The organism is Azohydromonas australica DSM 1124 (assembly GCF_000430725.1).
Classification (GTDB): domain Bacteria; phylum Pseudomonadota; class Gammaproteobacteria; order Burkholderiales; family Burkholderiaceae_C; genus Azohydromonas; species Azohydromonas australica.
The window spans coordinates 1-52,261 of record NZ_KE387204.1; the positions used below are offsets into that span (position 1 = coordinate 1).

The 52,261-nt window shown below is 72.0% G+C and carries 46 protein-coding genes; 24 read left to right on the forward strand and 22 right to left on the reverse strand.

The window, feature by feature from the left end:
- From H537_RS44690 to H537_RS53300, 3 genes are all read left to right on the forward strand, one after another.
- A partial coding sequence (locus H537_RS44690; RefSeq protein WP_043459610.1) for a sigma-54 interaction domain-containing protein occupies nt 1–948 on the forward strand: 948 nt, incomplete at its 5' end.
- 188 nt (nt 949–1,136) lie between these two features.
- Entirely contained in the window at nt 1,137–2,585 is a 1,449-nt protein-coding gene (locus H537_RS51435) for a class II fumarate hydratase (RefSeq protein WP_156901884.1), read from the forward strand.
- Entirely contained in the window at nt 2,582–3,052 is a 471-nt protein-coding gene (locus H537_RS53300) for a GNAT family N-acetyltransferase (RefSeq protein ID WP_051243086.1), read from the forward strand. Before H537_RS51435 ends, H537_RS53300 begins: the two co-directional genes overlap by 4 nt.
- A 71-nt stretch (nt 3,053–3,123) precedes the next feature.
- Here the strand turns inward: H537_RS53300 and H537_RS0121895 are convergent, their stop codons facing one another.
- The 3 genes from H537_RS0121895 to H537_RS44695 form a co-directional block, all read right to left on the reverse strand.
- Nucleotides 3,124–3,873, reverse strand: coding sequence for an SDR family oxidoreductase (locus H537_RS0121895; protein ID WP_028999555.1), 750 nt, complete (start codon nt 3,871–3,873; stop codon nt 3,124–3,126).
- An 87-nt stretch (nt 3,874–3,960) separates the two neighbouring features.
- Complete coding sequence (locus tag H537_RS0121900; protein ID WP_028999556.1) at nt 3,961–4,467, reverse strand: hypothetical protein; 507 nt, start codon at nt 4,465–4,467, stop codon at nt 3,961–3,963.
- A gap of 37 nt (nt 4,468–4,504) precedes the next feature.
- Nucleotides 4,505–7,351, reverse strand: a complete 2,847-nt coding sequence (locus H537_RS44695; RefSeq protein WP_051243087.1) for an ATP-binding cassette domain-containing protein — start codon at nt 7,349–7,351, stop codon at nt 4,505–4,507.
- Nucleotides 7,352–7,439: 88 nt separating this feature from the next.
- Between H537_RS44695 and H537_RS54565 the strand changes: the two genes are divergently transcribed.
- Nucleotides 7,440–7,601 (forward strand): hypothetical protein, encoded by a 162-nt coding sequence (locus H537_RS54565; protein ID WP_169517066.1) that lies wholly within the window; start codon nt 7,440–7,442, stop codon nt 7,599–7,601.
- Between the two features lie 46 nt (nt 7,602–7,647).
- On the opposite strand, the gene H537_RS0121915 is transcribed toward H537_RS54565, so the two are convergent.
- Nucleotides 7,648–8,133, reverse strand: coding sequence for a hemerythrin domain-containing protein (locus tag H537_RS0121915; protein WP_028999557.1), 486 nt, complete (start codon nt 8,131–8,133; stop codon nt 7,648–7,650).
- Nucleotides 8,134–8,295: 162 nt separating this feature from the next.
- Between H537_RS0121915 and H537_RS0121920 the strand changes: the two genes are divergently transcribed.
- The 4 genes from H537_RS0121920 (at nt 8,296) to H537_RS0121935 (ending at nt 10,515) form a co-directional block, all read left to right on the forward strand.
- Complete coding sequence (locus H537_RS0121920) at nt 8,296–8,730, forward strand: DoxX family protein (protein WP_028999558.1); 435 nt, start codon at nt 8,296–8,298, stop codon at nt 8,728–8,730.
- Between the two features lie 94 nt (nt 8,731–8,824).
- Nucleotides 8,825–9,232 carry a SirB2 family protein gene (locus H537_RS0121925; protein ID WP_028999559.1) on the forward strand — a complete coding sequence of 136 codons (408 nt, stop codon included), beginning with the start codon at nt 8,825–8,827 and terminating at the stop codon, nt 9,230–9,232.
- A gap of 91 nt (nt 9,233–9,323) precedes the next feature.
- Entirely contained in the window at nt 9,324–9,914 is a 591-nt protein-coding gene (locus H537_RS0121930) for a hemerythrin domain-containing protein (RefSeq protein WP_028999560.1), read from the forward strand.
- A gap of 280 nt (nt 9,915–10,194) precedes the next feature.
- Nucleotides 10,195–10,515, forward strand: coding sequence for a hypothetical protein (locus H537_RS0121935; RefSeq protein WP_028999561.1), 321 nt, complete (start codon nt 10,195–10,197; stop codon nt 10,513–10,515).
- Nucleotides 10,516–10,574: 59 nt separating this feature from the next.
- On the opposite strand, the gene H537_RS0121940 is transcribed toward H537_RS0121935, so the two are convergent.
- Together H537_RS0121940 and H537_RS44700 are read right to left on the reverse strand one after the other, a co-directional pair.
- The gene (locus tag H537_RS0121940) at nt 10,575–11,066 is read right to left on the reverse strand and encodes a cyanophycin metabolism-associated DUF1854 family protein (RefSeq protein WP_028999562.1); all 492 of its coding nucleotides are present in this window, start codon (nt 11,064–11,066) and stop codon (nt 10,575–10,577) included.
- 3 nt (nt 11,067–11,069) lie between these two features.
- Nucleotides 11,070–13,334: a cyanophycin metabolism-associated ABC transporter gene (locus tag H537_RS44700; protein WP_051243088.1), complete on the reverse strand. Its 2,265-nt coding sequence runs from the start codon at nt 13,332–13,334 to the stop codon at nt 11,070–11,072.
- Nucleotides 13,335–13,479: 145 nt separating this feature from the next.
- Between H537_RS44700 and H537_RS44705 the strand changes: the two genes are divergently transcribed.
- Genes H537_RS44705 through H537_RS0121960 form a run of 3 tightly spaced genes read left to right on the forward strand, consistent with a single transcriptional unit; the run spans nt 13,480 to nt 18,873 of the window.
- The gene (locus tag H537_RS44705; RefSeq protein WP_043459617.1) at nt 13,480–15,654 is read left to right on the forward strand and encodes a cyanophycin synthetase; all 2,175 of its coding nucleotides are present in this window, start codon (nt 13,480–13,482) and stop codon (nt 15,652–15,654) included.
- Nucleotides 15,654–18,209 (forward strand): cyanophycin synthetase, encoded by a 2,556-nt coding sequence (cphA, locus tag H537_RS0121955; protein WP_028999563.1) that lies wholly within the window; start codon nt 15,654–15,656, stop codon nt 18,207–18,209. The genes H537_RS44705 and cphA overlap by 1 nt, the downstream gene beginning before the upstream one ends.
- A gap of 46 nt (nt 18,210–18,255) precedes the next feature.
- Complete coding sequence (locus tag H537_RS0121960) at nt 18,256–18,873, forward strand: DUF4126 domain-containing protein (RefSeq protein WP_043459618.1); 618 nt, start codon at nt 18,256–18,258, stop codon at nt 18,871–18,873.
- A 74-nt stretch (nt 18,874–18,947) separates the two neighbouring features.
- Here H537_RS0121960 and H537_RS0121965 read toward each other — a convergent pair whose 3' ends face one another.
- Genes H537_RS0121965 through H537_RS44710 form a run of 3 tightly spaced genes read right to left on the reverse strand, consistent with a single transcriptional unit; the run spans nt 18,948 to nt 21,092 of the window.
- Nucleotides 18,948–19,667 carry an LrgB family protein gene (locus H537_RS0121965; RefSeq protein WP_028999565.1) on the reverse strand — a complete coding sequence of 240 codons (720 nt, stop codon included), beginning with the start codon at nt 19,665–19,667 and terminating at the stop codon, nt 18,948–18,950.
- The gene (locus H537_RS0121970; protein ID WP_028999566.1) at nt 19,660–20,049 is read right to left on the reverse strand and encodes a CidA/LrgA family protein; all 390 of its coding nucleotides are present in this window, start codon (nt 20,047–20,049) and stop codon (nt 19,660–19,662) included. Before H537_RS0121970 ends, H537_RS0121965 begins: the two co-directional genes overlap by 8 nt.
- Before the next feature lie 5 nt (nt 20,050–20,054).
- Nucleotides 20,055–21,092 (reverse strand): glycerophosphodiester phosphodiesterase, encoded by a 1,038-nt coding sequence (locus tag H537_RS44710; RefSeq protein ID WP_043459620.1) that lies wholly within the window; start codon nt 21,090–21,092, stop codon nt 20,055–20,057.
- 257 nt (nt 21,093–21,349) lie between these two features.
- Between H537_RS44710 and H537_RS44715 the strand changes: the two genes are divergently transcribed.
- Entirely contained in the window at nt 21,350–24,469 is a 3,120-nt protein-coding gene (locus H537_RS44715) for a transglycosylase domain-containing protein (protein ID WP_051243089.1), read from the forward strand.
- Here H537_RS44715 and H537_RS0121985 read toward each other — a convergent pair.
- The gene (locus tag H537_RS0121985; protein ID WP_028999567.1) at nt 24,448–25,560 is read right to left on the reverse strand and encodes a PEPxxWA-CTERM sorting domain-containing protein; all 1,113 of its coding nucleotides are present in this window, start codon (nt 25,558–25,560) and stop codon (nt 24,448–24,450) included. The genes H537_RS44715 and H537_RS0121985 overlap by 22 nt on opposite strands.
- Before the next feature lie 138 nt (nt 25,561–25,698).
- The gene (locus H537_RS0121990) at nt 25,699–26,970 is read right to left on the reverse strand and encodes an O-acetylhomoserine aminocarboxypropyltransferase/cysteine synthase family protein (protein WP_043459621.1); all 1,272 of its coding nucleotides are present in this window, start codon (nt 26,968–26,970) and stop codon (nt 25,699–25,701) included.
- A 175-nt stretch (nt 26,971–27,145) separates the two neighbouring features.
- On the opposite strand from H537_RS0121990, the gene H537_RS51440 reads away from it, so the two are divergent.
- Nucleotides 27,146–27,295, forward strand: coding sequence for a DUF3149 domain-containing protein (locus tag H537_RS51440; RefSeq protein WP_084150866.1), 150 nt, complete (start codon nt 27,146–27,148; stop codon nt 27,293–27,295).
- 66 nt (nt 27,296–27,361) lie between these two features.
- Here H537_RS51440 and H537_RS44720 read toward each other — a convergent pair whose 3' ends face one another.
- Both H537_RS44720 and H537_RS44725 read right to left on the reverse strand, forming a co-directional pair.
- Nucleotides 27,362–28,402 carry a TerC family protein gene (locus H537_RS44720; RefSeq protein ID WP_084150867.1) on the reverse strand — a complete coding sequence of 347 codons (1,041 nt, stop codon included), beginning with the start codon at nt 28,400–28,402 and terminating at the stop codon, nt 27,362–27,364.
- A 92-nt stretch (nt 28,403–28,494) separates the two neighbouring features.
- Nucleotides 28,495–28,929 (reverse strand): TerB family tellurite resistance protein, encoded by a 435-nt coding sequence (locus H537_RS44725; RefSeq protein WP_051243090.1) that lies wholly within the window; start codon nt 28,927–28,929, stop codon nt 28,495–28,497.
- 138 nt (nt 28,930–29,067) lie between these two features.
- On the opposite strand from H537_RS44725, the gene H537_RS0122010 reads away from it, so the two are divergent.
- The 5 genes from H537_RS0122010 (at nt 29,068) to H537_RS0122030 (ending at nt 35,157) form a co-directional block, all read left to right on the forward strand.
- On the forward strand, nt 29,068–29,955 hold the full coding sequence (locus H537_RS0122010; RefSeq protein WP_028999569.1) for a LysR family transcriptional regulator: 888 nt from the start codon (nt 29,068–29,070) through the stop codon (nt 29,953–29,955).
- Nucleotides 29,956–30,031: 76 nt separating this feature from the next.
- The gene (locus H537_RS44730) at nt 30,032–31,792 is read left to right on the forward strand and encodes an MFS transporter (protein ID WP_064736020.1); all 1,761 of its coding nucleotides are present in this window, start codon (nt 30,032–30,034) and stop codon (nt 31,790–31,792) included.
- Between the two features lie 4 nt (nt 31,793–31,796).
- Nucleotides 31,797–33,137 (forward strand): HlyD family secretion protein, encoded by a 1,341-nt coding sequence (locus tag H537_RS44735; RefSeq protein ID WP_084150868.1) that lies wholly within the window; start codon nt 31,797–31,799, stop codon nt 33,135–33,137.
- Complete coding sequence (locus tag H537_RS44740) at nt 33,134–34,588, forward strand: efflux transporter outer membrane subunit (RefSeq protein WP_064736022.1); 1,455 nt, start codon at nt 33,134–33,136, stop codon at nt 34,586–34,588. Before H537_RS44735 ends, H537_RS44740 begins: the two co-directional genes overlap by 4 nt.
- A 128-nt stretch (nt 34,589–34,716) precedes the next feature.
- Nucleotides 34,717–35,157 carry a hypothetical protein gene (locus H537_RS0122030; protein WP_169517067.1) on the forward strand — a complete coding sequence of 147 codons (441 nt, stop codon included), beginning with the start codon at nt 34,717–34,719 and terminating at the stop codon, nt 35,155–35,157.
- A gap of 144 nt (nt 35,158–35,301) precedes the next feature.
- On the opposite strand, the gene glmS is transcribed toward H537_RS0122030, so the two are convergent.
- Entirely contained in the window at nt 35,302–37,131 is a 1,830-nt protein-coding gene (glmS, locus tag H537_RS0122035) for a glutamine--fructose-6-phosphate transaminase (isomerizing) (RefSeq protein ID WP_028999571.1), read from the reverse strand.
- A gap of 156 nt (nt 37,132–37,287) precedes the next feature.
- Here glmS and H537_RS0122040 point away from each other — a divergent pair, with 156 nt between their 5' ends.
- Nucleotides 37,288–37,776, forward strand: a complete 489-nt coding sequence (locus H537_RS0122040) for an Lrp/AsnC family transcriptional regulator (protein ID WP_043459622.1) — start codon at nt 37,288–37,290, stop codon at nt 37,774–37,776.
- Here the strand turns inward: H537_RS0122040 and H537_RS0122045 are convergent.
- The 6 genes from H537_RS0122045 to H537_RS0122070 all read right to left on the reverse strand — a co-directional run bounded on the left by H537_RS0122045 (nt 37,748) and on the right by H537_RS0122070 (nt 42,212).
- Nucleotides 37,748–38,929 carry a class I SAM-dependent rRNA methyltransferase gene (locus H537_RS0122045; protein ID WP_028999573.1) on the reverse strand — a complete coding sequence of 394 codons (1,182 nt, stop codon included), beginning with the start codon at nt 38,927–38,929 and terminating at the stop codon, nt 37,748–37,750. The genes H537_RS0122040 and H537_RS0122045 overlap by 29 nt on opposite strands.
- Nucleotides 38,930–39,034: 105 nt before the next feature.
- The gene (locus H537_RS0122050) at nt 39,035–40,030 is read right to left on the reverse strand and encodes a tyrosine recombinase XerC (RefSeq protein ID WP_084150869.1); all 996 of its coding nucleotides are present in this window, start codon (nt 40,028–40,030) and stop codon (nt 39,035–39,037) included.
- 4 nt (nt 40,031–40,034) lie between these two features.
- Complete coding sequence (locus tag H537_RS0122055; RefSeq protein ID WP_028999575.1) at nt 40,035–40,718, reverse strand: DUF484 family protein; 684 nt, start codon at nt 40,716–40,718, stop codon at nt 40,035–40,037.
- Nucleotides 40,715–41,572, reverse strand: coding sequence for a diaminopimelate epimerase (gene dapF / locus H537_RS0122060; protein WP_028999576.1), 858 nt, complete (start codon nt 41,570–41,572; stop codon nt 40,715–40,717). The genes H537_RS0122055 and dapF overlap by 4 nt, the downstream gene beginning before the upstream one ends.
- A 60-nt stretch (nt 41,573–41,632) precedes the next feature.
- A complete protein-coding gene (locus tag H537_RS0122065) occupies nt 41,633–41,890 on the reverse strand; it encodes a hypothetical protein (protein ID WP_028999577.1) in 258 nt (85 codons plus the stop codon).
- A 13-nt stretch (nt 41,891–41,903) separates the two neighbouring features.
- Nucleotides 41,904–42,212, reverse strand: a complete 309-nt coding sequence (locus tag H537_RS0122070; protein WP_028999578.1) for a hypothetical protein — start codon at nt 42,210–42,212, stop codon at nt 41,904–41,906.
- 227 nt (nt 42,213–42,439) lie between these two features.
- Here H537_RS0122070 and H537_RS0122075 point away from each other — a divergent pair, with 227 nt between their 5' ends.
- Entirely contained in the window at nt 42,440–43,198 is a 759-nt protein-coding gene (locus H537_RS0122075) for a DUF2846 domain-containing protein (protein WP_169517068.1), read from the forward strand.
- Nucleotides 43,199–43,222: 24 nt separating this feature from the next.
- Here H537_RS0122075 and H537_RS0122080 read toward each other — a convergent pair whose 3' ends face one another.
- Together H537_RS0122080 and H537_RS0122085 are read right to left on the reverse strand one after the other, a co-directional pair.
- Nucleotides 43,223–44,107, reverse strand: coding sequence for an LpxL/LpxP family acyltransferase (locus H537_RS0122080; protein WP_028999580.1), 885 nt, complete (start codon nt 44,105–44,107; stop codon nt 43,223–43,225).
- A 61-nt stretch (nt 44,108–44,168) separates the two neighbouring features.
- The gene (locus H537_RS0122085; RefSeq protein ID WP_028999581.1) at nt 44,169–45,062 is read right to left on the reverse strand and encodes a lysophospholipid acyltransferase family protein; all 894 of its coding nucleotides are present in this window, start codon (nt 45,060–45,062) and stop codon (nt 44,169–44,171) included.
- A gap of 163 nt (nt 45,063–45,225) precedes the next feature.
- Here H537_RS0122085 and metK point away from each other — a divergent pair, with 163 nt between their 5' ends.
- From metK to H537_RS0122105, 4 genes are all read left to right on the forward strand, one after another.
- Nucleotides 45,226–46,404, forward strand: coding sequence for a methionine adenosyltransferase (gene metK, locus H537_RS0122090; RefSeq protein ID WP_028999582.1), 1,179 nt, complete (start codon nt 45,226–45,228; stop codon nt 46,402–46,404).
- A 347-nt stretch (nt 46,405–46,751) separates the two neighbouring features.
- Nucleotides 46,752–47,375, forward strand: a complete 624-nt coding sequence (locus H537_RS0122095) for a DUF2760 domain-containing protein (protein WP_028999583.1) — start codon at nt 46,752–46,754, stop codon at nt 47,373–47,375.
- Between the two features lie 71 nt (nt 47,376–47,446).
- Nucleotides 47,447–49,285 (forward strand): Hsp70 family protein, encoded by a 1,839-nt coding sequence (locus H537_RS0122100; RefSeq protein WP_028999584.1) that lies wholly within the window; start codon nt 47,447–47,449, stop codon nt 49,283–49,285.
- Nucleotides 49,282–52,050: an Hsp70 family protein gene (locus H537_RS0122105; RefSeq protein ID WP_051243091.1), complete on the forward strand. Its 2,769-nt coding sequence runs from the start codon at nt 49,282–49,284 to the stop codon at nt 52,048–52,050. The genes H537_RS0122100 and H537_RS0122105 overlap by 4 nt, the downstream gene beginning before the upstream one ends.
- The last annotated feature ends 211 nt before the right edge of the window (nt 52,051–52,261 follow it).

The window sequence follows — 52,261 nt, forward strand, 5'->3', positions numbered from 1 at the left end:
GCGGTGAGCGTGTTCATCACCGGCGAGAGCGGCACCGGCAAGGAGGTGGTGGCGCAGACCGTGCACGACCTGAGCCGCCGCCGCAAGCAGCCCTTCCTGGCCGTCAACTGCGGCGCCATCTCGCCCAACCTCATCGAGAGCGAGATCTTCGGCCACGAGAAGGGCAGCTTCACCGGCGCCGACCGCATGCACCAGGGCTTCTTCGAGCGCGCTCACGGCGGAACGCTGTTCCTCGACGAGATCACCGAGATGCCGCTGGAGCTGCAGGTCAAGCTGCTGCGGGTGCTGGAGACGGGCACCTTCATGCGCGTGGGCTCGACCACGCCTATCGAGACCGACGTGCGCGTGATCGCCGCCACCAACCGCACGCCGGAACAGGCCGTGGCCTTGGGCAAGCTGCGCGAGGACCTGTACTACCGGCTCAACGTGTTCCCCATCGCGCTGCCGCCGCTGCGCGACCGCTCCAGCGACGTGCCGCTGCTGGCCGAGCACTTCCTGGCGGCGGTGTGCGAGCGCGAGAGCGTGCGCAAGCGCTTCACGCCCGCGGCGCTGGAGAAGCTTGCCGCGTACCGCTGGCCGGGCAACGTGCGCGAGCTGCGCAACGTGGTGCAGCGCGCCTTCGTGATGGCCGAAGGCGAGCAGATCAACGACGAGTGGCTGCCCAGCGACCCGCCCTCGGCCGACGCCGGCACGGCTACCGCCACGACCGCACCCGCCGCCGGACGCGGCGAGGCCAGCATCTCCATCCGGCTGGGCACCTCCATGGCCGAGGCCGAGCGCCAGCTCATCCTGGCCACGCTGCGCCACTTCAACCAGCACAAGGAACGCACCGCCGCCGTGCTGGGGGTGAGCCTCAAGACGCTCTACAACCGGCTCAAGGAGTACGCCGCCGAGGACAAGGGTGATGGCGATCCCGGCGATCCCGGCAGCGAGGGCGGCACGGCCTGAGCGCGCCCTGCCCTCGCTCCAAGGCCACGGCCGCCCACGGGCGGCCGTGGCTTTTTTGCGCGCGCCTTCTTCCGGCAGTCCCGCCGCGGACCGCGGCCGTCGCCTTGGGGGGCCGGCACGCGGCCCGGCGCACGTCGCTTGCTGCGCCAGCACCGGAGGCGCCCGTTGCCGGTGCCCAGGGAGAAGTCATGAGCACGGAATCGTCCGCCAGCGGCGCCAGCGCGTCCCCATCCGCCCCGGCCGCCGGCACGCTGCCCGAAGGGGGCTGGCGCCTGGAAAAGGACAGCATGGGCGAGGTGCGCGTGCCCGCGCAGGCGCTGTGGGGCGCGCAGACGCAGCGCGCGGTCGAGAACTTCAACTTCGGCGGCGGCCCCATGCCGGCCGCCTTCGTCGAGGCCTTGTTGCACATCAAGGCTGCCGCGGCGCGGGCCAACGAGCAACTCGGCCTGCTGGAGCCGGCGCTGGCGCAGGCCATCGCCGACAGCGCCGACGCGCTGCTGGCCGATCCGCGGCACCCGGCGCACTTCCCGGTCGAGGTGTTCCAGACCGGCTCGGGCACCAGCTCCAACATGAACGCCAACGAGGTGCTGGCGACGCTGGCGGCGCGGCGCCTGGGCAAGCCGGTCAGCGCCAACGACCACGTCAACTTCGGCCAGAGCAGCAACGACACCGTCCCGTCGGCCATCCACGTCGCCGCGGCGCTGCAGCTGGAGCGCTCGCTGCTGCCGGCGCTGGCGCACCTGGCCCTGGCGCTGGAGAACAAGGCTCCCACGCTGCGCCAGCACGTCAAGACCGGCCGCACGCACCTGATGGACGCCATGCCGGTGCGCTTCGACCAGGTGCTCGGCGGCTGGCGCGCGCAGGTGCAGCAGGCCATCAACGGGCTGTGCGCACTGCAGCCGGCCGTCGCCACGCTGGCGCAGGGCGGCACCGCCGTGGGCACGGGCGTCAACACCCATCCCGAATTCGCCGCCACCCTGTGCACGCTGCTGCAGAAACGCACCGGCATCCACTTCCAGCCGGCGGCGGAGCGTTTCTCGCTGATGGGCGCGCAGGACACGGCCGTGCAGCTCTCCGGGCAGCTCAAGGCCACGGCGGTGTGCCTGATCAAGATCGCCAACGACCTGCGCTGGATGAACTCCGGCCCGCTGGCCGGGCTGGCGGAAATCGAGCTGCCAGCGCTGCAGCCGGGCAGCTCGATCATGCCGGGCAAGGTCAACCCGGTGATCCCGGAAGCCGTGGCGATGGCCGGTGCGCAGGTCATCGGCAACGACGCCGCGATCACCCTGGCCGGACAATCCGGCAACTTCGAACTCAACGTGATGCTGCCGCTGGTAGCGCGCAACCTGCTGGAGAGCCAGCAACTGCTGGCGGCTGCGGCGCGCTCCCTGGCGGACCGCGCCATCGCAGGATTTACCGTCAACGAGGCCAGCCTGCGCGCGGCGCTGTCACGCAACCCGGTGCTGGTGACGGCGCTCAATCCGCTGGTGGGCTACCTGAAGGCCGCCGAGATCGCCAAGGCGGCCTACAAGCAGGACCGACCCATCATCGACGTGGCCGAAGAGATGACGGACCTCAGCCGGGAAAAACTGCAGGAACTGCTGGACCCGGCCCGACTGACGGAGGGAGGACTTTGATCGCCATTCGCCCTTACGCGCCCGCGGACCTCAAGACGCTGGTGGCGCTGTTCACCGCCGCTGTCCACACCCTGGGCGCACCGCACTACGGCCCGCAGCAGCTCGACGCCTGGGCGCCGCGCCCGCCCGACCTGGAAACCTGGCGCCAGCGCTTCGAGGCGCAGCACACGCTCGTAGCCGAGGACGCCCTGGGCCCCTGCGGCTTCGTCTCCTGGCGCGATGACGGCTACATCGACACGCTCTACACCGCCCCGCGCTGCGCCCGCCGCGGCGTGGCCACGCGGCTGGTGCAGGCTGCCGAGGACGCGCTGAGCGCCGCCGGCGTGACGGAACTCAGCACCGAAGCCAGCCTCGCTGCCTGGCCCTTCTTCGAAACCCGCGGCTTCGAGGTGGTGGAACCGCAGACCGTCACGCGCCGCGGCGCCAGCTTCACGCGCTTCCTGATGCGCAAGGAAAACGCCGCCTGAGGGGCGGCGTTCTTTCCCAGCTCAACGGTACGGGGCCGGTGCGAGCCGCCCCTGGCGCCCGCAACGCCCGCTCAGGGCCAGCTGCTCTCCCGCATCGGAATCACCGTCACTTCCGGAATCACGGTGTCCTCGTCCTGCAGCAGGCAGAAGCGCACTGCCTTGGCCACCTGCACCGGCTCTTGCAGCACGCCGGGGTCGATGTCGGGAAAGCGGTCGAGCAGGAAGGGCGTGCGCATGCCGCCGGCCACCACCGCCGTGACCTTGATGCCCTTGGGCCGCAGCTCCGCGTGCAGCGCGTGCGACAGGCCCAGCAGGCCCCACTTGGTGGCGTGATAAGCCGCCGCGTTGGGCCAGGCGCGCTTGGAGGCCGTGGAGGCGATGTTGACGATGTGCCCGCCGCCGCAGGGAGCGTCGCGCCCCATCAGCGCTGCGGCATGCTTGGCCACGTAGAACGGGCCGCTGAGGTTGGTGCTGACGATGCGCTCCCAATCGAAGCCCTGCAGCTCGGCCACCGGCACGGTGATGTCGATGGCGGCGTTGTTGACCACCGCGTCCAGCCGCCCGAAACGGTCGTGCACGCGCTGCAGCAGTTCCAGCACCTGCGACTCCTCGCCCACATCCAGCGCCTCGGCAATGGCCTCGATGCCGTCCTTGGCCAGCTCGGCCGCCTTGGCCTTGGCGCGTTCCACGTCGAGGTCGGCCAGCACGACGGTGGCGCCCTCGGCGCCCAGCACTTGCGCAATGGCGGCACCAAGCCCGCGCGAGCCGCCGGTGATGACGACGCTGCGGCCCTTCAGGGCGTTCCCCGGGGTGGATGTCATGGATGCTTCTCCTGGCTTTGCAAATGTCGACGCGTCGACGGAACGGAAACGGATGCGGCGAGCCCCGGTCGCCGCGCGCGGGCCGGCTCAGCCGCCGGCATGGAGCTGGCGCTTCTCCAGCGCCGCCGCGTGGCGCTGCTTGGCAATGGCGCGCAGGTTGGCGGCCAGCGCGGTGGCGAAGGCCTCGTCGAACCACGGGAAGGCGCCGCTGGCCGCGACCACGATGCCGTCCAGCACCGCGCTGCCCCACAGCAGGCTGTCGCCCTCGCGCAACCGGTGCGGCTGCTGCGTCTGCAGCGCGTGGGTGTCGCCCTGGTTCCAGGCCAACCGCGCCTTGGCGCGGGCGAAACCGGCGTAGTCCGCATCCCAGCGGCTGCGGTCGCCTACGGCGTGCTCCAGCAGCACGGCCTCTTCGAACGGACAGTCGGCGGGCGTGAGCGCCGGGTCCATGACCACGAGATAGAAGAATCCGCAGCCGCTGACCATCGGATCAGCCATGGCCGCCTCGATCATGGGCAGCGTCAAGGCCAGCGCCTGCTCGGCGGCTTGGCGGTCGGCGAAGTGGCTTCCGCGCCTGGAGGGTTGTTTGTCCATACGGGCGACGTGGCAACCGGCGCACCCACGCCGGCCTTCATACCTCGATCGGGGGTGATGGCGGCCCGGTCCCGTCTACAGCAGCCCGCATGCCGCCTGGCACGGGGCTGCGCAGCCCGGCCAGGTCGGTAAGCAGCCGCCGCGGGTTGGCGGGCTTGGCCAGGTGCGCGTTGAAGCCGGCCGCCAGCACCTGCTGCTGCGCTTCCGGCGCGGTGAAGCCGGAGAGCGCCATCGCCGGCAGCCGCTGCAGGACGGGCACGCCGCGCCGCGACTCCAGCAGGCGCAGCGCGCGGATGAACTGCAAGCCGTCCTCCTCGCCCAGCGCCACCTCGCTGAGCAGCCGCTGCGGCCACATCGACATCGGCTGGCGCTCCAGCCATTGCAGCGTCACGCCGGCGCCGTCGAACAGCAGCACCTCGGCACCCGCGGCTTCGAGCAGCTGCTGCAGCGCCGTGCGCGCCTCCGGGCGCGGCTCCACGCACAGCACGCGCAGCCCGTCCAGCCGCGGCAGCGTGTCGTCCTCGACCGGGTCGTCGCCCGCCAGGCCGGGCGGCGGCACCTGCGCTTCCGGCTCGGGGACGGACACTGGGCGCAGCGGCAGCTCCACCACGTAGCGCAGCCCGTGCGAGGCGCTGGGCGCTTCGATGCTCAGGCGCCCGCCCTGGCGCTCGACAGTGGAGCGCAGCGCCAGCGGGTCCAGCGGCGTGTCCAGGCCGAAGGGCGGCAGGTGTGCCGCCAGGCCGAGCCCGGCCGCCGGCACGGGTTGCTGCGGCGCGCCCGGCGGCGCCAGCGCCGGCACGGCGTGGCGGCCGTCGGCGATGGCCAGCCGCGCCAGCTCGCCCTGGCGCTCCAGCCGAACCTCGATGCGCCGCCCGCGCGGCGTGGCCTGGATCGCGGCCACGCACAGCTCGCGCGCGAGCTGCGCCAGCGTGCTCGGGTCGCCGGTGACGCTGGCGTTGCCCAGGTCGATGTGCGCCGACAGCCGTACCTGGCGCGCGTCGAGCTCGGCCGCCAGCCCGTCCACCGCCTGCGCGATCACCACCGCCAGGTTCACCGGCTGGCGCGCCAGGCGCCGCTCCAGCTTCTCGAACTGCTCCTGCTGCAGCTGCAGGTTCCACAGCTGCGCGTAGAGCCCGTCCTTCGCCAGCAGCTCCTCGTGGCGTCCGCGCTCGACGATGCGGCCGCGGTCCATGACCACGATCTGGTCGGCGCCGACGATGGTGGAAAGCCGGTGGGCAATGATCAGCGTGGTGCGCCCCTGCGCGATGCGGTCGAGCTCGTGCTGGATCGCCCGCTCCGCGCGCGTGTCCAGCGCCGACGTGGCCTCGTCGAAGATCATCAGCGGCGGGTTCTTGAGGAAGGCGCGCGCGATGGCGATGCGCTGCTTCTCGCCCCCGGAGAGCTTCATCCCGCGCTCGCCCACCACCGTCTCGTACTGCTCGGGCAGCGACAGGATGAACTCGTGCACCTGCGCCGCCTGCGCCGCGGCGATCACCTCCGCCATGCCCGCGCCCTGGCGCCCGTAGCCGATGTTGTAGGCGATGGTGTCGTTGAACAGCACCGTGTCCTGCGGCACCACGCCGACGGCGCGGCGCAGCGAGTCCAGCTGCGCGTGCCTGAGGTCCTGCCCGTCCACGGTGACGCGGCCCTGCTGCGGGTCGTAGAGGCGCAGCAGCAGCCGCGCCAGCGTGCTCTTGCCCGAGCCGCTGCCGCCCACCACCGCCACAGTTTGGCCGGCGCCGATCTCCAGGCTGAGGTCGTGCAGGATCGGGCGGCCGGGCTCGTAGGCGAAATGCACCTGCTCGAAGGCGACGGCGCCGCCGGCGAGCTTCAGCGGCGGCGCGTCCGGGGCGTCCTGGATGTCCACCGGCTGGTGCAGCAGGGCGAACAGCTTCTCGGTGTTCACCAGGGCGTCGCGCGCCTGGCGGAACACGAAGCCCAGGGCATTGAGCGGCAGGCAGATCTGGATGATGTAGCTGTTGACCAGCACCAGGTCGCCCACCGTCATCTGCCCGCGCACGGTCTGCTCGCCGGCCAGCAGCATCACCGCCGCGACGCCGGCGGCAATGATGGCGCTCTGGCCGATGTGCAGGCCCGACAGGGCGCGCTGGTTGCGCACCCCCTCCTCCACCCACTCGTTCAGCACGCTGCCGTAGCGCTGGCGCTCGAAGCCCTCGCGTGCGTGGGTCTTGACGGTCTCGTAGTTGAGCAGCGTGTCCACCATGCGGCCGTTGGCGCGCGAGTCCATGTCGTTGACACGGCGCTGGCGCAGCGCGCGCTTGCCCGTCTTGGCCATGGTGAAGCTGCCGTAGACGAAGAAGGTGACCATGATCACCAGCGTGAACCACAGGCTGTAGCCCGCGGCCATCACCGCCAGCACGGCGATGAACTCCACCAGCGTGGGCACCACGGTGAACAGGCCCGAGCCCAGCAGGAAGCCCACGCCGGCGGTGCCGCGTTCCACGTCGCGGATGAGCGCGCCGGTGTTGCGCTGCACGTGGAAGCGCGGGCTCAGCGAGAGCAGGTGCGCGAAGCAGCGCTCGGCGAAGTCGGTAACGGTGGACAGCGTCACGCGCGCGAACACCAGGTCGCGCAGCTCGGTGAAGAGCGTGCCGGCGAAGCGCAGCAGCGCGTAGCCCAGCAGCAGGAACACCGGCAGCACCAGCACCGTGTCGCCCATGCGGCTGCTGGTGGTGAGGGTGCCGGGCTCGCTGAAGCGGTCGATGACGGCCTTGAGCAGCAGCGGCACCGCCACGGCCGCAAGCTTGGCCGCCACCAGCAGCGCCAGCGCCAGGATCGTGCGGTTGCGGTGCTGCCAGGCCGCCTGCATCAGCCCGACGAACACGTTGGCCTTGCCGTTGCTGCCAGGGGGGGTGTCTGCCATCGCCGCGCGGCGGCAAGCCGAATGCCTGAGAACACCAGGGCACGGGCCTTGCCAATGCCGCGTCCAGACGTTTTTTCAGGAGTCCCGCATGGGTAGCCAGATCAAGACCGAAGCCGACGCTCGCGCCACCATCCCGCTGCGCCCCGCGCAGGAACAGAAGGCCACCGGCCAGAAGCGCAGCAAGGCGCGTGGCGTGGCCACGCGCAGCAAGAAGAACCCCGGCAAGCGCTCGCACCAGGGCGGGAGCTGAGTGCTGCGCCCGGCAGCGGCGCGCCGCCCGCTGCCGGGCCGGGGACTCAATCCAGCGGCGCCGCCTTGTCCGTCTGCTCCGTCACCATCTCGCGCGGGTCCCCCTCGCGCTTGAGCTGCTGCTGCAGCGCCTGCATCTGCTGGCCCAGCGTGTCGAGCGCCATGGGCTCCAGCAGCTTGCGCACCTTCGGGAACAGGTTCTCTTCCTCTTCCTTGTGGTGGTGCTCGGCCTGCTCCTTGAGCACGTGGAACTTGGGCTCGAAGGCCGGGTCGTCCGGCGGGAGCTCCACCAGGTCCGCCAGCACGCGCTTGAGCGACAGGTGCTCCTCCAGCGACTCCAGCAGGATGTCCTCGGTGCGCTTCTCCTTCACGGCGGGATAGAAGATCTGCTCTTCCGACGCGAGGTGCACCGTGAGCTCGTCGCCCACGCGCTTGAACAGCGACTCGCGCTGCGGCTGCGGCCCGTCCATCCAGGCCTTCATCAGCGCCTCCAGGTTGCGGTGCTGACCGGTGAGCAGTTCGATGGCGTCCATGGCATTCCTCTTTTCTGAAAAGTCAATGCGCGGCCTGGAGGCATTCGCCATGCCCGGGGCACGTCTGCAGGCTGGCACAGGGCCGAGCGGGCGCGCGGCTTGCCCACCGCGCGGCGGGCCGGCACTGCCGCGCCCGCACACCTCGACTCCCAGGAGGACGCCATGAGCACCACCACGCCGCCGCTCGCCGGTTCCACATCCACCGAGGACGCCGGCAAGCTCGTGCTGCGCGTGGCGCTGGGCGTGCTGATCCTGCTGCACGGCATCGCCAAGCTCGTCAGCGGGCCCGGCTTCATCATGGGCCTGCTGGCCAAGAACGGGCTGCCGGCGGCGCTGGGCTACGGCGTCTACGTCGGCGAGGTGGTGGCGCCGCTGCTGCTGATCCTGGGCCTGTACACGCGCGCGGCGGCGCTGATCGTGGTGATCAACATGCTGGTGGCCATTGGCCTGGTGCACATGGGCCAGCTCGCCCAGATCAACAAGCAGGGCGGCTGGGAGCTGGAGCTGCAGGGCATGTACCTCTTCGGCGCCCTGGCCGTGGCGCTGCTGGGTGCCGGCCGCCACAGCGTGGGCGGGCTGCACGGGCGCTGGAACTGAGCCGGCCCCGGCCGACGGCGCGGAAGAGCCGCCGCGCGGCATTAGGCTGGCGGCTCCCTTCCTCCCCGCGCCGCCGCGTGCGACCCTCTCCCGCATGGCCCTGACCGAGCACTACTTCACCCTGAAACAGGCCCACATGGGCTTCGTCTACCTCAGCGGCAGCCTGTTCGCGCTGCGCGGGCTGGCGCTGATCGGCGGCTCGCGCTGGGCCATGGCGACGCCGCTGCGCATCACGGCCGTGGCCATCGACACCGCGCTGGTCGTGGCCGCACTGCTGGTGCTCGCCTCGCTGCAGTTCCAACCGCTGGCCTCGGCCTGGCTGTGGGTGAAGCTGGCGCTGCTGCCGGTGTACGTGGCGATCGGCACCTTCGTGCTCAAGCGCGCCCGCACCCGCGCCCAGCGCGCGCTGGGCTGGCTGCTGGCATTGGCGGTGTTCGGGTTCATGATCTCGGTGGCGCGCGCGCACCACCCGCTGGGCCTGTTCCACGCCCTGGCGGGCTGAGCCGGCGCCGGCGCCAAGCCCTCGCGCCGCACGGGCTTTCACAGGAATGCAGCTTGCCTGCTGCCAAGGCTCACCCTCCGGAGACACCGTCATGAACCAATTCCTGAGCAAGATCTCGCCCAGCATCACCAACATGATCCGCATGGACCACACCCACGTGCTGGCGACCTTCCACCAGTACGAGGTCGATACCCCGCCCAAGACCAAGCAGGCGCTGGCCAAGACGGTGTGCCTGGCGCTGGAGATCCACGCGCAGTTGGAAGAGGAGATCTTCTATCCCGCCATGCGCGAGGCGCAGAGCGACAACGCGGTGCTGGAGAAGAGCGTGCCGGAGCATGACGAGATGCGCACGCTGATCGCGCGGCTGCGCACGCTGGACCCGACCGACCCGGAGCACGACCGCGTCTTCATGTCGCTCATGCGCGCGGTGATGCACCACGTGGCCGACGAGGAGACGACGCTGCTGCCGCAGGCCGAGCTGGGCTTGGCCGACCGCCTGGGCGAGCTGGGCGCAAAGATGACCAAGCGCCGCCTGGAGCTGACCGCGCCGCATGCCGGCGAGATCGCCTCCAACACCGTGCGCACCATGCCGGCGAGCTCGATGGCGCTGGCCGCCGGCGCGCTGCTGATGGGCGGCTACATGCTCAAGCAGACCTTCCGCAATCGGCGCCACATGAGCTGAAGACGGATTTCGAGAGGCGTTTAACCGGGCCCGCGCGGGCCCGGTTTTTTTATGCCGCGGCGCGGTGCAAGGACATCCGTCACGCCCGGCGCACCAAGCTTGTCAGCAGGCGGGCACGGCTGTTACGAGGGGTACGGGAAGGTTGGAACTCCGGGGCGAATCGGCGGCTGGTCCGCCGATCGGGACGGGGCCCGGTGGGGCTCAATGGGGGCATGGAATCCCGTCCTGCCCGCGGCACTGAACCGGTGGCCGCGCGGCGGGGCACCGCCGAAGGCCCGCCGTGAACGAACTTGCCCACAACCGCCACCTCTTCATCGAAGACCTCGCGCGCCGGCTGAGCGCGCTCGAAACCCGCCAGCGGCGCATGAACGCGCTGGACTACCGCGTGCACGCGCGCATGCTGCGCCACGCGCTGGCGGGCGTGCCGGCGAAGCACCTGCAGGTGCTGACGACCTACGAGGTCGTGTGCGAGGTGCTGGACAACCGCGGCTTCGACGAGTGCGGCCTGCTACAGAGCGCTGGCGCCCAGGCCCGCGCGCTGCGCGACACCACCGACGCGCTGCTGCGCCGGCTGCAGCGGGGAAGCCGCGAGGCGGCTTGAGACCGGCGCGCTGAAGGTGGGGCCGCTGCGAGGCAATCCCTGCGCCGGCGCCCGCCGACTTACAGGAACCGCTCCAGCAGCTTCTTCGACGCCTTGTCCAGCGCGAAGCGCTCGGCGCGGAACTGCACCCCGTCGGCGCTGGTGATCAGCAGCAGCCCGTCCGCCAGGCGGCGGATGTCTTCCTCCGCCTTGAGCACGAACTGCGTGGGGCCGCGGTCGGTGCGCACGGTCCAGGTGCTGGGCGTGGCGAAGCCGGAGACCGACACCAGCTGCTCGATGCGCGGCATGAACTCGCGCGCCGCCAGCTCCTCCTCCACCAGCAGCCGCGCCGCGGGCGTGAGCGCGTCCATGCGCGCCACCCAGGCCAGCTCGTGGCCGTCCGGGCCCACCAGCGACAGCCCTTCCAGCGGCGCCGCGATCGGGAAGGCCCGCACCGGCGTCACGCCCACGTGCTCGCGCCCGTCCGCATCGGTCAGCACCAGGCGGCCGAAGGCGTTGCGCGAGAGCCGGACGTCCGCGCCGGCGGCCTTGGAGGCATCAAGGTTGCTCATGGATCACACCTCCCCGGTCTGCCGCGCCACGTGCGCCTCGGGCGCGCGCGGCATCTGCGGCTCGGTATCGACGTTGCGCGCCTGCGCCTCGTACAGGCGCCAGTAAGCGCCCTGCTTTTCCATCAGCTCGTCATGCGGACCCACCTCCACCACGCGGCCGCGGTCCATCACCACCAGGCGGTCGGCCTTGCGCAGCGTGGACAGGCGGTGCGCGATGGCGATGGTGGTGCGGCCCTGCACCAGGTTGTCCAGCGCCTTCTGAATCTCGCCCTCGGTCTCCGTGTCCACGCTGGAGGTGGCCTCGTCGAGGATGAGGATGCGCGGGTCGATCAGCAGCGCGCGCGCGATGGAGATGCGCTGGCGCTCGCCGCCGGACAGGCCCTGGCCGCGCTCGCCCACCATCGAGTCGTAGCCGTGGGGCAGGCGCAGGATGAACTCGTGCGCGTGCGCCGCGCGCGCCGCGGCCACGATCTGCTCGCGCGTGGCGTCGGGGCGGCCGTAGGCGATGTTCTCGGCGATGGTGCCGAAGAACAGGAACGGCTCCTGCAGCACCAGCCCGATGTGGCGCCGGTAGTCGGCCACGGCGAAGCGGCGGATGTCGGTGCCGTCCACGCGGATGGAGCCGTCGCTGATGTCGTAGAAGCGGCAGATCAGGTTCACCAGCGTGCTCTTGCCCGAGCCGCTGTGGCCCACCAGGCCGATCATCTCGCCGGGGCGGATGTCGAGGTCCAGCCCGCGGATGACGCTGCGGTTGCCGTAGCGGAAGGTCAGCCCGCGCATCTCGATGCGGCCCTGCACCGAGGGCAGCGGCGCCGGGTTGGTCGGATCGGGCACGTTGGAGACGTGGTCCAGGATGTCGAAGATGCGCTTGGCGCCGGCAGCAGCCTTCTGCGTCACCGACACGATGCGGCTCATCGAGTCCAGCCGCGAGTAGAAGCGGCCGATGTAGGCGATGAACGCGGTCAGCACGCCCACCGTGATCTCGTTGCGGCTGATCTGCCAGATGCCGAAGGCCCACACCACCAGCAGCCCGATCTCGGTGAGCAGCGTCACCGTGGGCGTGAACAGGCTCCACGTCTTGTTGAGCCGGTCGTTGACCTCCAGGTTGTGGCGGTTGGCGTCCTTGAAGCGCTGCGCCTCGCGCGCCTCCTGCGCGAAGGCCTTGACCACGCGGATGCCGGGAATGGTGTCGGCCAGCACGTTGGTGACCTCGGACCAGACGCGGTCGATCTTCTCGAAGCCGGTGCGCAGCCGCTCGCGCACGGCGTGGATGAGCCAGCCGATGATGGGCAGCGGCAGCAGCGTCACCAGCGCCAGCCAGGGGTTGATGGAGAACAGGATGGCCGCCGTCATGGCGATCATCAGCACGTCGGTGGCGAAGTCCAGCGCGTGCAGCGACAGGAAGACGTTGATGCGGTCCGTCTCCGAGCCGATGCGTGCCAGCAGGTCGCCGGTGCGCTTGCCGCCGAAGTAGTCCAGCGACAGCGTGAGCAGGTGCTCATACGTCGTGGTGCGCAGGTCCGCCCCGATGCGTTCGCTCACCAGCGCCAGCAGGTACGTGCGGGCCCAGCTCAGGCCCCAGGCCAGCAGCGCCGACCCCAGCAGCCCGGACAGCAGCAGCATCACCAGCGAGGTGTCGATGGGCTGCCCGTTCTGGAACGGGATCAGCACCCGGTCCATCAGCGGGATGGTGAGATAAGGCGGCACCAGCGTGGCGGCGGTGGAGGCGAGCGTCAGCAGGAAGCCCAGCAGCAGCCGGCCCTGGTACGGGCGGGCGAAGCGCCACAGCCGCAGCAGCACCCAGGTCGAGGTCGTCTTCGGGGTCCTGGAGGCGCCCTCCTCGGCCTCGGCGGCGTCGGCGGACGCGGCGTCCTCGTCGACGTCCAGCTGCCCGGCGCGGCGTGCCTGCTGGCGCTCGAAGGCGACCACGAACTGCTGCGCCGCCGGCCCCTGCGCCAGCGTGAAGCGCCACAGCGCCAGGCGCCGGTGCGCGTCCACCAGCTCCAGCGTGCCCACGCCGGCGTGGTCGCTCAGGCGCAGCGCCATGTCCCGGGTCAGCGGCCAGTCCTGCCATCGCCCGTCCGGGGACGCGGCCTGCAGGCTGCGCTCGGTGAGCACCAGGCCGGCGTCGGCGAAGCGCAATTGGGCGTCGAGGTCAACCTGCAGCGTGGCCAAGACGTTGTCGCCAGCTTCGAGGCGGGATGGCAAGGCACCGCGCCAGGCGGCGCCGACCTCACCGGACAAGGGAGCGGAGATTGGATTTGACATGGGCTTCAGCAGCCCCCGGCGCGCGCCGGGGGCCCGGGATTCTCGCGCAAGCGGGCAACTGGCACGCCTTGCGGCCGGCCCCTCGCCTGCCCCATCTGCCGCGGACGGCACAATCCCTTACTCGACCGGGACAGCAATACTGACCATGAGCCCCAAGAACGACATCCGGCTGCTGCGCATCAACCACCTGCGCGGGCCCAACATCTGGACCTACCGACCCGCTCTGGAGGTCTGGCTGGACCTCGGTGAGCTGGAGGACTTCCCCTCCAACCTGCTGCCCGGCTTCACCGACCGGCTGCTGGGCATGCTGCCCAACCTGATGGAGCACCACTGCGGCGTGGGCGAGCGCGGCGGCTTCGTGGAGCGGCTGCGCGAGGGCACCTGGGCCGGGCACATCCTGGAGCACGTGGTCATCGAGCTGCTGAACCTGGCGGGCATGCCCACCGGCTTCGGCCAGACCCGCAGCACCTCGCAGCACGGCGTCTACCGCATGGTGTTCCGCGCCCGCGACGAGCAGGTGGCGCGCGCGGCGCTGGCGCAGGGCCACGCGCTGCTGATGGCCGCCATCAACGAGCAGCCCTTCGACGTGGCCGCCGCGGTGAACGTGGTGCGCGAGGAGCTCGACGACTGCTACCTCGGCCCCAGCACCGCCGCCATCGTGGAGGCGGCCACCGAGCGCCGCATACCGCACATCCGCCTCAACAGTGGCAACTTGGTGCAGCTCGGCTACGGCGCCCGCTCGCGCCGCATCTGGACCGCCGAGACCGACCGCACCAGCGCCATCGGCGAGGGCATCGCCGGCGACAAGGATTTAACAAAGACGCTGCTGGCGGCCTGCGGCGTGCCGGTGCCGGAAGGACGCGTGGTCGAGTCGCCCGCGGAAGCCTGGGAGGCGGCGGAAGACATCGGCGTGCCCGTCGTGGTGAAGCCTTCGGACGCCAACCACGGCCGCGGCGTGTCGCTGGAGCTGATGGAGCAGGCCGACATCGAGGCCGCCTTCGGCATCGCCGACGCGGAAGGCTCGGAGGTGATCGTCGAGCGCTACGTGCGCGGCAACGAGCACCGGCTGCTGGTGGTGGGTGGCAAGCTCGTGGCCGCCGCGCGCGGCGAGAGCCTGTGGATCACCGGCGACGGCGAGAGCACCGTGGTGCAGCTCATCGACAGCCAGCTCAACACCGACCCGCGCCGCGGCGAGACCGAGGACCTGCCGCTGGAGACCATCCGCCTGGAGCGCGAGCCCGTGATGCGCCAGCTTCTGCAGCGCCAGGGCCTGGACGGCGAGTCCGTGCCCGCCGCCGGGCGCCGCGTGCTGGTGCAGCGCAACGGCAACATGGCCTTCGACTGCACGCACGAGGTCCACCCCGAAGTCGCCGCCATGGCGGTGCTGGCGGCCCGGGTCGTGGGGCTGGACATCGCGGGCATCGACATGGTGGCCGAGGACATCAGCAAGCCGCTGGAGACGCAGCGCGGCGCGATCGTCGAGGTCAACGCCGGCCCGGGGCTGCTGATGCACCTGAAGCCCGCCGTGGGCACGCCGCAACCGGTGGGCCGCGCCATCGTGGACCACCTCTTCGCCGAAGGCGAGAGCGGGCGCATCCCCATCGTCGGCGTGGCCGGCACGCGCGGCACGCACCTCACGGCGCGGCTGGTGGCGTGGCTGCTGCACCTGCGCGGCACGCCCGTGGGCGTGGCCTGCCGCGACGGCCTGTTCCTGGAGAACCGCTCCGTGCAGGGCGGCGACTGCGCCAACTGGGAAGCCGGCCACCGGCTGCTGATGAACCGCCGCATCGAGGCGGCGGTGATCGAGAACGGCCCGCTGTCCATCCTGCGCGACGGCCTGCCCTACGACCGCTGCGACATCGGCATCGTCACCGACTTCGAAGGCGCCGAAACGCTGGGCCACTACGACATCCGCGACGCGGACCAGCTGCCCAAGGTGCTGCGCACGCAGGTGGACGTGGTGCTGAACGACGGCATGGCCGTGCTCAACGCGGGCGACGACCGCATCGCGGCGCTGGCCCCGCTGTGCGACGGCGAGCCCATCCTCTACGCCCTGGCGGCGGACAACGCCGCGCTGGCGGCCCACGTGGCTGCGGGCGGCCGCGCCGTGCGGCTGCAGGGCCAGGCCGCCGAGCTGCTGGCGCCGGACGCGGCGCCGCAACGCATCGAGCTTGGCAGCTGGGGCGAGCCCGCCCGCGCCGAGGGCGTGCTGCCGGCCGTGGCCGCCGCCTGGGCATTGGGCATTGCGCCCGCCCTGATCCGTGCCGGCATCGAGACCTTCGATGCCGAGCTCGCGCGCAACCCGAATCCGAACCGCTGATGAACGTCTCCCGCATCCGTGCCCTGCGCGGCCCCAACCTCTGGAGCCGCCACACCGCCATCGAAGCCGTGGTGGCCTGCGAAGGCGCCGAGAACGCCATCGCCGACATGCCGGGCTTCGAGAACCGGCTGCGCCAGCGCTTCCCGGGCCTGGCGCCGCTGCACGGCGGCGCCTCCCTGGCGCACGTGCTCGAAGCCGCCACGCTGGGCCTGCAGGCCCAGGCCGGCTGCCCCGTCACCTTCAGCCGCTGCCAGCCCACGCTGGATGCCGGCGTGTACCAGGTGGTGGTGGAGTACACCGAGGAGCCCGTGGGCCGCATGGCCTTCGACACCGCGCGTGCCCTGGTGGCCGCGGCGCTGGCCGACGAGGCCTTCGACCTCGACGGCGCGCTGGCCGCGCTGCGCGAGAAGGACGAGGACGTGCGCATGGGCCCCAGCACCGGCTCCATCGTGGCCGCGGCCATGGCGCGCGGCATTCCGTACCGGCGCCTGACCGAGGGCAGCCTGGTGCAGTTCGGCTGGGGCTCCAAGCAGCGCCGCATCTGGGCCGCCGAGGTCGACACCACCAGCGCCGTCTCCGAGTCCATCGCCCAGGACAAGGACCTCACCAAGAAACTGCTGGCCGCCGCCGGCGTGCCGGTGCCCATTGGGCGCCCGGTGTCCAGCGTGGACGAGGCCTGGGCCGTCGCTAACGAGATCGGCCTGCCCGTGGTGCTCAAGCCGCAGGACGGCAACCAGGGCAAGGGCGTGACGGTGAACGTCGCCACGCGCGAGCACATGGAGATCGCCTACAGGGCCGCCGCCGAGATCGGCGAGGTGCTGGTCGAGAAGTACCTGCCCGGCTGCGACTACCGGCTGCTGGTGGTGGGCAACCGCCTGGTGGCCGCGGCGCGGCGCGACCCGCCGCAGGTGGTGGGCGACGGGCGCCACACCGTGCGCGAGCTGGTGGAGCAGGTCAACGCCGACCCGCGCCGCGGCGACGGCCACGCCACCTCGCTGACCAAGATCCGGCTCGACGAGATCGCGCTGGCGCGGCTGGACCTGCAGGGGCTCACGCCCGAGTCCGTGCCCGACAAGGGCCGGCGCGTGACGCTGCGCAACAACGCCAACCTCTCCACCGGCGGCACCGCCACCGACGTGACCGACGACGTGCACCCCGACGTGGCGGCGCGCGCCGTGGCGGCGGCGCAGATGATCGGGCTGCACATCTGCGGCGTGGACGTGGTGGCCGAAAGCGTGCTGCGCCCGCTGGAGGAGCAAAGCGGCGGCGTGGTGGAAGTCAACGCCGCGCCGGGCCTGCGCATGCACCTCTCGCCCTCCTTCGGCAAGGGCCGCAACGTGGGCGAGGCCATGGTCAGCCACCTCTACGCCCCGGGCGAGGATGGGCGCGTCCCGGTGGTGGCCGTCACCGGCACCAACGGCAAGACCACCGTCACGCGGCTGATCGCGCACCTGTTCGCTAGCGCCGGGCTGCGCGTGGGCATGACCAACACCGACGGCGTCTACGTCAACGGCCGCCAGACCGACAGCGGCGACTGCAGCGGCCCCAAGAGCGCGCGTAACGTGCTGCTGCACCCCGAGGTGGACGCGGCGGTGTTCGAGACCGCCCGCGGCGGCGTGCTGCGCGAGGGCCTGGGCTTCGACCGCTGCAGCGTGGCGGTGGTGACCAACATCGGCGCCGGCGACCACCTGGGGCTGAACTACATCACCACGGTGGACGACCTGGCCGTGCTCAAGCGCGTGATCGTGCACAACGTGGCCGAGAGCGGCTACGCGGTGCTCAACGCCGCCGACCCGATCGTGGCCGGCATGGCCGGCGTGTGCCCGGGCAAAGTGATCTTCTTCACCGCCGACCGGCACCACCCGCTGATGGCCACGCACCGCGCGCAGGGCCAGCGCACGGTGTTCGTGGACGGCGACGCCGTGATCGCCGCCGAAGGCACCTGGCGCGAGAGCCTGCCGCTGCGCGACATCCCGCTCACGCGCGGCGGGAGCATCGGCTTCCAGGTGGAGAACGTGATGGCGGCCGTGGCCGCGGCCTGGGCCTCGGGGCTGAGCTGGGACGCGGTGCGCCGCGGGCTGGCGAGCTTCGTCAACGACGCGCACAACGCGCCGGGGCGCTTCAACGTCATGGACTACCGCGGCGCCACGCTGATCGCCGACTACGGCCACAACCCCGACGCGATGCGCGCGCTGGTGGCGGCCATCTCGACCATGCCGGCCCGCAAGCGCTCGGTGGTCATCAGCGGCGCGGGCGACCGGCGCGACGAGGACATCACCGAGCAGACGCAGATCCTGGGCGCGGCCTTCGACGAGGTGGTGCTGTACCAGGACGCGGCGCAGCGCGGACGCGCCGACGGCGAGGTGATCGGGCTGCTGCGCCAGGGCCTGCAGGGCGCCGCGCGCACGCGCCACGTGGAGGAGATCCGCGGCGAGTTCGTCGCCATCGACGCCGCGCTGTCCCGCCTGGAGCCGGGCGACCTGTGCCTGATCCTCATCGACCAGGTGGAAGAGGCGCTGGAGCACCTGGCCCAGCGCATCGCCGAGGCCCGCTGAAGCACCGACCGGCAAGAGCAGCGCGCAACCAGCCAGGACGCCGGCGATGGACCCTGCCACCGCCACGCCACAGGACCTGACGCAGCTCGCGGCGCTGGCCGCGGCGCTGGGCTGGGCCAGCGGGATGCGCCTCTACGCCGCGGTGTTCCTCACCGGGCTGGCGGGCTGGCTGCAGTGGGTGACATTGCCGGCGGGACTGCAGGTGCTGGAGAACCCGCTGGTGCTGGGCGCGGCGGGCGTGATGCTGGTGGTGGAGTTCATCGCCGACAAGGTGCCGGCGGTGGATTCGCTGTGGGACGCGGTGCACACCGCGATCCGCATTCCCGCCGGTGCGGCGCTGGCCGTGGCGGCGCTCTCGGGCTCCTTCGGCGGCGACGCGCTGGCCTGGGGGACCGTCACCGCGCTGCTGGGCGGCACGCTGGCAGCGACGGCGCATGCGGGCAAGGCCAGCACGCGCGCGGCGGTCAACACCTTGCCGGAGCCCTTCACCAACCTGGCCCTGTCCCTGGTCGGCGACGCCGCCGTGCCGGGGCTGCTGTGGCTGTCGTGGACGCACCCCATCGCCTTCTTCGCGGTGCTGATCGTGGCCGTCGCGTTGGCGCTGGCCCTGAGCTTCACGCTGTGGCGCTTCGTGCGCCGGCGGCTGGCGCGCCTGGCGCGGTAGCGCCGCAACGGACAGTCGGGGGATCGAAGTATCGGCACGGGCAGGTCGGTCCGCCAACCGGCTCCGGGCCCCGATCACCCGCCCACCAGCCGCGCCGCCAGCGGCATCAACAAGGCTGCCAGCAGCACTTGCAGGCCCAACGCCATGCCGGCGTAGGCGCCGGCGTCCGGGTGCACCTGCAGCGCGCGCGCCGCGCCGATGCCGTGCGCGGCGGTGCCCAGCGCAAAGCCGCGCACGGCCCAGTCGCGCACGCCCAGGGCATCGAACAGGTACTTGGCCGACAGCGCGCCCACCATGCCGGTGAGCACCGCGAACAGCGCCGCCAGCGCCGGGATGCCATTGAGCCGCTCGGCGATGCCCATGGCCACCGGCGCGGTCACGGACTTGGGCGCCAGCGAGCGCAGCACGTCCGCCGGCAGCCCCAGCGCCCAGCCCAGCGCCAGCGCGCTCAGGGCTGCCGCCGCGCCGCCGGCCAGCGCCGCCACCACCAGCGCCACGCCGCGGCGGCGCAGCGCCTCGCGCCGCTGCCACAGCGGCCAGCCCAACGCCACCACCGCCGGCCCCAGCAGCGCATGCACGAACTGCGCGCCGGCGAAATAGGTCGGATAGGGCGTGCGCGTGAGCAGCAGCAGCGCGCCCAGCATCAGCACCGACCACAGCACCGGGTTGGCCCAGGGCGCATGGCCAAGCCGCGCGTACAGCGCCTGCGCGCTCACGTAGGTCACCAGCGTGGCCGTGAGCCCGAACAGGGGCGTGGAGGCCATGTAGACCCAGAGCTGGACGAAATCAGCCATGCGTGTCCCCTTCCCCGGCGTCGCCGCCGGCAGGCGTTTCGGGCGAGCGCGCCAGCAGCGCGCGCAGCACCAGTGCCGTCATTGCCATGCCGATCCAGGTGGACAGCACGATGGCCACCAGCAGCTTGAGCCCGTACTGCGACAGCACCGCCAAGTGCGTGATGACGCCCACGCCCACCGGCACGAACAGCAGCGACAGGTGCGTCAGCAGCGCATCGGCCGCCGCGGCCACCGGCGCGCGCAGCGCCGGCACGCGCAGCGCCGCCAGCAGCAGCACCAATCCCAGCACCGGGCCCGGCAGGGGCAGGCCGAAGCCGCGCGCCAGGGCTTCGCCCAGGGCCTGCAGCAGCAGCAGGAAGGCCAGTCCGCGCAAGGCTTCCATCGCGCTCAGCCCCGCCGCGCGGCGCGCGCCGCGACGGCCCGCCGGCCCTGCGCCGGGTGGTCGGTGAACAAGCCGTCCAGCCCAGCGTCCAGGAAGACCTCCAGGCAGCCGGCGAGGTCGCCATGCGCGGCGGGGTCCGTGCCACGGCGGAAGTCGGCCGGCAGGAAGCGGTTCTCGGCCCTGAAGGTCCAGGCGTGCACCGCCAACCCCGCCTCGTGCGCCTGCGCCACCAGCGGCGTGGGCGCGCCGAGCCGGCCGTCCGGGCGGCGCGGGATCACCAGGTCGGCGTGCACACCCAGCGCCTGGACGTGGCCGGCCAGCGCCTTCAGGCTGGCGGGCGTGAGCAGGTCGGCGTAGCGGCGGGGGTCGCCGGCGGCGCTGAAATCCCAGGGCTGGCCCTCGTCCTCGACGAGCTGCACCAGCGGCAGTTCCGTGAGTTCGCGCAGCAGGCGCAGGTTGCCCACCTCGAAGGACTGGATGAAGACCGGGGGCCGCGGCCCCTGCCCGCCGTGGCGGTGCAGCGCCTGCACCAGCGGCGGCTCCAGCGGCAGGCCGAGCTTGCGGAAGTGGCTCGGGTGCTTGATCTCGGGATAGACGCCCACGGGCCGCCCGGGCCGCCGCGCGTTGGCCTCGTCGAGCAGCGCCAGGATCTCGTCGAAGGTCGGCACGGTGAAGCGGTCGTCGAAGGCGGTGCCGCGCAGCGCGGGCAGGCGCTCGCGTGCGCGCAGCGTGCGCAGCTCGGCCAGGGTGAAGTCCTCGGTGAACCAGCCGATGCGCGCATGGCCGTCGATGGATTTCTTGCAGCAGCGCGAGGCGAACTCGGCACGTTCAGCCACGTCGGTGGTGGCTTCGAGCAGCGAGCCGTCGGCATCGAGCAGCGCCAGGGCGTTCTCGTGCCGCGCCACCAGCACGCCGTCGCGGGTGCTGACCAGGTCAGGCTCGATGAAATCGGCGCCCTGCTCGATGGCGAGCGCATAGCTCTCCAGGGTGTGCTCGGGCCTGCAACCGCTGGCCCCGCGATGGGCGATGACGAGGGGATTCATGGCTGCAGCATCGCACGCCGGGCCCCCTGTTCGCAGGGCCGCTGCCGGCCACCGCGGACGGGCCAAAAGCCCAGCGCCCAGAAGGCCAAATCGCGAAATTCCCCCCTCGGCAAAGCCTGTTCCCGGTACTCCGTCGCAGCCTGCGGCAAACCCTCGTTGGTACGTTCCCACACGAAAGATGGGACAACCCGAATGGGCGTGGAATTGGTTACGGTTCGCAGTATCGTGAACGCCAACCTCATTGAAGTTGAGCTGCCTTGAAGCCCTTCCTCTCCTGGCGAAAGCTCGGCCGCCTCGTGGTGCCGGGCGTGGGGATCGCGGCCGTTGCGGCGGCCGCGTACGCGGTTGTCGAGGAAGTTCGCAGCTCCCGATGGCAGGCGCGACAGCTCAGCCAAGTCAGCAGCGAGTTGAGTTTCGAGCTGCAGCCCGGCGCCACCGACCAGGTGCGCTATCCCGGTGAGGGTCCTTATGACCTGCGCCTGGGCTACACGCAGCTGCCCCTCTTCATCGATCGGCTGCAGCGGCAGGGTTACGCGGTGCAGGCCCAGGCGCGCATGTCGCCGCGCATGGTGGAGCTGGCCGACCACGGGCTGTTTCCCGCCTATCACGAGAAGAACCAGGGCGGGCTGGAGCTGCTGGACTGCCGCTCGCAGCCCATGTTCGCCACGCGTTATCCGCAGCGCGCGTACGACGGCTTCGACGCGGTGCCGCCGCTGCTGGTGCAGGCGCTGCTGTTCATCGAGAACCGCGAGCTGCTCGATGCCGAAGCCCCGCAGCGCAATCCGGCCGTGGAGTGGGACCGGCTGGGCAAGGCGGCACTGAGCCTGGGGCTACGGCTGGTGGGCGATTCGGGCCGCTCGCCCGGCGGCAGCACGCTGGCCACGCAGATCGAGAAGTACCGCCATTCGCCCGAAGGCCGCACCGACGGCGTGAAGGACAAGCTGCGCCAGATGGCCTCGGCCTCGCTGCGCGCCTACATCGACGGGCCCGACACGCTGGCGCGGCGCAAGCAGATCGTGGCCGACTACATCAACACCGTGCCGCTGGCGGCCCGGCCCGGCTTCGGCGAGGTCAACGGCCTGGGCGACGGGTTGTGGGTCTGGTACGGGCGCGATTTCGACGAGGTCAACCGCCTGCTCACCGACACCGGCGAAGACCCACGCCCGGAGATGCTGGCGCAGCAGGCCCTGGCCTTCAAGCAGGCGCTGTCGCTGATGATTTCGCAGCGCCGCCCCTCGCATTACCTCATCGAGACCGACTCCGGCCTGGAGGACCTGACCAACAGCTACCTGCGCCTGCTGGGCGATGCCGGGCTCATCAGCCCCGCGCTGCGAGACGCGGCGCTGCCGCTGGCGCTCACGCTGCAGTCGCAGGCCGTGCCCAGGGCGGCGCAGCAAAGCTTCGTGGACCGCAAGGCTGCCACGGCCGTGCGCACGCGGCTGTCGGCGATGCTGGACGTGCCCCGCGCCTACGACCTCGACCGCATCGACCTGCGCGCCCGCGCGACGCTGGACACGCCGGTGCAGCGCACGGCCACCGAGCTGCTGCGCGGCCTGCGCACCCCCGAAGGCGCACAGGCCGCAGGGCTGTACGGCTTCAGGCTGCTGAGCCCGGGCGACGACCCGAGCAAGCTGGTGTTCAGCTTCACGCTCTTCGAGCGCGGCGAGGGCGTGAACCGGCTGCGCGTGCAGACCGACAACTGGGACCAGCCCTTCGACATCAACGAGGGCGCACGGCTGGACCTGGGCTCCACGTCCAAGCTGCGCACGCTGGTGACGTACCTGGAGCTCGTGGCCGAGCTGCACGAGCGCTGGAGCAAGCTCGACGGCATCGCGCTGGCCGCGCTGGAGCTGCACGAGCGCGACCACATCGGCCGCTGGGCGCGCGACTACCTGCTGCGCGCGAGCGACCGCGGCCTGCAGCCCATGCTCGACGCGGCCATGCAGCGCAAGTACTCCGCCGGCCCGGGCGAAGGCTTCTTCACCGGCGGCGGGCTGCACTTCTTCGCTAACTTCGAGCCCGAGGACAACGGCAAGATCATGCCCGTGGCCGAGGCGCTGCGGCACTCGGTGAACCTGCCCTTCATCCGGCTCATGCGCGACGTGGTGTGGCACGTCATGTACAACCTGCCCAGCGCTGACCCGACGCTGTTCAACGACCCGGACAACCCGCAGAGGCGCGAGTACCTCATGCGCTTCGCGGACAAGGAAGGCCAGGCGTACCTGCTGCGCTTCTGGCGCAAGTACCAGGGCAAGGACCGGACGCAGGTGCGCGAGACGCTGCTGCAGGGCGTGCGCGAGACGCCGCCCAAGCTCGCCGCGGTCTTCCGCACCATCGAGCCCCGGGCCGGCATGCAGGATTTGAGCGACTTCCTGCTGCAGCAGCTGCAAGAGGAGATGCCCGACTACACCGACAAGGAGTTGCGCAAGCTCTACGACACCTACGACCCGCAGCGCATGTCGCTGGCAGACCGGGGCTACGTGGCGGGCGTGCACCCGCTGGAGCTGTGGCTGGTCGGGTGGTTGCACGATCATCCCAACGGCACCTTCACCGAGGCCGCGCAGGCCAGCGCCAAGGAGCGCCAGGACGTCTACGCCTGGCTGTTCAAGACCAAGTACAAGGGCGCGCAGGATGTACGCATCCGCAACCTGCTGGAGATCGAGGCCTTCATCGAGATCCACCGCCGCTGGAAGCGCCTGGGCTACCCCTTCGAGTCGCTCACGCCCTCCTACGCATCGGCGCTGGGCGCTTCGGGCGACCGTCCCGCGGCGCTGGCGGAGTTCATGGGCATCCTGGCCAACGACGGCGTGCGCCAGAGCGCCGCGCGCATCGACGAGCTGCACTTCGCCGAGAACACGCCCTACGAGACGCGCCTGGCGCTGCGCGGCAATCCGCCTGAGCGCGTGCTGCCGCCGGAAGTCGCCGCCACGGCGCGGCGCGCCGCCTTCGACGTGGTGGCCAACGGCACCGCGCGGCGCCTGAAGGACGTGCTCAAGCTGCACGACGGCACCATCGTGCCCATCGGCGGCAAGACCGGCACCGGCGACCACCGCAAGGACAGCTTCGGCCGCCACGGGCAGCTGCTGTCCTCGCGCGTGATCAGCCGCTCGGCCACCTTCATGTTCGTCATCGGCGACCGCTACTTCGGCACCATGATGGCCTACGTGCAGGAGCCCTACGCCGCCAACTACAAGTTCACCAGCGCGTTGCCCTCGCAACTGATGAAGTCACTCGTGCCGGCGCTGGTGCCGTTGATGGAAAAGGGCTCGTGCCCGGCGCCCAAGGCCGAGGCGGCGCCGGCGCCCGTGCCCGCCAGCAGCGACGTGCTGCAAAGCGTGCAGGTGCGCGCCGACGTTCAGCAGCAGGCCACGCGCTGAGCCTCGCGGCCGCGGCGCCTAGCCGCCGCGGCCACCACCCCCAGGCCCGCGAACATCAGGGCCCAGCTGCCCGGCTCGGGCACCGGCGTGGCGACGTAGCCGCGCAGGTAGCCGTGGAACAGCCCGTAGCCCACGACCTGCCCGCTCTCGTTGATGCCCTGCGCCGACAGCAGCGTCCAGCGCCCTGACTGGTCCGGCGCGACCAGCGAGTTGAGATCGTGGCGCACGCCGTCGCGCCACAGGAAGGCGTCGAAGTTGTACATGCCCACCACCCAGCCCTGCTCGTTGATGTCGAAGGCCTCGCCGAAGCCTTCGCTGGCGAGCGCGGTCATCGTGCCGCCGCTGTAGAGGAAAGGCAGCAGCTCGCCCTGCGCGGTGTAGCTGTAGCCCACCACCTGGCCGGCGTTGTTGACGGCGTGCGCCTGGCCGAAGGTGCCGCCCAGCGAGGGCAGCAGCGTGGCCGTGCCGTTGTCGTACATGAAGGGCCGGCGCACCACGTCGCCCGGCATCACCGCGCCGCCCACCACCACGCCGCGATCATTGATGCCGAGCCCTTCGCTGGTATTGCCCACACGCAGCTCGCGGCTGAGCGTGCCGTCGTAGATGAAGGTTTGGCCGCTGACCTGCCCCGTGGCTTGGCCCGCGTCGTTGACGGCGTTGGCCACGCCGCGCGCGAAACTGCCGAAAGGCGCGGCCAGGTCTCGCCAGGCACCGCCGCTGTAGAGCGCCGGACGCTGCACGTTGTCGGCGTTGAGCGACCAGCCCGCCACGTCGCCGCGGTTGTTGATTCCCTGCGCGACGCTCAGCGGCCCGCCCAGCGTGCCCAGCTGCCGCAGGTCGTCCTGGCCGGTCGCCACGAACACCTCGCGCGTGCGGTCGACGCCGTTGGACATCGTGCCCGCCACCAGGCCCGAGTCGTTGATCGCCGCCGCCGAGCTGCTGCTGAGCGGCGCCAGCGTGCCCAGGTTGTGCACCCGGTAGCGCGGCACCTCCGCCGGCGTGGGCGCCGCGGCCTGCACCGCCTGGACCCCTCCCAGCGCGGCAGCCGCAGCGACGATGAGCCCATGTGGAAACAGGTTCGCTTGCTTCATGCTGCACCTCCTTGTGCGCCGGCTTGGGCACTGCGGGTGCCCAGCCGGCGCTTTGGCGGCGCTGGAAGCGTTTCTTACCGTCTGCAATAGATGCTTGCAGACGAGGCCGGGGCGTCGTGGCGCCCCGGCGGCGGCTTCTTACACCGCGGCCAGCGCCTGGTCGATGTCGGCCTTGAGGTCGTCAATGTGCTCGATGCCGATGGACAGCCGCACCGTGTCCACCGTCACCCCGGCCTTGGCCAGCTCCTCGGGCGAGAGCTGGCGGTGCGTGGTGGAAGCCGGATGGCAGGCCAGCGACTTGGCGTCACCGATGTTCACCAGCCGCGTCACCAGCTTGAGCGCGTCCTGGAAGCGCGCGCCGCCTTCCAGCCCGCCTTCCACGCCGAAGGTCAGGATGCCCGAGGCGTGGCCGCCCATGTAGCGCTGCACCAGCTCGTGGTCGGCGTGGTCGGGCAGGCCCGCGTAGTTCACCCACTTGACCTTCGGATGCTCTTGCAGGTGCTGCGCCAGCGCCAGGGTGTTGTCGCAGATGCGCTCCATGCGCAGCGCCACGGTCTCGATGCCCTGGAGGATCAGGAAGGCGTTGAAAGGGCTGATGGCCGCGCCGGTGTTGCGCAGCGGCACCACGCGCGCGCGGCCGATGTAGGCCGCCTCGCCCAGCGCCTGCGTGTAGACCACGCCGTGGTAGCTGACGTCGGGCTCGTTGAGGCGCTTGAAGCGCTGCGCGTGCTGCGCCCAGGGGAACTTGCCCGAGTCCACGATCACGCCGCCGATGGAGTTGCCGTGGCCGCCGAGGTACTTGGTCAGCGAGTGCACCACGATGTCGGCGCCGTGCTCGAAGGGCCGGCACAGGAAGGGCGTGGGCACGGTGTTGTCCACGATCAGCGGCACGCCGTGGCGGTGCGCGATCTCGGCCAGCGCGTGGAAGTCGGTGACGTTGCCCAGCGGGTTGCCGATGGACTCGCAGAAGATGGCCTTGGTGCGCTCGTCGATCAGCGGCTCGAAGGAGGCCGGGTCGCGCGGGTTGGCGAAACGGGTCGTGATGCCCGACAGCGGCAGCGTGTGGGCGAACAGGTTGTAGGTGCCGCCGTAGAGGGTGGAGGAGGAGACGATGTTGTCGCCGGCCTCGGCGATGGTCTGGACGGCGTAGGTGATGGCCGCCATGCCCGAGGCCACCGCCAGCGCGCCAATGCCGCCTTCCAGCGCCGCGATGCGCTGCTCCAGCACCGCGGTGGTCGGATTCATGATGCGCGTGTAGATGTTGCCGGCCACCTTGAGGTCGAACAGGTCGGCGCCGTGCTGCGTGTCGTCGAAGGCGTAGGCGGTGGTCTGGTAGATCGGCACCGCCACGGCCTTGGTGGTGGGATCGGGGCTGTAGCCGCCGTGCACGGCCAGGGTTTCGAATTTCATGCTTTGCTCCTCCGGATTCATAGGGGGGACCGCAGTGTAGGCAGTGCCGCGGCGGGTGCACGCGCACCGGAAGTTGCGATGGCTCAAATTCGACTTGCAGCCCGTTTTGAGCCTGCGCAAAGGGAGTTTTCACCTGCGGTAGTCAGATAAGCGCATCCAAGACGAGGAGGACACCATGCATGCGCTGAAGGATCTGCTGACCACCGACTACGGCCTGATGAGCGTCGCCGTGATCGCCGTCACCCTGGGCCTGGGCGGCTTCTACCTGCGCTACTTCCTGCGCCATATCCAGGAGGACATTGCCCGCCACGCCGCCAAGCGCTGAGCCCCTCCCGCGGCGGCGCCGCACCGCGCGGCCCGCATCCGCCAGGCCGCGCCGCCCCTGTGAGGCTCAAGACTGGCGCGCCGGCCGCGGCGTGCCTTCGCGCGCCTGCTCTTGCGGCAGCTTCTCCCGCGGCGCCCTCTCCTGCGGCGCCTGCCCGCGCGTCTTCCACAGCGACACCAGCACGCCGCCCGCGATCAGCGCGGCCGTGACGGAGAGGCTGATCACCGGCGGCATCTTGCCGACGATGTTGACCAGGAAGATCTTGCCGCCGATGAACACCAGCACCAGCGCCAGCGCGTACTTCAGGTAGGCGAAGCGGTGGATCATCGCCGCCAGCGCGAAGTACAGCGCGCGCAGGCCCAGGACCGCGAAGATGTTGCTGGTGTAGACGATGAACGGGTCGGTGGTGATGGCGAAGATCGCCGGCACCGAGTCCACCGCGAACACCAGGTCTGCCAGCTCCACCATGCACAGCGCCAGGAACAGCGGCGTGGCCCACAGCACGGCCTTGCCGCTGGCCGGATGCGGCTGGCGCACGAAGAAGTCGCGCCCGTGCAGCCCGTCCGTCACGCGCATGTGCCGGCGCAGGAACTTCAGCAGCGGGTTGCGCGCCAGGTCCGTCTGGTGGTCGCGCATCCACAGCATCTTGATGCCGGTGAGCACCAGGAAGGCGCCGAAGAAGTAGAGCACCCAGCTGTACTGCGACACCAGCGCCGCGCCCAGCCCGATCAGCAGCGCGCGCAGCACGATCACGCCCAGGATTCCCCAGAACAGCACGCGGTGCTGGTACTGCCGCGGCACGGCGAAGAAGCCGAAGATCAGCGCGATCACGAAGACGTTGTCCATCGACAGCGACTTCTCGATCAGGTAGCCGGTGAAGTACTCCAGGCCCGGCTGGGCGCCGAGCTGGTGCCAGACCCAGGCGCCGAAGATCAGCGCCACCCCGATGTAGCCGGCCGACAGCCACAGGCTCTCGCGCACGCCGATTTCGTGCTCGTCGCGGTGCAGCACGCCCAGGTCCAGCGCCAGCAGCAGCGCCACGATGGCCAGGAAGCTCAGCCACAGCCACAGCGGCTGGGTCAGGAAAGGGGTGTGAAGGAATTCCATGGGGTCTGCCGGAGGCAGGTGGTGAAGACGTGGCGGTGCGCGGATCAGGCCCGCCGCCCGGCCACCGGCCCGGGCGGCGGCGGCTCAAGGCCTCAGGCCGCGGCCTGCGGCACGGGGTGCAACGACGGCACCGGCAGCGGCCGGGGCAGCCGCCACCAGGCCGCCACCGTGTTCAGCAGCACCGCCTCGCCCTCGGCGATGTAGCGGTCGGCCTCGGCCAGCTGGCAGCAGCACTGCAGCACCTGGTGGCGCAGCGCCGGGTCGCTCACCTCGTCCAGCAGCACCGTGAGCGCCACCGGATCGACGCGGCAGGCCTCGTCCCAGGCCAGCTGCGGCGCCGACTGCAGGTCCTCGCAGCAGTCGTGCAGCACCTCCATGAACTCCGAGGGCAGCATGCCCAGGCACTGCGCCGCCTGCATGTGCTCCAGCGCCTGGAACTCCTCGTGGGAGAAGTGCCCGTCGGCCAGCATGGTCAGCGCCACGATGCGGGCGGCGGCCTGGGGGCTGTTGTGCGGATAGCTGCGCATGAAGAACGCTCCTTGCGTCGGAAGTCGGTCGTTGGATGCGTGCCCGCGGCAGCGGACACGCGCAAAAGGTAGGCGGCGTGAAACTTCCAAAAAAGCAGCGGATCACAGAGCCACCCTTCGCTCAAAACTGAGGAACCCATGGCTCCCGACTTCAGCTACCGCCACCTGCACTACTTCTGGGTCGTGGCGCAGGAGGGCGGGATGGCGCGCGCCGCGGCGCGGCTGGGGGTGGCAGTGCAGACCGTCAGCGCCCAGGTGCGCGAGCTGGAGCGCGCGCTGGGCCACACGCTGCTGCGCCCGGCCGGGCGCGGGCTGGCGCTGACCGAGGCCGGCCAGGCCGCGCTGCGCCAGGCCGACCGGATCTTTGCCCTGGGCGCGCAGCTGCCGGCGCTGGTGCAGGAGGCTGCCGGCACGGCCGTGGTGCGGCTGCACGTGGGGCTGTGCGACGGGCTGCCCAAGCTGGCGGTGCACCGCCTGCTGCAGCCGGTGCTGGCGCAGCCCGACCTGCGGCTGCTGTGCCACGACGGCGAGTTCGACGAGTTGCTGGCGGCGCTGGCGCTGCACCGGCTGGACCTGGTGCTGAGCGACCACCCCGCCCCGCCGCACCCGGGGCTGCGCATCCACGGCCATGCCGTGGGGCGCTCGGCCATCGCCTGGTACGCCGCGCCCGCGCTGCAGGCCGCCGCGCGCGAGGACTTCCCGCGCTCGCTGGCGCGGCTGCCGCTGCTGCTGCCCACCGGCCACGCCGCCATGCGCGCGGGGCTGGACCGCTGGTTCGAGCAGGAGGGCATCGCCCCGCGCGTGGCCGGCGAGTTCGAGGACAGCGCGCTGCTCAAGACCTTCGGCGCCGGCGGCCTGGGCGTGTTCCCGGCCGTGGAGCTGGTGGACGAGGAGCTGCGCCGCCACTACGGCGTGGAGTGCGTGGGCCGCTGCGCCGGGGTCGAGCAGCGCTTCTTCGCCTTCTGCAGCGAGCGCAAGGTGCAGCACCCGCTGGTGGAGCGCGTGCTGGCAAGCACCACGGCCTGAGCCCGGCACCGGGCTGATCCCGCCCGGCGGGACGGCCGGCACTTCGCGGGCGCAGCGCTTGCCCAAGGTGCCCGCCATGGCCGACCCCTACGCCCCGCGCGCCTGGCTGCCGCACGAGCGGCCGATGATGCCGGGCTCGCCCTCCACGCCGCTGCACACGCCCGCGCGCCGCGCCGCCTACGCCGCGGTGGGGCTGCTGGTGTCGCTCACCGGCGGCCTGGGCAACGCGCTGGTCAGCGCCAACCTGCAGAGCCTGCAGGGCGCGCTGGGCCTGTACGCCGCGGAGGCCGCGTGGCTGCCCGCGGCCTTCGTGATGAGCAACGTGTCCATGAACCTGCTGCTGGTGAAGTTCCGCCAGCAGTACGGGCTGCGCCTGTTCACCGAGACCTTCATGGCGCTGTACGCGCTCATCGCGCTGGCGCACGTGTTCGTGCACGACTTCTCCTCCGCGCTGGCGCTGCGCGCGGCGCACGGCATGGCCGCCGCGGCCACCACCTCGCTGGGCCTGTACTACATGCTGCAGGCCTTCCCCGCGCGGCTGCGCCTGCGCGGGCTGGTGATCGCGCTGGGCACCTCGCAGCTGGCGCTGCCGCTGGCGCGGCTGCTGCCGGTGGGCGTGCTGGAGGCCTCGGCCTGGCGCGGGCTGACGCTGTTCGAGGCCGGCCTCGCGCTGCTGTCCTTCGGCGCCGTGCTGGCGCTGAAGCTGCCCCCGGGCGACCGCTACCGCGTGTTCGAGAAGCTGGACTTCCTCACCTTCGCCCTCTTCGCTCCCGGCATGGCGCTGCTGTGCGCGGTGCTGGGGCTGGGCCGCACGCTGTGGTGGACCGAGAGCGCCTGGCTGGGCTGGGCGCTGGCCGGCGCCGTCGTGCTGCTCACGGCCGCCGTCGCGCTGGAGCACCACCGCCGCAACCCGCTGCTCAACACGCGCTGGATCAGCAGCGCGGGCCTGGTCCGCCTGGGCCTGGTGATGCTGCTCATCCGCGTGGTGCTCTCCGAGCAGGGCGTGGGCGCGGTGGGGCTGCTGCAGACGCTGGGCATGGGGCCGGACCAGCTGCGCCCGCTGTTCGCCATCGTGCTGCTGGGCACGGTGGCGGGCGTGGGCGCCAGCGCCTGGCTGATCAGCCCGGCGCGGCTGCACTGGCCGATCCTGTTCGCGCTGGCGCTGATGATCCTGGGCTCGCTGCTCGACACCCGCGCCACCAGCCTGACGCGCCCGCAGGAGCTGTATGCGAGCCAGTTCCTGCTCGCCTTCGGCAGCGCCTATTTCCTGGGGCCGGCCATGCTCTCGGGCATGTCGCAGGTGATCGCGCAGCCGCGCAACCTGGTGAGCTTCACGGTGATCTTCGGCATCAGCCAGAACCTGGGCGGGCTGGCCGGATCGGCGCTGGTCGGCACCTTCCAGACCTGGCGCGAGAAGTTCCACTCCAGCCAGATCACCGAGGGGTTCACCTTGCTCGACCCGCTGGTGGTGTCGCGCATCCAGGCCGGCGCCGCCGCCTTCGCCGGCACGCAGACCGACCCCGTGCTGCGCAACGCCCAGGGCAGCGCCGCGCTGGCCGCCGCCGCCACGCGCGAGGCCCACGTGCTGGCCTATGCCGACGTGTTCCTGCTCACCGGCGTGCTGGCGGCGCTGACGCTGCTGTTCCTGATGGGCCATGCCGCCTGGGCCGCGCGCCGCGGCGCGCCGGAGATGGCGCAGCGCGCCGCGCCCGCCCCGGCCGCCGCCCCTTCCGCAACCCCCGCCCCGGCCATGCCGGCGCCGCCGCCAGCCGCCGCGCCCTCACCGGGCCGCCCCGGCAGCGCCGACCCCAACGCGCCGCTGACCGACACGGTGTGACGCCATGAGCCCGGATGCCGCCCCGCCCTCGACCTCCCCGACGCCCACGCCTGCGCCCGTGACTTCACCCGTACCTGCCCCCGTACCGGCCTCGGCCCCCACGCCCGCGCCCGCAGCGCCCGCAGCGCCCGCGGCTCCCACGCCACCCGCCCCCGCCGGCGCGGCGCCGGCCGCGGCTGCGACTGAGCCCGAAACCCCGGCCGTGCGCCGCCGGCGGCTGATGTCCATGGCGGCCTTTGCCGCCTTCGCGCTCGCCGGCGTGCTGGCGGTGCTGTACGCATGGCAGCTGCCGCCCTTCGCTTCGGCAGTGCAGCGCACGGAGAACGCCACGGTGCGCGGGCAAGTCACGCTCATCGGCACGCAGCTCAGCGGTTTCGTGGCCGAGGTGCTGGTGCAGGACTTCCAGGCCGTGCGGCGCGGGCAGCTGCTGGTGCGGCTGGACGACCGCCTCTACCGCCAGCGCGTGGACCAGGCCCGCGCCCAGCTCGCGGCGCAGCAGGCCTCGCTGGCCAACGCCGCGCAGCAGCGCGGCAGCGCCGAGGCCGCGGTGGCGCAGGCGCAGGCCACGCTGCTCAATGCGCGGGCGCAGGCCGCGCGCGCCGAGGCCGACCTGCGCCGCGTGGAGGCGCTGTCCGCCGACGGCTCCCTCTCGCTGCGCGAGCGCGACGCCGCGCGCGCCGCCCGCGTGCAGGCCCTGGCGGCCGTGGAGCAGGCCCGCGCCGGGCTGGCATCGGCGCGCACCAACGTCACCAGCGTGGGCGTCAACCGCGGCGCGCTGGAGGCGGCGGTGGCCGGCGCGCAGGCCGCGCTGCGGGCGGCCGAGATCGACCTGGGCAACACCGAGCTGCGCGCCCCGGCCGACGGGCAGCTCGGCGCCGTCACCACGCGCGTGGGCGCCTTCGTGGCCGCCGGCACCCAGCTCGCCTCGCTGGTGCCGCCGCAGCGCTGGGTGGTGGCCAACCTCAAGGAAACGCAGATGGCGCACGTGCGCCCGGGCCAGCCCGTCACCTTCACCGTGGACGCGCTGGAGAACGCGCGCCTGCGCGGCCACGTGGAGCGCAGCTCGCCAGCCACGGGCTCGGAGTTCAGCGTCATCGCGCCCGACAACGCCACCGGCAACTTCGTGAAGATCGCCCAGCGCATCCCCGTGCGCATCGCCATCGATCCGGACCAGCCGCTGGCCGCGCAGCTCAAGCCAGGCATGTCGGTGGTGGTGAGCATCGACACCGGCGTGCAGCCCGCGGCCTCCGCCGCCTCCACGGCACCGGCGGAGCCGAGCACTTCGGCAGTGCCGGCCGTCCCGGCGGCCGATCCGGCCCCGACGGCGGCGCAAGGTGCGCGATGAGCTGCCCCGGCCCGCGCCCAGCGGCCCGGCGCACGGCGCTGGCCGCCACTGCCGCCGCGCTGCTGCTGTCCGCCTGCGCGCTGCGCTCCAACCCGCCGCTGCCGCCCGCCGCGGTCGAAACCCCCGCCGCTTGGCGCAGCCCGGCTGAAAGCGCCGCGCCGCCGGACGCCGCCTGGTGGCGCGCCTTCGGCGACCCGGTGCTCGACGATCTCATCGCCCAGGCCCAGGCGCGCAACGCGGACCTCGCCACCGCGCGCGAGCGCGTGGCCGAGTACGCGGCGCGGCTGCGCGTGGCGGCGGCCGGGCTCAGCCCGAACCTCTCGCTGAGCGCCGGCCCCGCGCGGGCCCGGGCCCGCACGCCTGCCGGTGCCGTGGCCGAAAGCACCGTGCTGCAGCTGGGCGCGCAGGCCAGCTACGAGGTGGACCTGTGGGGCCGGCTGCAGTCGCTGGAGGCCGCAGCGCTGGCGCAGTTGCAGGGCCAGCGCGCCGCGGCCGATGCGGCGGCGCTGTCCATCGCCGCCACCACCGCCACGGGCTACCTCAACCTGCGCTCGCTGGACGCGCAGCTCGCGCTGGCGCGCGCGACACTGGCCTCGCGCGAGCAGTCGCTGCGCCTGGCGCGGCGCCTTTACGAGGAGGGTTACAGCTCGCGGCTGGACTTCGTGCAGGCCCAGGCCGAGCTGCACGGCGCCGCCGGCACGGTGGCGCAGCTCGAACGCTCGGTGGCGCAGCAGGAGAACGCGCTCGCGGTGCTGCTGGGCCGCGCGCCGGGGCCGCTGCCGCGCGGCACGGCGCTGGAGGCGCTGATTTCGCCGCCGGCTGCGGCGCCGCTGCCGTCGTCGCTGCTGCGCCGCCGTCCCGACCTCGCCCAGGCCGAGCAGGCCGTCGTGGCCACCGATGCCGCGCTGGCCGCGGCGCGCGATCAGCTCCTGCCCGCACTGCAGCTCAGCGCCTCCGCCACCTACCAGGGATTCACGCTGCACCAGCTGCTGGATGCGCCGACGCTGCTGTGGAGCGTGGGCGCGAGCGTGCTGGCGCCGGTGTTCCAGGGCGGGCGGCTGCGGGCGCAGGCCGACGTGGCACAGGCGCAGCGCGCGCAGGCGCTGCATGCCTACGAGCAGGCGGCGCGCAACGCCTTCGCCGAGGTGGACAACGCGCTGGCGGCCATCGCCTCGCTGCGCGAACAGCGCGAGCAGGCGCTGCTTCGCCGCGACGCCGCGCTGGAGGCGCTGCGCATCGCGCGCAACCGCTACCGCAACGGCTATGCCTCGTACCTGGAAGAGCTTGATGCCCAGCGCAGCAGCTACGCCGCCGAGCAGGGTGTGCTGCAGCTGCAGGGCGCGCTGCTGTCCGCGCACGTGGACCTGGCGCGGGCGCTGGGCGGCGGCTGGAGCGGCGAGGCGGTGCAACCGGTTTCTGTGTCGCGCGAGGGCGTGGCAGTGAGGGAGTGACCTTTTGCGCAGGAATCCGTTTCTTGTGCGCCGTGCGTGAAGCCGTACCGCGGCGGGGCTGCCCCCATCTCCTAGAGTGTGGGTCCCTGCGGCGGGGGAGCCCTCTCCATGCCTGCCGCTCCGAGCTCATGACGCAACAAGACACCCCCCCTCCCGCTTCCTCCCTTGGCCTCCTGGCGCGGATGCCGTGGTGGGTGGGCGTGGCCCTGGCGCTGGCGGCCTTCGTCGCGCTGCACGCGGCCGGCGACCGGCCGGCCAGCGACGGCACGCAGCTGCTGGTCAGCGTGGGACAGGTGCTGGTGCCGCTGCTGTGCCTGCTGCTGGCGGCGCTGTCGGCCTGGCAGCGCCGGCTGGCCGCGTCGAGCCTGCTGCACGCGGCGGCGCTGGACTCCACCGCGCCACTGCACATGCCGGCGCAGACCCCCGATTTCGAAGACACCGTGCCGCCCTGCCCGCTGTGCCACGGCGCCATGGTGCGCCGCGTGCACCGCCTGGGCCCTCAAGCCGGCCAGGTGTTCTGGCGCTGCCTGAACCACCCGGCGTGCTCGGGGCAGCGCGAGGCGGAGTGAGGCGCCGCCGGCGTGGCCGGTGCCCAGTCCCGCAGCCGAGGCCGGGACACCCTCCCAAGAAAAAAGGCTTCCAGGCGCCTGAGCGATCCTGAAAGCCTTCCAGCACGACAGCCGGGAAAACCGGGGCACCCGCCCCGGCCTCGCTCACTCCACCGTCACCGACTTCGCCAGGTTGCGCGGCTTGTCCACGTCCGTGCCGCGCGCGCAGGCCGTGTGGTAGGCCAGCAGCTGCAGCGGCACCACGTGCAGGATCGGGCTGAGCACGCCGTAGTGCTCGGGCATGCGGATCACCTGCGTGCCCGGCGAGCTCTCGATGCGGGTGTCGGCATCGGCGAACACGAACAGCTCGCCGCCGCGCGCGCGCACCTCCTGCAGGTTGCTCTTGAGCTTCTCCAGCAGCTGGTCGTTGGGCGCGACCGTGACCACCGGCATCGCCGCCGTCACCAGCGCCAGCGGGCCGTGCTTGAGCTCGCCCGCCGGGTAGGCCTCGGCGTGGATGTAGCTGATCTCCTTGAGCTTGAGCGCCCCCTCCAGCGCCACGGGGTAGTGCAGCCCGCGGCCCAGGAACAGCGCGTTCTCCTTGCTGGCGAACTCCTCGCTCCAGGCGATGACCTGCGGCTCCAGCGCCAGCACCGCCTGCACCGCGGCGGGCAGGTGGCGCAGCGCGCGCACGTGCGCGCCCTCCTGCTCGTCCGTGAGGCGGCCGCGCACCTGCGCCAGCGCCAGCGTCAGCAGGAACAGGCCCACCAGCTGCGTCGTGAAGGCCTTGGTCGAGGCCACGCCGATCTCCACGCCGGCGCGCGTGAGGAAGCTGAAGCGGCACTCGCGCACCATGGCGCTGGTGCCCACGTTGCAGATGGTCAGCGTGTGCTCCATGCCCATCCCGCGCGCGTGCTTGAGCGCGGCGATGGTGTCGGCCGTCTCGCCGCTCTGGCTGATGGTGACCACCAGCGTCTTCGGGTCGGGCACGCTGTCGCGGTAGCGGTACTCGCTGGCGATCTCCACGCTGGTGGGAATGCCGGCGATGGACTCCAGCCAGTACTTGGCAGTGCTGCCGGCGTAGTAGCTGGTGCCGCAGGCCAGGATCAGCACCTGGCGCACGTCCTTGAACACCGCCGTGGCGCCCTGGCCGAACAGCTCGGGGCTGACGTGCTCCAGGCCTTCGAGCGTGTCGGCGATGGCGCGCGGCTGCTCGAAGATCTCCTTCTGCATGTAGTGGCGGTAGGGGCCCAGCTCGGCGGCGCCGCTGTGGGCGTGCACGGTGCGCACCTCGCGCTGCACCGGGCGGTAGCCGCCGTCGGCTTGGCGCGCGCTGATCCAGCTCTTGCCCGGCTGCAGGTCCACCACGTCGCCTTCTTCCAGGTAGACGATCTGGTCGGTCACGCCGGCCAGCGCCATGGCGTCGGAAGCCAGGAAGTTCTCGCCCTCCCCCACGCCCAGCACCAGCGGCGAGCCCTGGCGGGCGCCCACCACGCGCTGCGGCTCGTCGCGGCAGAACACGGCGATGGCGTAGGCGCCGCGCAGCCGCTGCGTGGCGCGCTGCACGGCCTCGAACAGGTCGCCTTCGTAGAGGTGGTTCACGAGGTGGGCGATGACCTCGGTGTCGGTCTGGCTCGCGAAGACGTAGCCGCGGCCCTGCAGCTCGGCGCGCAGCTCCTCGTGGTTCTCGATGATCCCGTTGTGCACCAGCGCGACGCGGTCGCCCGAGAAGTGCGGATGCGCGTTGTGCTCGGCCGGGGCGCCGTGCGTGGCCCAGCGCGTGTGCGCGATGCCGGTGCCGCCGGCCACCCCGTCCTGCGCCACCTGCGCCGCCAGCTCGGCCACGCGCGCCGTGCTGCGCGTGCGCCGCAGCGCGCCGTGCTGATGCACCGCCACGCCGCAGGAGTCGTAGCCCCGGTACTCCAGCCGCTTCAGGCCTTCCAACAACACCGGAACGATGTCACGCCCCGCCACGCCAGCCACGATCCCACACATGTCGAACCCTCCTTGGGAGAAACAATGGGCGGCATCGTAGGCAGTTCAAGATGCAAGGTGCTTGCAAGTTGCGGGACTAGTTGGCGTTTTCTTGCAGGTTACTGCTTGTACGATAATTTATTTCATTCAAGCTGAATGAATGAAATAATTTTGCTCATGACAATCCCCTTGGATGAAGTGGACCGGCGCCTGTTGGCGCTGCTGCAGGACGATGCCAGCCGATCGAACCAGGCGCTGGCCGAGGCGGCCGGCATCTCTCCGGCCACTGCGCTGCGCCGGGTGCGGCGGCTGGTGGACGAGGGCGTGATCGAGCGCCAGATGGCGCTGGTCTCGCCCGCCGTGCTGCCCGACAGCCTCACCGCCATCGTCGAGATCACGCTGGACCGCCAGGGCGCGGAGCACCAGGCGGCCTTCGAGGCGCGCGTAAACGCGGAAGGCGCCGTGCAGCAGTGCTACCGCGTGGCCTCCGGGCCGGACTTCGTGCTGGTGCTGTGGGTGCCGGGCATGACGGCCTACCAGGCGCTGGTGCAGCGCCTGTTCACGCAGGACGCCAACGTGCGCAACGTGCGCTCCTTCTTCAGCCTGCAGCGCACGAAGTTCGAGCCGCGAATCGAGCTCACTTCTTCATCACCACCAGCCCCTTGAGGTACTCGCCCTCCGGGTAGGCCAGCGTGGTGGGGTGGTCGCAGGCGGCCTCCAGGCGCGCCAGCAGGTAGCCGTCCACGCCGGCGTCGCTGCCCGCGCCGGCCACGATCTTGTGGAACAGGTCCGGCCCCACGCCGCCGGAACAGGAGAAGGTCAGCAGCACGCCGCCGGGCTCCAGCAGCATCAGCGCCAGGCGGTTGATGTCCTTGTAGGCGCGCGCGGCGCGCTCGGCATGCGCGGCCGAGGAGGCGAACTTGGGCGGGTCCAGCACGATGGCGTCGAAGCGCTCCCCGCGCTGCAGGCAGCCGCGCAGGTACTGGTTGACGTCGGCGTCGGCGAACTCCGCGCGCGCCAGGTCGAAGCCGTTGAGCTCCACGTGCGCCTTGGCGCGCGCCAGCGCCGGGGCGGAGGAGTCCACGCTCACCACGCGCGTCGCGCCGCCGGCCAGCGCCGCGACGCTGAAGCCGCCGGTGTAGCTGTAGCAGTTGAGCACGCGCTGCGCGCCCAGGCGCTTGACCCACTCCATGAAGCGAAGCCGGTTGTCGCGCTGGTCCAGGTAGTAGCCGGTCTTGTGCCCTTCGGCCACGTCCAGCGTCAGGCGCCAGCCGTGCTCGCGGATCGTGACCGCCGTGTCGCCTTCGCCGCGCAGCCAGCCGCTGACCGGCTCCAGCCCTTCGAGCGCGCGCACGCCGGGGTCGGAGCGCTCGTAGAGGCGCGTGAGGCCCGTGGCCGCCAGCAGCGCGTCGGCGATGGTGGCCTTCCAGCGCTCCGCGCCGGCGAAGAGGAACTGCGCGCTGAGCACGTCGGCGTAGCGGTCCACGATCAGCCCCGGCAGCCCGTCGGCCTCGCCGTGGACCAGCCGCACGCCGTCGCTGTCGATGGGCAGCCGGCTGCGCAGCCGCACGGCCTGCTCGATGCGCCGCTGGAAGAAGGCGGCGTCGATGCGCTCGCTCTCGTCGAAGCTCCAGGCGCGCACGCGGATGGAGGAGGAAGGGCTGAAGGCGCCCCAGGCCAGGAAGCCCCCTTCGGCGCTTTCCACGCGCACGGTTTCGCCGGAATCGGCCTTGCCCTTGGCGATGGAGCCTTCGAACACCCAGGGATGCTTGCGCAGCAGCGAGCGCTCCCGGCCCTCGCGGATTCGGATCGATTTCATGGGGGCGGATTGTCCATGCCCCCACCGGCCCGCCCGGCGGCACGGGGCTTGGCGATCAGCGCAGCCCGTCACGCCCGGCGCGGGCGCGTGCGCCGCCGCGGGCCTTCAGCCGTCCTTCTTCTTCGCCCGCGGATGCGCCGCGTCGTACACCTTGGCCAGGTGCTGGAAGTCCAGCCGGGTGTAGATCTGGGTCGTGGTGATGCTGGCGTGGCCCAGCAGCTCCTGCACCGCGCGCAGGTCGCCGCTGGACTGCAGCAGGTGCGAGGCGTAGCTGTGGCGCAGCATGTGCGGATGCACCGAGGTCGGCAGCCCGGCCTGCAGCGCCTGGCGCCGCAGCCGCGAGCGCACCTGCGAGGCGGTCAGCCGCGTGCCGCGCCGGCTCACGAACAGCGCGCGCTCGCCCGAAGCGGCCATCAGCGGCCGCTGCGCCAGCCAGCGCTGCAGCGCCGCCAGCGCCGCGCTGCCCACCGGGCCGCTGCGGCGCTTGGAGCCCTTGCCCATCACGTGCACGGTGGCGTCGGGCAGGTCCACCCAGCCCGCGGCGCCCTCGCCGGCGCCCACGTCCAGGCCCACCAGCTCGCCCACGCGCAGCCCGCAGCCGTAGAGCAGCTCGACGATGCAGTGGTCGCGCGCGGCCAGCGCCGGGTCGTCGCCCTCGCCCTCGTGCTCGGCCAGCGCCATCGCCTGCTCCACCGACAGCGCCTTGGGCAGCGGCTTGCCGGCCTTGGGCGCGCGCAGCCCCATCACGGGGTTGAGCGGCACCTCGCCGTTCTGGCCCCACCAGCGGTAGAGCCCGCGCCAGGCCGAGAGGATCAGCGCGATGCTGCGCGGCGCCAGCCCGCCGGCGTGCAGCGCCGCCATCCAGCCGCGCACGTGGTGCGGCTGCGCCTGGCGCAGCGCCACGCCCTCCTCGCCGGACAGCGCCACCAGGCGCTGCAGCGCGTCGCGGTACAGCTCCAGGCTGCGCGCCGCCAAGCGCCGCTCCACCTGCAGGTGCAGCAGCCAGCGCTCCAGGTCCTCGGGCAGCGTGGCGGGGACGGCAGCGGGCGCGGGCGCGGAAACCGCAGGCACGGTGGCCGCGGCCTTTGAAGGGCGTGCCATGGCGTCAGCGTGGCAGCAGCTGCGACAGCGCCGCGGCGGCGATGTCGCCGATGCGCACCAGGAAGTCCACGCCCATGTCGCTCTCGAAGCGGGTGGCGTCGGGCGAGCCCAGCATCAGCAGCCCGAAGCTGCCGGGCGCGTGCTCGCTGCGCAGCGGGATGCAGGCGATGGACAGCGCCGGCGTGCCGTCGTGCAGCCACTGCGCCGCCTCCACCTCGCCGGTGTTGAGCCCGCACAGCGGCAGGGTCAAACCGTCGGTGAACTCGCGCACCGCGCCGGGCTCGGCCAGCACGAAAGGCTCGTGCGCGAAGGCGGCGTCCACGCCCCACAGGCGCAGCGCGGCCTGGGGCACGAGGAAGCGGCTCTTGATCTCGTCCACCAGCAGCGCGGGCAGCGCGCGGGGCTCGCGCGCGAGCATCACGGCGCGGGTCCAGCGGTGCAGCCGGTCGGCGATGGCCGAGTTCTCCTGCCCGTGGCGGATCATCTCCATCAGCCGCCCTTCCAGCCCCTTGATGCGCTCGCGCAGCAGCAGCGCCTGGCGCTCCTGCAGCGAGATGGCGCGCGTGCCGTGCGGGCTGGCCAGCCGCACCTCGGCCAGCAGCTCGGCGTGGCGCTCGAAGAAGGCCGGATTCAGCGACAGGTACTGCGCGATGTCGTCTTCGGTGATGCCGTCGATGCCTCTGCTCACAGCTCGATCTCCCCCTCGAACACGGTTTGGGCGGGGCCGGTCATGAACACGTGCGCGTCGCCGCCGGCCCACTCGATGGTCAGGCGCCCGCCGGGGGCATCCACGTCCACGCGGTGGTCGAGCCAGCCCAGCCGGATGCCGGCCACCACCGCCGCGCAGGCGCCGGTGCCGCAGGCCAGGGTCTCGCCGGCGCCGCGCTCGTACACGCGCAGCCGGATGTGGCTGCGGCTGACGACCTCCATGAAGCCGGCGTTGACCCGGCGCGGGAAGCGCTCGTGGCCTTCGATCTGCGGCCCCTCGATCGCCACCGGCGCGCGCTGCACGTCGTCCACGCGCCGCACCGCGTGCGGGTTGCCCATGGAGACCACGGCCACCTCGACCTCGTCGCCGTCGCCCAGCGCCAGCGGCCAGAGCTGGAAGCCGTTGAGATCGCGCGGCGCCAGGCCGGCGGGGTCGAAGGGGATGCGCGCGTGCTCGAACACGGGCGCGTTCATGTCCACGGTGACGCGGCCGTCGTCCTGCAGCCGCAGCTCCAGCAGCGTGTTCATGGTTTCCACGCGCACGCTGCGCTGCGCGGTGAGGTGCTGGTCGTGCACGAAGCGCACGAAGCAGCGCGCGCCGTTGCCGCACTGCTCCACCTCCTCACCGCTGCCGCCGTTGAAGATGCGGTAGCGGAAGTCGACGCCGGGGGTGGCGCTCTTCTCCACCACCAGGATCTGGTCGGCGCCGACGCCGAAGCGCCGGTCGCCCAGGCGGCGGTAGTGCTCGGGGGTCAGCGCCAGGGGCTGCTGCGTGGCGTCGATGACCACGAAGTCGTTGCCCGCGCCCTGCATCTTGGTGAAGCGGAGTTTCATGCGCGGGATTATCGGCCGGTGCCCGCAGGCGCCCGGCCGGTGCGGGCGAGCTGCCGCGGCTCAGGAATGCTCGGCCGCGGCGATGGCCGCGAGCAGCTCCTCATCGGAGCTGCCTTCCTCCCAGCCGCGCGGCAGCCGGATGCGCACGCTGGCCGCGCCGCCGCTGGGCGTGCAGGCCACGGGCACGGTGCCGTCATCGCCCTCCACCTTGTCGGCGGCGGCTTCAGCGTCGGCGCCGCTGGCGTCGCCCAGGCCGGAGAGCGCCTGCACGCAGCTCCAGCGGGTGTTGTCGGCGTCCTGCACTTCGCGCTGCTTCATGGCGCTGGCTGCCTCAGGCGCGGCCTTTGCGGCTGCTGCCGCCCTCGGGGCCCATCTGGCCGCCGCGGCTCTGCTCCTGGCTGGTGGCGCGTTCCTGGCTGCCCAGGCCACCTTGCGAATCCACGCGCCCGTCGGTGGAGCCCATGCCGCCCTGCTCGGCGCGGCTCTCGTCGGCGCTGCTGGCGCCGAGCTGCGTGCCGCTGGTCTGGCCGGCGTGCGTGCCGCCCTGCATCTGCTTGTTCGGGGCGGTCTTGTCGCCCTGGGCGCTGGAGCTGCCTTGCTGGGATTGCTGCTGGTCGGAAGACAGGGTGCGGTTGCTCATGTCGGTCTCCTGGCAAGGGAAAAGAGGCGTGACCTGGGTCGGCAACCGGGAGTCCCGCAGCGGCGCGAATCGTGATGTCACTGCACTGCGGTGATTACCTGGTTTGGCTGCAAGCCAGTACCGGGACAGACCTCCTGCGTTGCCGGGCACAAGCTCCTATGCCAGAACCGGCAATTGACTGCTAGAACCTGGAAAAAGCCATCGAGAGGGGTTTTCACATGAGAGCCATGGCGGCATTGCGCCTGTTTGCGGCGCTGCAGTTCGGGATATGTATTTCCGTACTTCAAGGCTGCGCCACGGCAGAAGGCCCGTTGTTTTCGAAGCCCCAGCCGCCACTGAACGGCAAGGCAAGCATTTACCTCTACCGCACCAGCGGCCTATTCGCCTTCACCGAGGCATTCCGCGTCTTCGTTGACGGCAAGGATGTCGGCGGACTGCCCAATGCCTCTTTCCTGTCCCTGCAGTTACCGCCCGGCCTGCATGTGCTCAAGGTGGCGCCGGGTGGCTTCGGACTGAGCAGCAGCCTGGATATCGTGGTGCAGGCTGGCATCACGGCCTATTACCAATACGACTTCATCAACAGTTTGCTGGGAAATCATTTTTTTATCGGCTCTTCCATTGAGCCACGGCCAGCCGATTGGGCACTGGCGGATTTGAGAGCTTTGAAATCCGCACTGCCCCGTGAAACGCTGGAGCTGGATTTCCCCGGGCTGTACGCACAAGTGGATGACATCAATGCCGTGCCCAGCCTGAACGAGCGCGGCCGGGACGGATACCGCCATTGGCTGCGCCAGCAGAAACCCCGGGCCTTCGTGCTGGGCCGCGATGGCGTATGGAATTCCACCTGGGGTCTCCAGCCTCCGAATCCCATCGACCCCAAGGACCCGACCGAGCGCGCACTGCGCCACTGCGAGCAGCGCGGGCGCGGTCCGTGCAAGGTTTACGCGGTCGATGACATCGTGGTCTGGCAGCAGGAGGTGCGATAGGCCAGCACCGCGACACGCCTGGCCTCAGCCGTACAGCGACGGCTCCCCCGCCGGCCGCGTCTTGAACCGCTTGTGGACCCACAGGTACTGCGCCGGGCAGTGCCGGATCTGCTCCTCGATCCAGCGGTTCATGCGCGCGGCGTCGGCCTGCGCGTCCTCGGTGGGCCAGTCGTCCCAGGCCGGCAGGAACTTCACCTTGTAGCCCTGGCCGCCGGGCAGCATCTCCGCCACCACCGGCTGCACCACCATGTTCAGCGAGCGCGCCATCTTCGACGGCGCCAGCAGCGTGGCCGCGGGCACGTCGAAGAAGGGCACGAAGGCCGCGTCCTGGATGCCGAAGTCCATGTCGGGCAGGTTGAAGAAGGCCCAGCCGCGGCGGATGGCGCGCACCAGCGGCAGCGCGCGCTCGCTGCGCGCGAACACCTCGCCCTGGTTGAAGCGCAGCCGGCCCTTGCGGATCTCGGCGTCCCACACCGGGTTGCTCTGCGCCTGGTAGATCGAGCCCACCTTCTGCTTCTGGAACAGCTGCGTCGCCACGCCGGCCACGTCCAGCCCCACGAAGTGCGGCACCAGCCACATCACCGGGCGCTCGCTGCGCTCGGCCAGCGTCACGTCGCCTTCGACGTGGATCAGCGTCTTCAGCCGCTCCACCGGCGCGTACCAGAGCAGCCCGCGCTCCAGCAGGCTGCGGCCGAGCCAGCCGAAGTGCTCGCGCACCAGCCGCTCGCGCTCGGCCGTGTCCATGTGCGGGAAGCACAGCGCCAGGTTGCGCAGCGCGATGCGGCGGCGGCTGCCGGCCAGCGCGTGCAGCAGCTTGCCCAGGCCCTGCCCGATCGCGGCCTGCGCGCCCAGCGGAAGACGGTAGATGGCACGCAGCAGCCCGATGCCCAGCTTGGCTCCAAAGCTCATTGGGGCACCCTCGCGCTGCGCGGGACGGATCGCCCGCTTCGGAGCGGCCGTGCGGGGGCGCTCACGAGGCGGTCCTCTGGTCGGCAGCGACGGGGGCCGGGGCCGGGCGCGGCGTCTTGTAGCGGTGGTAGCCCCAGAGGTACTGGGCGGGGTTGCACATGATCAGGCGTTCCATTTCTTCATTGATGCGGCGCGCGCAGGCCTGCTGCAGCGCCTCGCTGTCGGGTTGATCGGCACCGGGCAGGGGCTGCTGAGGCGCGCTCACGTGCACGACGAAGCCGCGGCCGCGCGGCAAGCGCTCGGCCCACATCAGCAGCCAGTCGGCGCCGGTCTGGCGCACGAGCTTGGCCGCCAGCGTCATGGTGTAGGCGTCGCGGCCGAAGAACGGCGCCCAGGCGCCCATGCCCTGCGGCGGCACCTGGTCGGGCAGCAGGCCCACGTTCTCGCCGCGCTTGAGCGCGCGCAGCATCTGGCGCACGCCCGCCAGCGTGGCCGGCGCGGTGGCCATGCCCGGGCGGGCACGGGCCGTCTCCTCCAGCTCGCGCAGCGCGGCCTTGTCGGAGGGGCGGTAGAGCACCGTCAGCGGGTGCGTGGCGCCCCAGCGCTCGGCGAAGGCGCGCGCCGTGACCTCGAAGCAGCCCAGGTGCGGCGTCAGCAGCACCAGCCCCTTGCCGCGCGCCAGCGCCTGCTCGATCAGCTCCGCCCCCTCCCAGCGGCACGCGGGCGACACCAGGCCGTCGCGCAGCCACAGCCACGGCGCCTCTGCGGCCATGCAGCCGGCCTGCGCCACCGACGCGCGGCGCTGCGCCGGCGTCAACCCCGCCAGCGCGGCATTGGCCCGCAAGCGCTTGCGGTAGGTCGGCGACAGCCCGTAGGTGATCCACCCCAGAAAGGCCCCCAGAGCGTGCAGTCTTCGCAACGGCCAGGTTGCCATCCAGCGCAGGAGAGAGTTCATCGTTGAATAGAATCGAAACGTCGCCGGTTTAAAGGACAACTTGCGGGGCGACGCGGGTGTGAATCCCGCCGGGCCGTCAGGCTCGACAAATGCCGCTAAAGCGTTCGCCGATACCTCCGAAAGAGCCGGCAACGCAAGCCAGCCAACCCAGGAGTGTAAAAAAGTGGCGAACGACTTCCTCTTCACCTCGGAGTCCGTCTCCGAAGGCCATCCCGACAAGGTCGCGGACCAGATCTCGGACGCGATCCTCGACGCGATCTTCACGCAGGACCCGCGCAGCCGCGTCGCGGCCGAGACGCTGTGCAACACCGGCCTCGTGGTGCTCGCCGGCGAGATCACGACCAACGCGCACGTGGACTACATCCAGGTCGCGCGCGACACGATCAAGCGCATCGGCTACGACAACACCGAGTACGGCATCGACTACAAGGGCTGCGCCGTGCTCGTGGCCTACGACAAGCAGAGCAACGACATCGCCCAGGGCGTGGACCACGCCTCTGACGACTACCTGAACATCGGCGCCGGCGACCAGGGCCTGATGTTCGGCTACGCCTGCGACGAGACGCCCGAGCTCATGCCCGCGCCGATCTACTACGCGCACCGCCTCGTGGAGCGCCAGGCCCAGCTGCGCAAGGACGGCCGCCTGCCCTTCCTGCGCCCGGACGCCAAGAGCCAGGTCACGATGCGCTACGTGGACGGCAAGCCCCACAGCATCGACACCGTGGTGCTCTCCAGCCAGCACGCGCCCGAGATGAGCGACGGCACGAAGATGAAGCCCGAGTTCATCGAGGCCGTGGTCGAGGAGATCATCAAGCCGGTGCTGCCTAAGGAGTGGCTCAAGGAGACCAAGTACCTGGTCAACCCGACCGGCCGCTTCGTCATCGGCGGCCCGCAGGGCGACTGCGGCCTGACCGGCCGCAAGATCATCGTGGACACCTACGGCGGCGCCTGCCCCCACGGCGGCGGCGCCTTCTCGGGCAAGGACCCGACGAAGGTGGACCGCTCGGCCGCCTACGCCGCGCGCTACGTGGCCAAGAACATCGTCGCCGCCGGCCTGGCGCGCCAGTGCCAGATCCAGGTCGCCTACGCCATCGGCGTGGCCGAGCCGATGAACGTGACGGTCTACACCGAGGGCACCGGCCGCATCCCCGACGAGCGCATCGCCGAGATCGTGCGCGAGGTCTTCGACCTGCGCCCGAAGGGCATCATCCAGATGCTCGACCTGCTGCGCCCGATCTACTCCAAGACCGCCGCCTACGGCCACTTCGGCCGCGACGAGCCGGAGTTCTCCTGGGAGAAGACCGACAAGGTCGCCGTGCTGCGCGACCTGGCGGGCAAGTAAGCCGGCCCCCAGGTCATCAGACTTCCCAATCCCGTTCGGGCTGAGCCCTTCGACAAGCTCAGGGCGAACGGGAAGGTTTCTGGTGACCCTCTGAGCGCGGTACAAGCAGCTCCTTCAACGCCCGGCCCGGGCTGCCACAGCGCAGCGCGGGCCGGGCGTTTCGCTTTGGGCGCACGTTCCCGGCCGGTGCCGCGGCCACGCCATCGGCGCCCGCCGCCGGGCCGCCTCCGGGACTTCCCTAGAATCGCCCGCATTTCCCGTCGCCGCGCCCCGGCCTGAACAGCCCGCGCGCCGCGCGACCCGCCGTCCTCCGGCCCCGTTGCCGGACCACCACGGAGAACCCGCTGATGCCCACCCCCAGCCAGGACCAAAAACCGTCGTTCCTGCGCCGCATACCCATGGCCTTCGGGGCCTTCTTCAGCCTGCTGGGCAACGCCGACAAGGCCTCGCGCTACGAGCGCCTGGACGAGCCGCCCGCGCCGCCGCCCCCGGCCGCCCCGCCGCCCGCCCCCGTCGCCGCCCCGAAGCCGGCGCCCGTGCCCAAGCCTGCCCCGGCCCCCGCGCCCGTGGCGCCCGTGGTGCTGCGCGAGTCCGGCCCCGAGGCCGCGCTGCAGCTGCTGGCGCTGCTGCAGCGCGAGGCCCGCTTCATCGACTTCATGCAGGAAGACCTCGCCGGCCACGCCGATGCCGACATCGGCGCCGCCGTGCGCGTGGTGCACGCCGGCTGCCGCAAGGTGCTGCAGGAGCACTTCCGCATCGAGCCGGTGCGCACCGAATCCGAAGGCAGCCGCGTCACGCTGCAGCCGGGCTTCGACGCCGCGAGCGTGAAGCTCACCGGCAACGTGGTGGGCCAGCCGCCCTTCACCGGCACGCTCAGCCACCGCGGCTGGCGCGCGGCCGAAGTGAAGCTGCCCAAGCTGGCCGAGAAACATGACGCGCGCGTGCTCGCGCAAGCGGAGGTGGAGCTGTGAGCGACGAAACGAATTTCGATACCGAGGGCCAGGCCGAGGACCAGGGCACGCCGGCCGGCCCGCGCTACGCCATCGGCATCGACCTGGGCACCACGCACTGCGCGCTGTCATGGGTCGATCTGCAGACCAGCGACGGCGAGAAGACGGTGCAGGGCTCGATGGCGATCCCGCAGCTCACCGCGCCCGGCGCGGTCGAGGAGCGCTCGCTGCTGCCCTCGTTCCTGTACCTGCCGCACGCCGAGGAGCTGGCGCCGGGCGACATGGCGCTGCCCTGGACCGGCGAGCAGGACTTCATCGTCGGCGACCTGGCGCGCAGCCGCGGCGCCACCACGCCGATCCGCCAGGTCTCCAGCGCCAAGAGCTGGCTGGGCCACACCGGCGTGGACCGCCGCGCCGCGATCCTGCCAGCCGGCGCCCCGGCGGAAGTGACCAAGGTGTCGCCGGTGGACGCCTCCATCCGCTACCTGGAGCACCTGCGCGCCGCCTGGAACGACGCGCACCCCGAGGCGCCGCTGGACCAGCAGAGCCTGACGGTGACCATTCCCGCCTCCTTCGACCCGGCCGCGCGCGAGCTCACGGCCGAGGCCGCCAACCGCACCTTCGGCACGCACTTCACGCTGCTGGAGGAGCCCCAGGCCGCGCTCTACAGCTGGATCCAGGGCAGCGCCGGCACCTGGCGCAAGCAGGTCAAGCCGGGCGACGTGATCCTGGTGGTGGACGTGGGCGGCGGCACCAGCGACTTCAGCCTCATCGCCGTCATCGAGCGCGAGGGCAACCTGGAGCTGCACCGCGTGGCGGTGGGCGACCACATCCTGCTCGGCGGCGACAACATGGACCTGGCGCTGGCGCACGTGGTGGCCCGCAAGCTGGCTGCCGGCGGCACCACGCTGGACCCGTGGCAGATGCGCTCGCTCACCCAGGGCTGCCGCGTCGCCAAGGAAGTGCTGCTGGCCGACCCCGAGGCGCCGGCGCAGCCCATCGTCGTGCCCAGCCGCGGCTCGCGCCTGATCGGCGGGACCATCCGCACCGAGCTCACGCGCGAGGAAGTCACCGGCACGCTGGTGGAAGGCTTCTTCCCGCAGGTGGGCGCCGACGCCCGCCCCGTCACGCGCACCCGCGCCGGCCTGACGCAGGTCGGCCTGCCCTACGCGCAGGACGCGGCCGTCACCCGGCACCTGGCGGCCTTCCTGGCGCGCCAGGCCGGCGCCACGGCCGAGCTGCAAGGCTTCGACCACGCCGCGGCCGAGGGCGCGACCTTCCTGCACCCGACCGCGCTGCTGTTCAACGGCGGCGTCTTCAAGTCGCCGGTGCTGGCCGAGCGGGTGCTGGCGGTGCTCAACGGCTGGCTGGAGGCCGAGGGCGCGCCGGCGGCGCGGCTGCTCGAAGGCGCGGACCTGGACCGCGCCGTGGCCCAGGGCGCGGCCTACTACGGCTACGTGCGGCGCGGGCGCGGCGTGCGCATCCGCGGCGGCACGGCGCAGGCCTACTACGTGGCCATCGAGTCCGCCATGCCGGCCGTCCCGGGCATGGAGCCGCCCATCTCGCTGCTGTGCCTGGCGCCCTTCGGCATGGAAGAAGGCACGGAGGCCGAGGTGCCGGAGATGGAGTTCGGCCTGGTGGTGGGCGAGCCGGTGCACTTCCGCTTCTTCGGCTCCAGCGTGCGGCGCCAGGACCAGGTCGGCACGCTGCTGGACTTCTGGTCGGACGAGGAGATCCACGAGCTGGAGGAGATCCAGGCCACGCTGCCGGCCGAGGGCCGCAGCCCTGGCGAGGTGGTGCCCGTGAGCCTGCAGGCGCGCGTGACCGAGACCGGCACGCTGGAGGTGATCGCCGTGCCGCGTGACGGCAGCGCCCGCTGGAAGGTGGAGTTCGACGTGCGCGGCAGCGAAGGAGCCGCCGCGGCGGCATGAAGAAGAGCGGCGCCGCGGCGGCCTCGCCCTGCCTGGTCGGCATCGACCTGGGCACCACGCACACCGTGGTGGCCTGGGCCGAGCCCGGCGCCACCGCGATCGAGCTGTTCGAGGTCGACCAGCTCATCGCCCCCGGCGAGGTCGGCCGCGCGCCGCTGCTGCCCTCGCTGCGCTACCACCCCGCCCCGGGCGAGCTGGCGCCCGAGGCGCTGCAGCTGCCCTGGCACTCGGACGAGAGCGCCGTCATCGGCGAGCTGGCGCGGCGCCTGGGCGCGCAGGTGCCCGGACGGCTGGTGGCCAGCGCCAAGAGCTGGCTCTCGCATGCCGCGGTGGACCGGCTCGCGCCGACCCTCCCGTGGGGCGCCGAGGCCGAGGTGCCCAAGGTGTCGCCGCTGCAGGCCAGCGCCAGCTACCTGGCGCACGTGCGCGCCTCGTGGAACACGCGCTTTCCGGGCCGTCCGCTGGAGCGGCAGGATCTCGTCCTGACCGTCCCGGCCAGCTTCGACGACACCGCGCGCCAGCTCACGGTGGAGGCCGCGCGCGAGGCGGGCCTGCCGAACCTGCGCCTGCTGGAGGAGCCGCAGGCGGCCTTCCAGGACTGGGCCTTCAAGCACCGCGCCGACCTGGCGCAGGCGCTGGGCGGCGCGCGGCTGGTGCTGATCTGCGACGTGGGCGGCGGCACCACGGACCTGAGCCTGGTGCGCGTGGCCGGGGACGGGAAGAAGCTCGACCGCATCGCCGTGGGCCAGCATCTGATGCTGGGCGGCGACAACGTGGACCTGGCGCTGGCGCACCTGGCAGAGCAGCGCCTGGGAGGCGAGCGCCTCTCGGCCGGCCGCCTGACGCAGCTGGTGGAGCGCTGCCGCGTCGCCAAGGAACAACTGCTGGCGGCCGACGCGCCGGAGAGCGCCAACGTCACGCTGCTGGGCGGCGGCAGCCGGCTCATCGGCGGCTCGCGCACGGTGGTGTTCACGCGCGAGGAGGTGCAGGCGCTGGCGCTGGACGGCTTCTTCCCGCACGTGGCGCCGGACGAGCCGGTGAAGCGCAGCCGCGCGGCGCTGGTGGAGTTCGGGCTGCCCTACGCGGCCGACAGCGCCGTCACGCGCCACGTCGCCGCCTTCCTGCGCCAGCACGCCGACACGGCGCGGCAGGCACTGGGCACGAACGACGCCTTCCCGGTGCCGGACGCGCTGCTGCTCAACGGCGGCGTGTTCAAGGCACACGCCATCGCGCAGCGGCTGCTGGCCGTGCTGTCGACCTGGCGCGGCGCGCCGGTGCGGCTGCTGTCCAACGCCGACCCGGACCTGGCCGTGGCGCGCGGCGCCGTGGCCCACGGCCTGGCGCGCCGCGGCGCCGCCCCGAAGCTCGGCGGCGGATCGGCACGCGACTACTGGCTGCAGCTCGACGCGCACCGCGCCGTGTGCGTGCTGCCGCGCGGCACCGAGCCCGGCGTGGAGGTGCCGCTGCAGGAGCGCCGCTTCGCGCTGCGCGTGGGGCAGCCGGTGAATTTCATGCTGCTCTCCAGCGTGGGCGGCGCGCAGCCCGCGCCCGGCGCGCTGGTGGACCCGGCCGCGGGCGAGTTCACGAAGCTGCCGCCCGTCTCGACGGTGGTGCAGGCGGCGGACCAGCGGCGCGAGCTGCCGGTGACGCTGTCGGCCTCGCTCACCGAGGTCGGCACGCTGGCGCTCCAGGCCACCGACGAGGGCGGGCAGCCGCATGCGCTGGAGTTCCGGCTGCGCGGCCTGGGACCGTCCGGCAGCCCGGACGCCGGCGTGCATCCGCGCCTGGACGAGGCGCTGGAGCGCATCGCGCGGGTGTTCGGCCCGCGCGCCAAGGACGTGACGCCCAGGGAGGTGCGGCAGCTGCGTTCGGCACTGGAGCAGCTGCTGGGCGCGCGCGAGCGCTGGGGGCTGCCCCTGCTGCGCCGGCTGTTCGACGCGCTGCTGCAGCACGCGCGCGGCCGGCGCCGCTCGGCCGACCACGAGCGGCTGTGGCTGAACCTGGCCGGCTGGTGCCTGCGCCCGGGCTTCGGCTTCGCCGCCGACGACTGGCGCGTGCAGCAGCTCTTCTCGCAGTTCGAAGGCGGCGTGCAGCATCGCGGCGACGCGCAGGTGGCCGCCGAGTGGTGGACGCTGTGGCGCCGCGTAGCCGGCGGCCTGGACGAGGCAGCGCAGGGCCGGCTGCTGCAGGACTTCGCATTCAACCTGCAGGGCGAAGGCGAGCGCCCGGCCGGGCTGGTGGGCGGCAGCCGCGAGGACATGCTGCGCCTGGGCGCGGCGCTGGAGCGCATCCCGGCCGAGTACAAGGCCGAGATCGGCGACTGGCTGCTGGGGCAGGTTTCGGAGGCGGCGGCGCCCGCGTCCGGAAAACCGGCGGCCAAGGCGGCGAAAGCCAAGGGCGCCTCGCCCGCCGCGCTGGAGTTGTGGGTGCTGGGCCGGCTGGGCGCGCGCACGCCGCTGTACGGCAGCGCGCACACGGTGGCGGCACCGGCAGCGGCGGCGCGCTGGATCGAGGCGCTGCTGGCGCTGGACTGGCGCGTGGTGCCGGCCGCGGCACTGGCCTGCGTGCACCTGGCGCGGCGCACGGGCGACCGCTCGCGCGACGTCGATGAGGCGCTGCGCGAGCGGCTGCTGCAGCGGCTGGCGGAGGCCGGCGTCGCCGGCCACTGGATCGATCTCGTGCGCGAGGTGCGCGCGCTGGACGAGGCGGCGGAGCAGCAGGCCTATGGCGAGGCGCTGCCGCCGGGGTTGAGGCTGCTGGCGTAGGGCGCTGTCCGAGATCCCGGACGCCCTCCGGTCCGCCCGTCCGGCCCCCCGGTCCCCGAAAACCACTGCGGCGGACCGCATTCCTTGTAAATCAGGCACTTAAGGCAGCCGGCGTTCCTGGCACCCGGCTTGCACAAGACGTCTTCGCTGGCCACCCCCCGTTTTCACCCCTGGCCGGTCGCGAGGAGACGTTCATGGACACCGTCCAGAA

Coding starts and splice junctions, on each gene's coding strand:
- H537_RS0121925 (WP_028999559.1), top strand. CDS start 8,825: ATGGCCCTGACCGAGCACTACTTCACCCTGAAACAGGCCCACATGGGC.
- H537_RS44725 (WP_051243090.1), bottom strand. CDS start 28,929: ATGCGCAGCTATCCGCACAACAGCCCCCAGGCCGCCGCCCGCATCGTG.
- H537_RS0121970 (WP_028999566.1), bottom strand. CDS start 20,049: ATGGAAGCCTTGCGCGGACTGGCCTTCCTGCTGCTGCTGCAGGCCCTG.
- H537_RS0121895 (WP_028999555.1), bottom strand. CDS start 3,873: ATGACATCCACCCCGGGGAACGCCCTGAAGGGCCGCAGCGTCGTCATC.
- H537_RS44700 (WP_051243088.1), bottom strand. CDS start 13,334: ATGTCAAATCCAATCTCCGCTCCCTTGTCCGGTGAGGTCGGCGCCGCC.
- H537_RS0122065 (WP_028999577.1), bottom strand. CDS start 41,890: ATGAAGCAGCGCGAAGTGCAGGACGCCGACAACACCCGCTGGAGCTGC.
- H537_RS51435 (WP_156901884.1), top strand. CDS start 1,137: ATGAGCACGGAATCGTCCGCCAGCGGCGCCAGCGCGTCCCCATCCGCC.
- H537_RS0122030 (WP_169517067.1), top strand. CDS start 34,717: ATGACGCAACAAGACACCCCCCCTCCCGCTTCCTCCCTTGGCCTCCTG.
- H537_RS44695 (WP_051243087.1), bottom strand. CDS start 7,351: ATGGCAGACACCCCCCCTGGCAGCAACGGCAAGGCCAACGTGTTCGTC.
- H537_RS0122095 (WP_028999583.1), top strand. CDS start 46,752: ATGCCCACCCCCAGCCAGGACCAAAAACCGTCGTTCCTGCGCCGCATA.
- H537_RS0122075 (WP_169517068.1), top strand. CDS start 42,440: ATGGCGGCATTGCGCCTGTTTGCGGCGCTGCAGTTCGGGATATGTATT.
- H537_RS51440 (WP_084150866.1), top strand. CDS start 27,146: ATGCATGCGCTGAAGGATCTGCTGACCACCGACTACGGCCTGATGAGC.
- H537_RS44735 (WP_084150868.1), top strand. CDS start 31,797: ATGAGCCCGGATGCCGCCCCGCCCTCGACCTCCCCGACGCCCACGCCT.
- H537_RS0121985 (WP_028999567.1), bottom strand. CDS start 25,560: ATGAAGCAAGCGAACCTGTTTCCACATGGGCTCATCGTCGCTGCGGCT.
- H537_RS0122045 (WP_028999573.1), bottom strand. CDS start 38,929: ATGAAATCGATCCGAATCCGCGAGGGCCGGGAGCGCTCGCTGCTGCGC.
- H537_RS0121940 (WP_028999562.1), bottom strand. CDS start 11,066: ATGAGCAACCTTGATGCCTCCAAGGCCGCCGGCGCGGACGTCCGGCTC.
- H537_RS0122080 (WP_028999580.1), bottom strand. CDS start 44,107: ATGAGCTTTGGAGCCAAGCTGGGCATCGGGCTGCTGCGTGCCATCTAC.
- cphA (WP_028999563.1), top strand. CDS start 15,654: ATGAACGTCTCCCGCATCCGTGCCCTGCGCGGCCCCAACCTCTGGAGC.
- H537_RS0121990 (WP_043459621.1), bottom strand. CDS start 26,970: ATGAAATTCGAAACCCTGGCCGTGCACGGCGGCTACAGCCCCGATCCC.
- H537_RS44705 (WP_043459617.1), top strand. CDS start 13,480: ATGAGCCCCAAGAACGACATCCGGCTGCTGCGCATCAACCACCTGCGC.
- H537_RS0121915 (WP_028999557.1), bottom strand. CDS start 8,133: ATGGACGCCATCGAACTGCTCACCGGTCAGCACCGCAACCTGGAGGCG.
- H537_RS0122040 (WP_043459622.1), top strand. CDS start 37,288: ATGACAATCCCCTTGGATGAAGTGGACCGGCGCCTGTTGGCGCTGCTG.
- H537_RS44710 (WP_043459620.1), bottom strand. CDS start 21,092: ATGAATCCCCTCGTCATCGCCCATCGCGGGGCCAGCGGTTGCAGGCCC.
- H537_RS0121960 (WP_043459618.1), top strand. CDS start 18,256: ATGGACCCTGCCACCGCCACGCCACAGGACCTGACGCAGCTCGCGGCG.
- H537_RS0122010 (WP_028999569.1), top strand. CDS start 29,068: ATGGCTCCCGACTTCAGCTACCGCCACCTGCACTACTTCTGGGTCGTG.
- H537_RS54565 (WP_169517066.1), top strand. CDS start 7,440: ATGGGTAGCCAGATCAAGACCGAAGCCGACGCTCGCGCCACCATCCCG.
- H537_RS44740 (WP_064736022.1), top strand. CDS start 33,134: ATGAGCTGCCCCGGCCCGCGCCCAGCGGCCCGGCGCACGGCGCTGGCC.
- glmS (WP_028999571.1), bottom strand. CDS start 37,131: ATGTGTGGGATCGTGGCTGGCGTGGCGGGGCGTGACATCGTTCCGGTG.
- H537_RS0122105 (WP_051243091.1), top strand. CDS start 49,282: ATGAAGAAGAGCGGCGCCGCGGCGGCCTCGCCCTGCCTGGTCGGCATC.
- H537_RS0121965 (WP_028999565.1), bottom strand. CDS start 19,667: ATGGCTGATTTCGTCCAGCTCTGGGTCTACATGGCCTCCACGCCCCTG.
- H537_RS0122070 (WP_028999578.1), bottom strand. CDS start 42,212: ATGAGCAACCGCACCCTGTCTTCCGACCAGCAGCAATCCCAGCAAGGC.
- H537_RS0122085 (WP_028999581.1), bottom strand. CDS start 45,062: ATGAACTCTCTCCTGCGCTGGATGGCAACCTGGCCGTTGCGAAGACTG.
- H537_RS44720 (WP_084150867.1), bottom strand. CDS start 28,402: ATGGAATTCCTTCACACCCCTTTCCTGACCCAGCCGCTGTGGCTGTGG.
- H537_RS0121920 (WP_028999558.1), top strand. CDS start 8,296: ATGAGCACCACCACGCCGCCGCTCGCCGGTTCCACATCCACCGAGGAC.
- H537_RS0121930 (WP_028999560.1), top strand. CDS start 9,324: ATGAACCAATTCCTGAGCAAGATCTCGCCCAGCATCACCAACATGATC.
- H537_RS44730 (WP_064736020.1), top strand. CDS start 30,032: ATGGCCGACCCCTACGCCCCGCGCGCCTGGCTGCCGCACGAGCGGCCG.
- H537_RS0121900 (WP_028999556.1), bottom strand. CDS start 4,467: ATGGACAAACAACCCTCCAGGCGCGGAAGCCACTTCGCCGACCGCCAA.
- dapF (WP_028999576.1), bottom strand. CDS start 41,572: ATGAAACTCCGCTTCACCAAGATGCAGGGCGCGGGCAACGACTTCGTG.
- H537_RS0122050 (WP_084150869.1), bottom strand. CDS start 40,030: ATGGCACGCCCTTCAAAGGCCGCGGCCACCGTGCCTGCGGTTTCCGCG.